48 protein-coding genes and 5 tRNA genes (1 of these 53 only partly in view) are annotated in these 57,671 nt (G+C 39.5%); 22 read left to right on the top strand and 31 right to left on the bottom strand.

Annotated features, from left to right (window positions below):
• From BN2628_RS12685 to BN2628_RS12640, 9 genes are all read left to right on the top strand, one after another.
• A protein-coding gene (locus tag BN2628_RS12685; RefSeq protein ID WP_044224700.1) for a helix-turn-helix domain-containing protein crosses the window boundary here: on the top strand, positions 1–543 show its 3' portion. Its footprint begins 33 nt before the window's first position; 543 of the gene's 576 nt are visible here — the last part of the coding sequence; its start codon lies beyond the left edge, outside the window; its stop codon occupies positions 541–543.
• A 21-nt stretch (positions 544–564) separates the two neighbouring features.
• A complete protein-coding gene (locus BN2628_RS12680; protein ID WP_044224703.1) occupies positions 565–2,217 on the top strand; it encodes an AMP-binding protein in 1,653 nt (550 codons plus the stop codon).
• Positions 2,218–2,482: 265 nt separating this feature from the next.
• Positions 2,483–3,655: a hypothetical protein gene (locus tag BN2628_RS12675; RefSeq protein ID WP_044224705.1), complete on the top strand. Its 1,173-nt coding sequence runs from the start codon at positions 2,483–2,485 to the stop codon at positions 3,653–3,655.
• Positions 3,656–3,708: 53 nt separating this feature from the next.
• Positions 3,709–4,623: a DUF6443 domain-containing protein gene (locus BN2628_RS12670; protein ID WP_044224707.1), complete on the top strand. Its 915-nt coding sequence runs from the start codon at positions 3,709–3,711 to the stop codon at positions 4,621–4,623.
• A complete protein-coding gene (locus tag BN2628_RS12665; RefSeq protein WP_082430172.1) occupies positions 4,515–7,193 on the top strand; it encodes an RHS repeat domain-containing protein in 2,679 nt (892 codons plus the stop codon). Before BN2628_RS12670 ends, BN2628_RS12665 begins: the two co-directional genes overlap by 109 nt.
• Entirely contained in the window at positions 7,190–7,783 is a 594-nt protein-coding gene (locus BN2628_RS12660; protein WP_055097575.1) for a hypothetical protein, read from the top strand. The genes BN2628_RS12665 and BN2628_RS12660 overlap by 4 nt, the downstream gene beginning before the upstream one ends.
• Positions 7,784–7,839: 56 nt before the next feature.
• The gene (locus BN2628_RS12655; RefSeq protein ID WP_154668472.1) at positions 7,840–8,433 is read left to right on the top strand and encodes a hypothetical protein; all 594 of its coding nucleotides are present in this window, start codon (positions 7,840–7,842) and stop codon (positions 8,431–8,433) included.
• Between the two features lie 304 nt (positions 8,434–8,737).
• A complete protein-coding gene (locus tag BN2628_RS12650; RefSeq protein ID WP_055097571.1) occupies positions 8,738–8,983 on the top strand; it encodes a hypothetical protein in 246 nt (81 codons plus the stop codon).
• Between the two features lie 948 nt (positions 8,984–9,931).
• On the top strand, positions 9,932–12,988 hold the full coding sequence (locus BN2628_RS12640) for a hypothetical protein (protein ID WP_044224727.1): 3,057 nt from the start codon (positions 9,932–9,934) through the stop codon (positions 12,986–12,988).
• A 163-nt stretch (positions 12,989–13,151) separates the two neighbouring features.
• On the opposite strand, the gene BN2628_RS12635 is transcribed toward BN2628_RS12640, so the two are convergent.
• Complete coding sequence (locus BN2628_RS12635) at positions 13,152–15,356, bottom strand: polysaccharide lyase family 8 super-sandwich domain-containing protein (RefSeq protein WP_055097567.1); 2,205 nt, start codon at positions 15,354–15,356, stop codon at positions 13,152–13,154.
• 109 nt (positions 15,357–15,465) lie between these two features.
• On the opposite strand from BN2628_RS12635, the gene BN2628_RS12630 reads away from it, so the two are divergent.
• From BN2628_RS12630 to dprA, 5 genes are all read left to right on the top strand, one after another.
• Positions 15,466–16,230: a YaaA family protein gene (locus tag BN2628_RS12630; RefSeq protein ID WP_044225160.1), complete on the top strand. Its 765-nt coding sequence runs from the start codon at positions 15,466–15,468 to the stop codon at positions 16,228–16,230.
• A 103-nt stretch (positions 16,231–16,333) separates the two neighbouring features.
• Positions 16,334–17,566 (top strand): GTPase HflX, encoded by a 1,233-nt coding sequence (gene hflX, locus BN2628_RS12625; RefSeq protein ID WP_044224732.1) that lies wholly within the window; start codon positions 16,334–16,336, stop codon positions 17,564–17,566.
• A 43-nt stretch (positions 17,567–17,609) separates the two neighbouring features.
• A complete protein-coding gene (locus BN2628_RS12620) occupies positions 17,610–19,610 on the top strand; it encodes a DUF4954 family protein (protein WP_055097565.1) in 2,001 nt (666 codons plus the stop codon).
• 11 nt (positions 19,611–19,621) lie between these two features.
• Complete coding sequence (locus BN2628_RS12615; protein ID WP_021929622.1) at positions 19,622–20,029, top strand: acyl-CoA thioesterase; 408 nt, start codon at positions 19,622–19,624, stop codon at positions 20,027–20,029.
• 4 nt (positions 20,030–20,033) lie between these two features.
• The gene (gene dprA / locus BN2628_RS12610) at positions 20,034–21,140 is read left to right on the top strand and encodes a DNA-processing protein DprA (RefSeq protein ID WP_044224739.1); all 1,107 of its coding nucleotides are present in this window, start codon (positions 20,034–20,036) and stop codon (positions 21,138–21,140) included.
• Between the two features lie 17 nt (positions 21,141–21,157).
• Here dprA and BN2628_RS12605 read toward each other — a convergent pair whose 3' ends face one another.
• Both BN2628_RS12605 and BN2628_RS12600 read right to left on the bottom strand, forming a co-directional pair.
• Positions 21,158–21,823 carry a metal ABC transporter ATP-binding protein gene (locus BN2628_RS12605; protein ID WP_044224741.1) on the bottom strand — a complete coding sequence of 222 codons (666 nt, stop codon included), beginning with the start codon at positions 21,821–21,823 and terminating at the stop codon, positions 21,158–21,160.
• Positions 21,804–22,676, bottom strand: coding sequence for a metal ABC transporter solute-binding protein, Zn/Mn family (locus tag BN2628_RS12600; RefSeq protein ID WP_055097562.1), 873 nt, complete (start codon positions 22,674–22,676; stop codon positions 21,804–21,806). The genes BN2628_RS12605 and BN2628_RS12600 overlap by 20 nt, the downstream gene beginning before the upstream one ends.
• A 98-nt stretch (positions 22,677–22,774) precedes the next feature.
• Here BN2628_RS12600 and BN2628_RS12595 point away from each other — a divergent pair, with 98 nt between their 5' ends.
• Entirely contained in the window at positions 22,775–24,085 is a 1,311-nt protein-coding gene (locus BN2628_RS12595) for a M20 metallopeptidase family protein (RefSeq protein ID WP_257606482.1), read from the top strand.
• Between the two features lie 41 nt (positions 24,086–24,126).
• Here BN2628_RS12595 and BN2628_RS12590 read toward each other — a convergent pair whose 3' ends face one another.
• Positions 24,127–24,678: a GNAT family N-acetyltransferase gene (locus BN2628_RS12590; RefSeq protein WP_044224746.1), complete on the bottom strand. Its 552-nt coding sequence runs from the start codon at positions 24,676–24,678 to the stop codon at positions 24,127–24,129.
• A gap of 249 nt (positions 24,679–24,927) precedes the next feature.
• Here BN2628_RS12590 and BN2628_RS12585 point away from each other — a divergent pair, with 249 nt between their 5' ends.
• The 4 genes from BN2628_RS12585 to BN2628_RS12570 all read left to right on the top strand — a co-directional run bounded on the left by BN2628_RS12585 (position 24,928) and on the right by BN2628_RS12570 (position 28,951).
• On the top strand, positions 24,928–25,407 hold the full coding sequence (locus tag BN2628_RS12585; protein ID WP_021929628.1) for an Lrp/AsnC family transcriptional regulator: 480 nt from the start codon (positions 24,928–24,930) through the stop codon (positions 25,405–25,407).
• Between the two features lie 86 nt (positions 25,408–25,493).
• Positions 25,494–26,285 carry an inositol monophosphatase family protein gene (locus BN2628_RS12580; RefSeq protein ID WP_044224751.1) on the top strand — a complete coding sequence of 264 codons (792 nt, stop codon included), beginning with the start codon at positions 25,494–25,496 and terminating at the stop codon, positions 26,283–26,285.
• A gap of 72 nt (positions 26,286–26,357) precedes the next feature.
• Positions 26,358–27,350: a tryptophan--tRNA ligase gene (gene trpS, locus BN2628_RS12575; protein ID WP_044224754.1), complete on the top strand. Its 993-nt coding sequence runs from the start codon at positions 26,358–26,360 to the stop codon at positions 27,348–27,350.
• Positions 27,351–27,640: 290 nt separating this feature from the next.
• Positions 27,641–28,951 carry an MATE family efflux transporter gene (locus tag BN2628_RS12570; protein ID WP_044224757.1) on the top strand — a complete coding sequence of 437 codons (1,311 nt, stop codon included), beginning with the start codon at positions 27,641–27,643 and terminating at the stop codon, positions 28,949–28,951.
• Here BN2628_RS12570 and BN2628_RS12565 read toward each other — a convergent pair.
• From BN2628_RS12565 to rpsU, 20 genes are all read right to left on the bottom strand, one after another.
• Positions 28,938–30,191, bottom strand: coding sequence for an Nramp family divalent metal transporter (locus BN2628_RS12565; RefSeq protein ID WP_021929632.1), 1,254 nt, complete (start codon positions 30,189–30,191; stop codon positions 28,938–28,940). The two genes, BN2628_RS12570 and BN2628_RS12565, sit on opposite strands and share 14 nt — an antisense overlap.
• Positions 30,192–30,227: 36 nt before the next feature.
• Complete coding sequence (locus tag BN2628_RS12560) at positions 30,228–31,133, bottom strand: cation diffusion facilitator family transporter (protein WP_044224759.1); 906 nt, start codon at positions 31,131–31,133, stop codon at positions 30,228–30,230.
• 85 nt (positions 31,134–31,218) lie between these two features.
• The gene (locus BN2628_RS12555; RefSeq protein ID WP_044224762.1) at positions 31,219–31,845 is read right to left on the bottom strand and encodes a thioredoxin domain-containing protein; all 627 of its coding nucleotides are present in this window, start codon (positions 31,843–31,845) and stop codon (positions 31,219–31,221) included.
• Between the two features lie 110 nt (positions 31,846–31,955).
• Positions 31,956–36,224 (bottom strand): DNA-directed RNA polymerase subunit beta', encoded by a 4,269-nt coding sequence (gene rpoC, locus BN2628_RS12550; RefSeq protein ID WP_044224765.1) that lies wholly within the window; start codon positions 36,222–36,224, stop codon positions 31,956–31,958.
• 86 nt (positions 36,225–36,310) lie between these two features.
• A complete protein-coding gene (gene rpoB, locus BN2628_RS12545; RefSeq protein ID WP_044224768.1) occupies positions 36,311–40,123 on the bottom strand; it encodes a DNA-directed RNA polymerase subunit beta in 3,813 nt (1,270 codons plus the stop codon).
• A 106-nt stretch (positions 40,124–40,229) separates the two neighbouring features.
• Entirely contained in the window at positions 40,230–40,601 is a 372-nt protein-coding gene (gene rplL, locus BN2628_RS12540) for a 50S ribosomal protein L7/L12 (RefSeq protein ID WP_021929636.1), read from the bottom strand.
• A 48-nt stretch (positions 40,602–40,649) separates the two neighbouring features.
• Entirely contained in the window at positions 40,650–41,168 is a 519-nt protein-coding gene (rplJ, locus tag BN2628_RS12535) for a 50S ribosomal protein L10 (RefSeq protein WP_021929637.1), read from the bottom strand.
• A gap of 11 nt (positions 41,169–41,179) precedes the next feature.
• Entirely contained in the window at positions 41,180–41,878 is a 699-nt protein-coding gene (gene rplA / locus BN2628_RS12530; RefSeq protein ID WP_021929638.1) for a 50S ribosomal protein L1, read from the bottom strand.
• A 15-nt stretch (positions 41,879–41,893) separates the two neighbouring features.
• Positions 41,894–42,337, bottom strand: a complete 444-nt coding sequence (gene rplK / locus BN2628_RS12525) for a 50S ribosomal protein L11 (RefSeq protein ID WP_021929639.1) — start codon at positions 42,335–42,337, stop codon at positions 41,894–41,896.
• Positions 42,338–42,403: 66 nt separating this feature from the next.
• Positions 42,404–42,946 carry a transcription termination/antitermination protein NusG gene (nusG, locus tag BN2628_RS12520; protein WP_021929640.1) on the bottom strand — a complete coding sequence of 181 codons (543 nt, stop codon included), beginning with the start codon at positions 42,944–42,946 and terminating at the stop codon, positions 42,404–42,406.
• Positions 42,947–42,960: 14 nt separating this feature from the next.
• On the bottom strand, positions 42,961–43,155 hold the full coding sequence (secE, locus tag BN2628_RS12515) for a preprotein translocase subunit SecE (RefSeq protein ID WP_055097558.1): 195 nt from the start codon (positions 43,153–43,155) through the stop codon (positions 42,961–42,963).
• A 16-nt stretch (positions 43,156–43,171) separates the two neighbouring features.
• Positions 43,172–43,244 (bottom strand) — tRNA-Trp (locus tag BN2628_RS12510).
• 51 nt (positions 43,245–43,295) lie between these two features.
• Positions 43,296–44,483, bottom strand: coding sequence for an elongation factor Tu (gene tuf / locus BN2628_RS12505; protein ID WP_044224770.1), 1,188 nt, complete (start codon positions 44,481–44,483; stop codon positions 43,296–43,298).
• 48 nt (positions 44,484–44,531) lie between these two features.
• Positions 44,532–44,603: transfer RNA gene (locus BN2628_RS12500), tRNA-Thr, on the bottom strand.
• An 8-nt stretch (positions 44,604–44,611) separates the two neighbouring features.
• A tRNA-Gly gene (locus tag BN2628_RS12495) sits at positions 44,612–44,684 on the bottom strand.
• Positions 44,685–44,691: 7 nt separating this feature from the next.
• Positions 44,692–44,774 (bottom strand) — tRNA-Tyr (locus BN2628_RS12490).
• A 13-nt stretch (positions 44,775–44,787) separates the two neighbouring features.
• Positions 44,788–44,861 (bottom strand) — tRNA-Thr (locus BN2628_RS12485).
• A gap of 99 nt (positions 44,862–44,960) precedes the next feature.
• Positions 44,961–45,263 carry a ribosome hibernation-promoting factor, HPF/YfiA family gene (gene hpf, locus BN2628_RS12480; RefSeq protein WP_021929539.1) on the bottom strand — a complete coding sequence of 101 codons (303 nt, stop codon included), beginning with the start codon at positions 45,261–45,263 and terminating at the stop codon, positions 44,961–44,963.
• Entirely contained in the window at positions 45,253–46,161 is a 909-nt protein-coding gene (locus tag BN2628_RS12475) for a tyrosine-type recombinase/integrase (protein ID WP_044224772.1), read from the bottom strand. The genes hpf and BN2628_RS12475 overlap by 11 nt, the downstream gene beginning before the upstream one ends.
• Before the next feature lie 73 nt (positions 46,162–46,234).
• A complete protein-coding gene (gene rpsU, locus BN2628_RS12470) occupies positions 46,235–46,426 on the bottom strand; it encodes a 30S ribosomal protein S21 (RefSeq protein ID WP_021929538.1) in 192 nt (63 codons plus the stop codon).
• A 283-nt stretch (positions 46,427–46,709) separates the two neighbouring features.
• Between rpsU and BN2628_RS12465 the strand changes: the two genes are divergently transcribed.
• The 3 genes from BN2628_RS12465 to BN2628_RS12455 all read left to right on the top strand — a co-directional run bounded on the left by BN2628_RS12465 (position 46,710) and on the right by BN2628_RS12455 (position 49,650).
• The gene (locus BN2628_RS12465; RefSeq protein ID WP_044224774.1) at positions 46,710–48,494 is read left to right on the top strand and encodes an aminopeptidase P family protein; all 1,785 of its coding nucleotides are present in this window, start codon (positions 46,710–46,712) and stop codon (positions 48,492–48,494) included.
• Positions 48,495–48,513: 19 nt separating this feature from the next.
• The gene (locus BN2628_RS12460) at positions 48,514–49,026 is read left to right on the top strand and encodes a gamma carbonic anhydrase family protein (RefSeq protein ID WP_044224775.1); all 513 of its coding nucleotides are present in this window, start codon (positions 48,514–48,516) and stop codon (positions 49,024–49,026) included.
• Positions 49,027–49,260: 234 nt separating this feature from the next.
• Positions 49,261–49,650 (top strand): hypothetical protein, encoded by a 390-nt coding sequence (locus tag BN2628_RS12455; protein WP_044224778.1) that lies wholly within the window; start codon positions 49,261–49,263, stop codon positions 49,648–49,650.
• A 207-nt stretch (positions 49,651–49,857) separates the two neighbouring features.
• Here the strand turns inward: BN2628_RS12455 and BN2628_RS12450 are convergent, their stop codons facing one another.
• The 7 genes from BN2628_RS12450 to uppS form a co-directional block, all read right to left on the bottom strand.
• Positions 49,858–51,888, bottom strand: coding sequence for a beta-glucuronidase LacZ4 (locus BN2628_RS12450; protein WP_055097554.1), 2,031 nt, complete (start codon positions 51,886–51,888; stop codon positions 49,858–49,860).
• 293 nt (positions 51,889–52,181) lie between these two features.
• Complete coding sequence (locus tag BN2628_RS12445; protein ID WP_055097551.1) at positions 52,182–52,475, bottom strand: S4 domain-containing protein; 294 nt, start codon at positions 52,473–52,475, stop codon at positions 52,182–52,184.
• 20 nt (positions 52,476–52,495) lie between these two features.
• Positions 52,496–53,335, bottom strand: a complete 840-nt coding sequence (murI, locus tag BN2628_RS12440) for a glutamate racemase (protein WP_044224786.1) — start codon at positions 53,333–53,335, stop codon at positions 52,496–52,498.
• Between the two features lie 92 nt (positions 53,336–53,427).
• The gene (locus tag BN2628_RS12435) at positions 53,428–53,934 is read right to left on the bottom strand and encodes an OmpH/Skp family outer membrane protein (protein WP_021930269.1); all 507 of its coding nucleotides are present in this window, start codon (positions 53,932–53,934) and stop codon (positions 53,428–53,430) included.
• A gap of 61 nt (positions 53,935–53,995) precedes the next feature.
• Positions 53,996–54,511 carry an OmpH/Skp family outer membrane protein gene (locus tag BN2628_RS12430; RefSeq protein ID WP_021930270.1) on the bottom strand — a complete coding sequence of 172 codons (516 nt, stop codon included), beginning with the start codon at positions 54,509–54,511 and terminating at the stop codon, positions 53,996–53,998.
• Between the two features lie 99 nt (positions 54,512–54,610).
• The gene (locus tag BN2628_RS12425; protein WP_370757456.1) at positions 54,611–57,232 is read right to left on the bottom strand and encodes a BamA/OMP85 family outer membrane protein; all 2,622 of its coding nucleotides are present in this window, start codon (positions 57,230–57,232) and stop codon (positions 54,611–54,613) included.
• Positions 57,233–57,261: 29 nt separating this feature from the next.
• On the bottom strand, positions 57,262–57,671 hold a 410-nt coding region (gene uppS / locus BN2628_RS12420), incomplete at its 5' end, for a polyprenyl diphosphate synthase (protein ID WP_074024177.1).

The following is a 57,671-nucleotide window of genomic DNA, read 5'->3' as shown; positions in this document are numbered from 1 at the left end:
AAAACACTTCGTGAAAATAAGAATATGAGTCGAGAAGAACTTTCTCAACAATCCGGTTTAAGTGTAGAACAAATCAACCATATTGAAGATAATACAGATCTCCCCGCTTTAGCTTTATTGGTAAAAATCGCTCGGGCTTTAGGTGTACGTTTAGGGACATTTTTAGATGACCAAGAGGAGTTAGGCCCGGTCATTACTCGATGTGGACAACAAAAAGACGAAGTCTCATTCACGACCCATACTGCCGGTGCCCGTAAACATATGGACTATTTGAGCCTGGCCAAATCGAAAACCAACCGGCATATGGAACCGTTTATCATCAATATCTCTCCGGCCCAACCCAATGACTACGAATTATCATCGCATGAAGGAGAGGAATTTATCTACGTCATGGACGGAGCTATTGAAGTCAATTATGGGAAGGATACCTATCAGCTCTCGGCGGGAGACAGTATCTACTACGACTCTATAGTACCTCACCATGTGCATTCCTATAACAACCAGAATGCCAAAATATTGGCCGTTGTTCATATTCCTGTATAATTTCTTAAAAAGACATTAACTATGCAGTTATTCGAAAAAACATTAGGAGATTTTCTGGAATATTGGGCCGAAAAAACTCCTGATAAAGAATTTATCGTATATTCTGACCGAAATTTGAGATTTACCTATTCCGAATTTAACCAACGAGTAAATAACCTGGCCAAAGGGCTCATGGCCATCGGTGTAAAAGAAGGCTCCCATGTAGGTATATGGGCTACAAATGTTCCCGACTGGAATACTTTTCTTTTTGCAACAGCCAAAATAGGAGCGGTCTTGGTCACAGTAAATACCAATTACAAACAGCACGAATTGGAATACCTGGTCGATAATGCCGACCTTCATACTCTCTGCATTTCCAACGGTACATTCGATACCGACTATCTGGAAATGACTTACACCATGTTACCCGAACTGAAAACTTCTCAGCGTGGAAATCTGAAAAGCAAAAAATTGCCTTATATGCGCAACGTTGTGTATATAGGTCAAGAGAAGCACAGAGGTATGTACAATACCGCTGAACTATTGCTATTGGGTAGTACAATGGAAGACCAATTACTCGAAGAGCAAAAGAAAAAGTTCAATTGCTATGATGTTGTAAATATGCAATACACTTCAGGAACTACAGGTTTTCCCAAGGGAGTGATGCTTACTCATCACAACATTACCAATAACGGGTATTGCATCGGGCAAAGTATGAAATTCACCGAAAATGAACGAGTTTGTCTGCCTGTTCCTCTTTTCCACTGTTTCGGAATAGTACTTGGGATGATGGCCATCATCACCAACGGAGGTTGCGCTGTATTGCTCGAACGTTTTGATCCTCTGGTAGTATTAGCTTCGGTACACAAGGAAAAGTGTACAGCACTATATGGAGTTCCCACTATGTTTATAGCCGAACTGAACCACCCGATGTTCAGTATGTTTGACCTCTCTTCTTTACGTACGGGAATCATGGCCGGCTCACTATGTCCCGAATGGTTGATGCGTGAAGTAATGGACAAAATGTATATGCGCGAAATTACAAGTGTATATGGTCTTACCGAAACCTCTCCGGGTATGACACAAAGTAAAGTGGACGATCCGTTAGAGGTAAGAGCATCCACTGTCGGTAGCAATTTGCCGGAAATAGACGTTCGCGTCATCGATCCCGAGACGTTAGAAGAGTGCCCCGTAGGTGTGCAGGGAGAGATGTGTTGCCGTGGATATAACATTATGAAAGGTTATTACAAAATGCCTGAAGCTACGGCCGCCATTATCGATAAAAACGGCTTTCTCCATTCCGGAGATTTAGGAGTAAAAACTCCGGAAGGAAATTATAAAATAACCGGACGTATAAAGGATATGATAATACGTGGAGGTGAAAATATATATCCTCGTGAAATAGAAGAATTTCTTTACCAGATGCCTCAAATAAAAGATGTACAAGTAGCCGCGGTACCTTCAAAAAAATATGGAGAGGAAGTAGGAGCTTTCATTATCTTAAAGCCTGGTGAAACTTTGCAGGAAAGTGACGTCAAAGACTTTTGCAAAGGAAAAATTTCACGGCACAAAATACCTAAATATGTATTCTTTATAGACCAATTCCCATTGACCGGAAGTGGGAAAATACAAAAATTCAAACTCAAAGACGTAGGTCTTGAGCTTCTAGCCAAGCAAGGTATAGAGCCGGTATAAAAATCAACACATCATAAAAAGCTCATCATAGATAAAGTGCCCCTTAAATGCCAAATAAATAGCTTTTAGGGGGCATTTTACATTATGTCATATTATTTTTATTCAAATTCTCATAAATCAATCATTTATTTTGCTTTTTTAAAATAAAATAAATAAATTAGCCATTGATAAAATAAGGATGAACCATAATACCAAGAAAAACATAGAATTATAATCTGAAGAACACTTTTATATGCCTTTCGATTGACATAAAAACCGAAATACCATGAATAGAGAAACTTCACAACATCCTATTTCAGTCTCACGAATATCTATATTCGGTAAAATATGTCTCTACATGTTAATAACAATTGCTGTAAGCCAATCTATATCGGCCCAACCTTCTCTCGAAGCGACATATAACATGATTCGTAGCGGAGATAAACTAATCAAGCAAACTGTCGAATCCACAAATCCGGGACAAGCCGGAGAAGATATAATCTGGGATTTCAGCCGACAAAAAATCACAAATAAAGAACATTATTTATCCTATATAGAATATCAAGATTCCATTATCATCGGATACGAAAACCGTACATATTATAAATATCGTTCGATAAATGATACCCTTTATATGACCGGATACAGTACTCCTACCCAATTTACTTCCTATATTGCTCCAATTTGCCATCTACCCTTTCCGTTCTCCTACAAAGATTCTGTGTCGTTTTCATTAAACGGCATAGGCCGTTATTGTGATCGAATAGATTTGCAAATACACGGAAACGAAACATTGCAGGCCGACGCATGGGGTACGATAATATTACCGTCTAATGATACTTTACATCACGCACTCCGCCTTCACAGTGAAAGAAGGATTGCCAATCGTGCAAGTCCGCACAATATCATATCGGCCGAACTCCCTCCTCCAATACCATCGGATAGCATTACAATATACACAGAGAAAGACAGTATGCAAACTCACATTACTACATACCGCTGGTACGCTGACGGTTATCGATACCCGGTATTCGAAACCAAAGAAAGTACCTCCTACCTATACGGGAAAAAGGTCTATCATCATTCTACTGCATATCTTTATTCCCCCGATAAGCAAGCTATTTTATCCGAAGACCTCGATAATCCGGCACGACTCGCAGCTACCGATACAAAATCACTTCAAAAGAATAGAGTTAGCCAAGATGCTCTGAGCGATTATCACATTTATCAACAAGATAATCATCTAATCATAGAATATCGTCTGAATCGGCCTGCCGATTGTTCGTTTTTACTGTTTGACTATACCGGTAGAACAATCTCCGGACGGAAAGCCATCAAAAAGCCAGCGGGGATCAATCGTGAAGAAATACCATTAGACAGCTCTATAACAGGAGAATGTCTCTTACGTTTTACTGTAAACAAAAAAGTTTACGGTGAAAAAATAATCCAAAAACCATAACCATCGATTCATCCCTAAAATACAATTAAAGCCTTATCCCATCTCTATCTTTCATGGAAAAACAAATTACCATATCGATTTTGCTTTATTTCCTTTTTCCGGGAATAAACATCATACTGGCCGAAACGACAGAGAACCTGCAATACAACACTCAGAACTATATTGTTACAGTCACTCCGTTAGATGCCACTCAAACAGCAGAAATAAACGGGACAATCATACAACTCGGACATAAAGCTCGAGCATTAACCGAAATACAATATTTTGATGGATTGGGACGACCGTCTCAAACTATACAAAAAGGGATTACCCCTGATGGAAACGACTTGGTAATTTTGCAAGAATACGACGGATTCGGGAGGAGTTCTAATACATGGTTACCGATCCCATCTGAAACCAATGGCAATTTTGTAAGCCCCTCGACCCTAAAATCTTCAGCTAATACATACTATAACGATACAAGGCCATATTTTTCTCCCATATATGAAAACTCTCCACTCAACCTCATTACAGGAGAATACGGTCCCGGAGACAACTGGTCCTCACATCCGATAAATAAAAAATACGAAATAAACAATACGACCGACAGCGAACGTATTTGTCGGTATTATTATCTGAGCGATGAAACCCATCTGCGAAAACAGGGGAATTATGCCAACAATCAACTATTCATCATCTATCATATCGACGAAGATGGCAAATCTACTTTGGAATTCAGGAATAAATTAGACCAAATACTACTTATACGGCAATTGGATAATGACAACTTCATCGATACATATTATATATACGACGATTTCGGTAATTTGTGTTTTGTACTGCCACCATCGGCAACCGACGCACTCTCAGCTGACAATATATGGAGCGTAAACTCCGATGCGATTTCGTCATACGGTTATTTTTACCGTTACGACGAAAGAAACCGATGCATCGAAAAAAAATGCCCGGAGCAGACCCGATATATATAGTATACGATAGAGCCGATCATCCCGTATTGATTCAAGATGGAAACCTACGGACAAAAAATGAATGGTTATTTACAAAATACGACGCATTAGACCGAGAAATAGTTACAGGTTTACTAACTTCGGACTACAGCCATAACGATTTCATAGAAATCTGTCGCGATACTCTGGTAGTCGAAGAATTTGCTTTCAACTACGAAATGCCCATAATCGGCTATACCAATCGAATCAAACTTGGTAACAATATTCGGGTACTTACAATAAATTATTATGATAATCATCAATTTCGAAACCTCAACGATTATCAAAATATTTTCCTTTCAACCGGGCCGGTCTCTAATAATAAAGAGATCTACCAGAACTGTCAAGGACTAATTACCGCTACTTACATCGGACAAACAGACAATATGAACAGATATGAAATCAGTTCCTTCTACTACGATACGCAAGGACGCATCGTAGAGAAGCTTGTGGAAGTCAACGGATTCGGTCCTCATAATCACATTTATATAGAATATGATTTTGCCGGTAACCCGATCAATATAAAAAAAGAGCATGTCGCCCTGAATTATGAAGGTAAACAAACTCAAATCTATACATATCAATACGACCATGCAGGACGCATTACCAGCGAATCACTAAAATTCAACACTTTAAAAGAAAAAAAAATACATGAATATCTATATAACGACTTAGGACAAGTATCTCAAAAGTTTTTACACGACCGAAGCGACACAATCACCTACACTTACAACTTAAGGGGGTGGCCTATTTCGATTACCAACCGAGCATTTTCTCAACAATTATATTACGAAGAAGCTTTGGTGCCCCAAAGTACCCGATACTTCAATGGAAATATTTCTGCCGTAAAATACTCTCAAGGCGGACGAGAATACAGCTTTCATATGACCTATGACGCACTTGACAGAATAATATCGTCCCAATCATTTCTCAACGGCAAAATGGCAAACGATTTGGAAGAATTCAATTTTGACAAAATGGGGAATATAAAAAATATAGTCAGGAAAAAAAATAATATATATACCCATCAACTGGCCTTTGAGCACAAAGGTAACCAGCTAACCGATGCCATCGATCTCACGGATACCGATATACCTCTGCTCGAAATTAATACGGAAAACCCGGACGAACCCTCAAACTATTCCGCTATTCCCGACGACTCACAAGAAATCATCTCCGGGAAGAAAATCCGAGATCCGGTATTCGGTGAAAATCTCCTCTCCTCCACCTCGAACAATGATATCCCATACGCTTATGATAAAAACGGAAACATGAGCCGTAATACCGGCAAGAACATAGAAAATATAATCTACAACCATTTGAATTTGCCTCAATCGGTCGAATTCGGTAATAATGACCAAATCGCCAATCACTATATGGCCGACGGCAGAAGGGTCATATCGACATACACATCAGAAGCCAAAATCGACGACAGCGGTATATTACAGCCTCAAACCATAACGACCGACTGCTTGTGGGGTGAATATATATATCGAAATTATAAAATATCCATGATCAAAATTCCGGGAGGGTACATACAGGTCGATAATACGAAATCAGACCCGGAACAAAAATACACTTTCGTTCGTTATATCTATGACCATTTGGGAAATGTGCGTATTACTGCCGATAACTCCGGTATTTTACAATCGACAGAGTATTATCCATCCGGTTATTTCTTCAACCGCACCGGAACCGGGTCGCAGCCATACCTATTAGGAGAAAAAGAATATATCAATATGTTTGGACTGAACCAATACGACTTCGGAGCAAGAATATTCGATCCTTATTTTTTAAGATGGTCTACCCCCGACCCTCTACAAGAAAAATATTATTCTATTTCCCCTTATGCATACTGCAATAATAATCCCATTTTATATACCGACCCAGATGGGAGAGATTGGTATAAAGACCAAGACAGTACAATACAATATAGCCCTGAAATCAACCGGAATTCACGTCTTGCCGACGGTCAACGATATTTGGGACAAACCTACACAGAATCGGTCAACGGGAAATCGATTGCCGATTATCGGAAAGACGGAAGTATCCTTTTTTATCGGGAAAGGGAAGCTTATCGACGGATGATAAATCAGACCGTAAAAACAGGGAATGAATCCATGGCAATATTAATGTCCGATAAAGTCTTAGTACTCCCCGATTATCAAAATACACCGAATGAAGTAAACTTAAAATCATATCATTATTCAGCTAAAGGAGGGAACATAATCGATGCCGGTAAAAATACCTGGCCTATAATCGCGACCGCCCATACGCATCCGAACGGTACTCCCCCCTCTAATGAAGATAAACACTTCTCCATAAACATCACCCCCTATAAACCGGTATATGTACTGCAAATGAAAGGGAATAACAGTATCAGCGCTGTAACAGGAAGACCCGGAATAGAAAATGGTACATTAACAGAAAATATAACTCAAACGTTTCCCGAATTCCATCTAAACAATTTGACGAAAGGGAAATGTTCTTTAATAGAATTTACTAAGCATAACAATTTCAAAAACAGAGTAATAAATGCAAAAAGATTATGATAAAACACTTTATTTCAATAACGCTTTTTACACTGCTGATATCTTGCATACAAGATAGGAAAGACAACGTGTACATCGAAAAAAAGCTGTATCCCAACGAGGAACTAAGGGCCGTATTGGACTCGTTCGTTTTCGAAAACAAAAAGTTAGACTCGATCTGCGAAATATACATCGACAATATCTTGCCGGAATTCACGTCCATCATCATTTTCTCCGGAGAGGGGGCTTGCATCGGAGATGAAAATATTTATTATAATCAAAGACCATTAGGTTATACCGAAATATCGGGGATAAGATTCAGAATATTTTCCGGAATGGAACACTATTTCAACCTGCTGGAAAATATGGAAAACGCTCCGAAAATAACCTCCTCATATCCATCTATTCCCGATATGGAAATAAACAGCAAAGATTTTCCTTATGCCGATAGCAACTCCATATGGTGGGTTCTGATTAAAAACGGAAACAAATCGACATTATACAGGAATTGGAATGACGTATATCCCTATGAGTTCTATCCATTCCGACATGTTCCGGGATTACTATTCAATCCTCCGGTAATAAAAGACGTTTGTGACGAAGATGAATGAACAAACAGATTCTACTTATATCTTCCTAAATAAATAATCACTAAAATAAAAGTCGCATGAAAAAAATACTTTTAATATCCATATCCTCATTGATTCTATGCTGTACTCAAAAAAAGGATAATCTGTATATATATCCGAACGAATCCATGACGCAGCTGCTCGACTCTTTTATACAGGAAACCCCAAACAAAAACCGGATAAACCAGATTTATATTGATAAAATAAATCCTTATAATTACCACATATTATTATATTCGGGAAACACAGACATCAATAACGGGCAATGCAAAATACCCGCTCTTTACAAAATCCGATATGCCGACAGGATATTCGATGTATTTTCCGGTGTAGAAGAGTTCTTCTCCGACTCGATAAACCAGCCTAAAACGGTGATGGAAAAAATGAAATCATTTAAAAAAGACTCTGCAAATATCTGTTGGTTCGTGGAAGATTATAACGGAAGAATATACATCAATGAAGAAAATAATGCCACACCTTTCGGGAAAAAACCTTTACATCCCGTTGACAGTAGTGGATTCTATTTAGATGGACAAGCAATGAAACGTCATCTTTTATTCTGTGATACAATGGAAGCTTACCATAGATGGCTCGTGAAAAACATAGATATATTGTTAAAAAATAAAGAATAGCCTTTATTCCGGCACGTACAACGTCAACAGAAAACTATCAGATGAAAGTTACAACTTAACAGGTGTAATAACCGCTAANTTTATACAGGAAACCCCAAACAAAAACCGGATAAACCAGATTTATATTGATAAAATCGGCATCCGAAATTACCACATATTATTATATTCGGGAAACACAGACATCAATAACGGGCAATGCAAAATACCCGCTCTTTACAAAATCCGATATGCCGACAGGATATTCGATGTATTTTCCGGTGTAGAAGAGTTCTTCTCCGACTCGATAAACCAGCCTAAAACGGTGATGGAAAAAATGAAATCATTTAAAAACGATTCTGTAAATACCTGTTGGTTCGTGGAAGACTATCAAGGAAAAACATACATCAATAAAAAAGAGGCTATACCTTTTGGCGAAGAAAACATACATGATGCTAAATCTCCAGGATTTTATATAGATGCACAAACAACAAAAAGGAGAATTTTATTCTGCGATAAAATGGAGGCATTCGATAAATGGTATGCAAAAAACAAAGATAAATTAAAAAAATAAAAATGGTTCTTACTCCTTTTTCCGAATCATAAGCAAAAAATATCCCAGAGAAAACAGAAAAACAATAATCTTAAATCTTATAATAAAAAGATTATGGCAAAACACTTTATTTCAATAACGCTTTTTACACTGCTGATATCTTGCATACAAGATAGGAAAGACAACGTGTACATCGAAAAAAAGCTGTATCCCAACGAGGAACTAAGGGCCGTATTGGACTCGTTCGTTTTCGAAAACAAAAAGTTAGACTCGATCTGCGAAATATACATCGACAACATCTTGCCGGAATTCACGTCCATCATCATTTACTCCGGACATGGATCTTGCACAGGTGGTGAAAATATATATTATAATCAAAGACCATTAGGTTATACCGAAATATCGGGGGTAAGATTCAGAATATTTTCCGGAATGGAGCACTATTTCAACCTGCTGGAAAATATGGAAAACGCTCCGAAAATAACCTCCTCGGATCTTTCAGAACCCGATCTAAAAATCTATTATGAAAATTTTCTTTATTTCAATTCCAATTCTATCTGGTGGGTTCTGATTAAAAACGGAAACAAATCGACATTATACAGGAATTGGAACGAAGTATATCCCTATAATTTCTATCCGAACCGCCCCGTTCCAGGAGTATTTACCGTCGANCCATCTATTCCCGATATGGAAATAAACAGCAAAGATTTTCCTTATGCCGATAGCAATTCCATATGGTGGGTTCTGATTAAAAACGGGGAAAAATCGACATTATACAGGAATTGGGACGGAGTATATCCTTACAATTTTTATCCATTCCGACATGTTCCGGGATTACTATTCAATCCTCCGGTAATAAAAGACGTTTGTGACGAAGATGAATGAACAAAACAGACCCTATTTACTTCATAAGACATCCCAATGGCTACATCTTCATATAAAAAAACGCAGAAATGACATAATACGACCATGAAAAATTACATTGTACTCATCCTTTTATTGCTATTTTCTTTTACAATACATTCAAAAACTCAGGTAAACTCAGAATTTACAAACGACTCTATATTGCAAACAGCCGGAATAACCAGAACCAGTCAGGGAATATTAGAAAATTACAAAGCCCAAATCCCGGTAACAATACCGGCTTCGCCTGAAATAGCCGGTTTAATGAAATTTATAGAATGTCCGGTAGATCACAGTACGGGTATTCCAGACATTACTATTCCTATTTATACAGTCAGAATCGGGGGTATCAGCCTCCCCATCAATCTATCTTATCACGCCTCAGGAATCAAAGTCAACGACATTGCCAGTACCGTAGGTTTAGGATGGGTACTCAACTCTGGGGGCTTCATTACACAACAGGTTATCGGAGAACCTGATGGCGAAAGCAAAAAAACTCCGGCTTACAAATCTCAAGCTGAATTTCAAACAGCTATAGATAATATAGATCCTATAAATTCTTCCCCATTAGCCATGCAAGGCCTGCTCGACGAAATATACAGAATTATTAAATGGGACACCGGATTCGGACCTCAAATAGATATGCACTCAGACAGATACGTATATCATTTCGGTGAACATTCCGGTGTATTTAGGTACAAATTCAATACAAATGAAATATATACTCTCCCTTATGACCCGATTCAAATAAAATTTGATAGCCCTCGAATTCGCACTATCGACTCGAAAGGAAACACTTATTATTTCAATAAATTTCAAAAAACCAATACCATATCCCAAACAAAAATACTAAACCAAATAAAACAGGACCCTCTTCCCGATGCTTTATTCAAAGGAAACGGAAATACATGGAGGTTGACCAAAATCGTATCAGCGAATAAACGAGATTCCATCGAATTAAATTATATACCCTCCGGATGGACATCTTACAGCATAAGCCAAATGGTCGAAACCGGAAATGAACCTATTTATTATAATTCCCATAGCGGTAGTTACATTAGGGATAAATCTCTATTGAACCCGAATGAATGCTATACCGTTAATTCCATTAAAATGAACGAATTAAATTACAGAACAATCAACCAACACAATTTTAATGAGCTCAGCATATCAGAAATAAAAGCAAATGGAAAAAAAATAGTAGATTTCATCTATGCCACAGACAGGAAAGATATACGCGATACAAAATTAGACACCATTAAAATTTATCTTGATGATTTGACTCAAATGTATATTTTCCACTACTCTTATTCCGGGACAAGCAAGAGTATAAATGGTAAAGAATTCGGCCTACGACTGATGTTAGATAAATTAGAAATAAGGGGAAATTCTTCTCCAGAAAAAGAGATATATTCTTTCAAATATAATCCGCTATCCTTACCTCCCTATTGTGAAGGATTTCTCGCGACCAAAGATATTTATCATTTTCATGATGATTATTGGGGATACTATAAAGGTTCGACAAGTACGAATAACATTCCAAGCGGAACTATGGGAGCAGGAGCTCCCACTCAATATCAAACGGACAGAGAGCCGAACCTAACATCGGCTCAAGCTTGCATATTAGAGGAAATACACTATCCGACAGGCGGCACACGAAAATTCGAATACGAATTTCATCAAAATAAATTCGGAAACTTAATCCATGTCGGAGGACTACGAGTCCGCAGAATTACCGATTTCGACGGTCCAGAGACAATAGCCAAAATCGTAGAATATAATTATACTTTACGAGACGGTTTTGTAAATCCAAGAAACTGCTTCAATTATTATGTTCTCACTCACCATAATTACACAAACGGACCAGCATGCTACTCAGAAGCCGAAATAGGCAAAACATATTACGTATCAGAACCGCTCAACGACATTATGACATTCAACACGATACCTGCATTATACAATAATATCTCTGAAATCATAAAAGACAAAGACGGAAACACTTTAGGCAAGACTGAATACATTTATGACGAGACAGAGCATAAAATAACTACTGCATACATTACTAAGTACGGAAATGTTCCCTATCATTTTGATTACGGTGCTTACAAACCTCGATTATTGTCTAAAACAGATTATAGCTTTGCTGATAATAAGTACACGGAAACTCGTATGGAATCTTACGAATACACATGTTTCAAAAAAGAAAAATTCATAACCGGATTCAAAATTATGGAAAGCGAACCATATGCTTTCAATTTATTTACAGGAATGAGTATCAATTATTCTGATTTCCAATATTATATAAACAGATTAATATACGAAGACTGTATAGCTACAAGCGAGGTGTACACATTGTACAATAAAAGAATCATAGAAAAAAGATCAGAAAATAATATTATAACAGCGCAATGGCCCGATTACGATGAAAGCACTCTCCTCCTGAAAAGAAAAGAACTTCCTTATGTTAAGGATAATATTTCAATAATAGAAACATTCTCATACCCCTCAGACTATCCGGGTAACCCTGTGTATGAAAAGATGAAAAAATTGAACATCTTAAATCCGATAATTAGTAAAGAAGTTTATAAAGGCGATACTTTTCTCCAAAAAATAACCACCCATTACAAAGAATGGCATAATGATATATTCGCACCGGAAACAATACAAATACAAACTAAAAATCAAAATACGCCTGTAACCCGTATCATATATTACAATTACGATACACATGGAAATCCCCTATTCCTTTGCAAAGACAATGCTATGAAAATAGTTTATCTTTGGTCGTACGACGGACAGTATCCAATAGCCGAAATCCAAAACGCCAATTATGAAGAGGTAAAAAACGCATTGAACATGAATGATGATGAAATCAACCTTTTATCTGAAAAAACATATCCTTCTGACCAAGACTGGACAACAATCGATAGTCTCAGAAAAAGCTTACCAAACGCACTCATTACGACCTACAAATACAAACCTTTGATAGGAATGGTTGAATCTGTAAATCCCAGAGGCATAAAAACATCCTATGAATATGACGCTCGGGGGAGACTGAAGCTTATCAAAGACAATTATGGAAATATCATCCAAGGATACAATTATCATTACAGAAATCCGTAAAATATAAATAAACCTTAATTTGTAATTTTATAAAAAAACATATAGGAATTGTTTCAAGAGAAGTCATACGATTCATTTTGAAACAATTCCTATCATCACTCTACTATCAGGAATATCAATATAAGCTAATTTCTTTTATAGCATATATCCGATATCTCTTTTTTCATCGATACCTTACAACCACGGGTACAGACTTTCCAGACTCATCTCCTTGAGGAAAAGCAATATTAAAAAAGGTCATATTCCTCTTTCTATCATACCGGCCAGATTCATATTTGCCATAAAGCCCTAACGAAATAGACTTTTGTCTGCGGGTAGGATCGGACAAAGAAATTTTCAAACCTCCGTCTTTCTCTTTTTGCAATATGAACAGAGCTTGCCCTGACAGTGAAATGTACCGGACTTTCAATAAAGACTTTTTTAAAGGAAATAATCCCGGTCGATAACAAACACCACAGACAGTCCCTTCCTCCATATCCTCAACCAACTGAACCAAAGGTGTATTTGTTATCTTCACTTGTGAATAATCAACCTCCTGATTATTATCATTTGCAGGCATGACCATATATTCATACTTTCCACTATCGTTATTCAAAGTTACAGTAAATAACGTGTCTTGCTTTTCCTTATCAGCATAGAACCTTGCAATCTCATGCCAACTTCCTTGAGACGGGGCAATGGCTACATTCAATGTCTGATTTTCCGTAATATAATATCTCCATCCATTATGTTCCAAAATCACAGGTTTTCGAATATGGGCAGAAAAATTATCATCTACTCTATCCATTTTATTATTGCCAGTCCTCCATCGTATCCCACCTTCTAAATAAGTACTGTTTATTGTCGTAATCAATGGTTGCCCAGCTTGGGTCTGCAAGCTGTTTCCTAAACAGAACATCCGATTGCCTAAAATAAAATATCCTTTATTTCCCGAAATCCCATCACGCCCCAGAATCATCGCTGCCACTCCAGCCGTTCCAGAAGACAAAACCCCAGCAAAAGTCGAATCATTCCGGTATCCATCCCAGGTAAGTAACGGTAACGGTATTGTATCATCCGGAACAGTTATACCGGGTAACCGACGCCAATTCCAAAACGGGAAAATATTCTCATATTCATTACCATTACGCATATATGATGTTACTCCCTCTCCCATATAATACCCTTTTAAGTTTTCTCCGTTACCGGCTTCTGTCGCTATAGTCCATGGAGAGGCCAATCGCACAGAAAAATATGCATCACCGATTTTGCTTATCAGCATATCCGAACGATAAAAAGCTGTCGTTCCTTCCGCCCGAGCGACCGACGAGGGTGGAATCAAAATATTACGATAGGCTATCTTGTATACCTGGGCACTTGCAGCGTCTGTTACCACCGACATATCTGCCAAAGATTGGGCTAAAGCCAAAGCCTTTCCCCTTTGGGCATTTTTAAAGAATTGGCGTCCACAAGCACTATAATCCATATATCCACCCCAAACAACCTTATTCAATCCGTTTAAGATATAATTACCGACAACCTGTATCTTCTCATCCGGGAAAGAGTATTGTGTATTTCGGAAAGCTCTTGTCCAGTAAGTCATGCTCAAAGCATAAGCCAATCCGTAATTTCCAAATTGCAACTGAGGCCCATGCTGATGGTATGAGTAATCCGGTTGCAAGCCCTCTTCCGTTGTAATATATATTTCAGACAAAATAACATCTCGCGCCTCCTTCAACAGAATTTCATCATTTTGTAACAATGCCCTATACACAACATTGCCTGCCAGCCAAACACGATTTTGTCCTGACAGACCTATTTTTGACCGCTTTAACTGCTCTACACCTTGCATTTTCAAATCTTCAGGAAGTAAATTTTCCATCAAAAGCAATGCCGGACCTAACATTTTATTGACTCCTATTTCCGTATACCACCAATTCGGACAAGTCAACGTGAACGACACCCAGAAACGCAGACCTTGCATGTAAGCTGCCAAGACTTTATCTGAATGATAAGTAGGCATCTGCTGGGATTGATAAGCCTTTGCCAAATGGAACAGCCGCATTACATGAAAAGACGGAGCCCAACCGCTTGGGTCCTTATCTCGATAATCAATATCCCTCCAACCTCCATTTTCTGTTTGAGTTTCTACCCAATGATATATTATTTGTTCAGGCAACCGAATATTTAAAAATAATTCTTTCACTGACAAATCGATATACGAACCACTATCCGTGAGAGCAATTATTTCATCAGTCAAGCCCTCATCCGAAAATATAGAAGAAAGGTGCCAATCAATAATTTGTTGTTTACACTTCTGAATGTCTGATGCATACAAAAAAATTTGTCCTATAAAAATAAACGCCAATGAGAGGATAATACGTTTCATAAGTATTAGTAATATTAATATTTTTTGTTTACCTCTCCAAACATACAAAAATTTAGCGGATTTTATTAAGTTTGTATATTATAAAGCCAACATTATAAAAGATAAAAATATGATGATACTGCTTTCCTGTGCAAAAACAATGAGCAAGCATTCTAAAATACAGGTTCCGGCATCTACCAATCCTGTTTTCCAAAAAGAGGCTTCTAAAATTATACTCCATCTATCTCAATATTCTGTAAACGAATTAAAAGAAATACTCCATGTCCCCGAGCGACTCGCAGCTGAAAATTCTCTGCGTTTTCATGAATTTCACTCCAACGAAACTCCATCATTACAGGCATTACTGGCATATACCGGCATCGTATTTAAAAACATCGCCCCCCAAAATTTTACACCTGAGGACTTTACCTATGCACAAGAGCATTTACGGATAACCTCATTCTGTTACGGCCTGTTACGCCCCATGGATACTATCAAGCCTTACCGTCTCGAAGGGAACGTGACCATTCCCGAATTAGGAGCTGAAAACATGTTCGATTTCTGGCAGAAACGTTTGACACGTCCCTTCATACAGGAAATTATAAAAAACGGTGGGATATTATTCAATTTGGCCAGCCATGAAATGAAATCTCTCTTCGATTGGAAACTGGTAGAAAACAAAACCCGAATTATTACTCCTGAATTTAAAATTATGAAGAGAGGAAAACCGACTACGGTTGTCATTTACACCAAAATGGCCCGCGGAGCTATGACTCGTTACATTATTAAAAATCGGATAGAGAACCCCGAAGAAATAAAATCTTTTGAATGGGAGGGATTCCATTTTTACAAAGAAGATACAAAATCGGGAATATATACTTTTATTCAGGAATAATTTATTATTACTCATATTTTTTCATACAGTTTATTGACACTATAAGAACAATTTAACAGGCAAATCCATTATATTTGCAACATTAAGACGATATTATCTATAGATGAAAGAATTTATTCTCACCAAACAAGAGACCGAACGTACTATTCTGGTAGGTATCATTACTCAAACCCAGAACGAAGCAAAAGCAAACGAATACTTGGACGAACTGGCCTTCCTGGCAGAAACAGCAGGGGCTGAACCCGTAAAAAAATTTTTACAACGACTCGAATATCCTAACCCTACAACATTTGTCGGTGCGGGAAAGTTACAAGAAATAAAAACATATATTGAAGAAAACGAAATAGGATTGGCCATTTTCGATGATGACTTGACTCCCAAGCAATTAAAAAATATCGAACACGAACTGCAAGTCAAAATATTAGACCGCACCAGCCTGATTCTTGACATTTTTGCAAAACGCGCTCAAACTGCGCATGCAAAAAGCCAAGTGGAACTGGCTCAATATCAATATCTATTGCCTCGCTTAACCCGATTGTGGACGCATCTCGAACGCCAACGAGGGGGTATCGGTATGCGTGGCCCCGGTGAGACTCAGATAGAGACTGACCGGCGTATTATCCTTGATAAAATAGCTCGACTAAAGGTTGAGTTAAAACAAATAGACAAGCAGAAAGCCATTCAAAGAAAAAACAGGGGCAAAATGGTTCGTGTTGCTTTGGTAGGATATACAAACGTAGGTAAATCTACTTTGATGAACTTACTTAGCAAGTCTGAAGTATTTGCCGAGAACAAACTTTTTGCAACCTTGGATACTACCGTACGTAAAGTAATCATCGATAACCTGCCATTTTTATTATCTGACACTGTCGGATTTATCCGAAAATTACCGACACATCTGGTAGAATCGTTCAAATCAACGCTTGATGAAGTACGTGAAGCCGACTTACTCGTTCATGTCGTAGACATATCTCATCCAGCTTTTGAGGAACAGATAGATATTGTAAATCGTACATTACATGAAGTTTGTGACTCAGCCGATAAACCCATGATTATAGTATTCAATAAAACAGATGCTTTTTCTTACATAGAGAAGGACGCTGATGACTTGACACCCCGTACCAAAGAAAATATTTCTTTAGAAGAGTTGAAAACTACCTGGATGGCAAAAATGAATGATAACTGTATCTTTATCTCCGCTAAAGAAAAACAAAATATCGACGAGTTGAAAGAAATGCTTTATAACAAAGTAAAAGAAATACATGTCACCCGTTTCCCATACAATGATTTCTTATATCAGAAATATGATGATAATGATACCAGCATAGAAGAATAAATACTTATTATTAAAAATATCATATAACAAATACTATCACAAAATGTGCGAATCGTTCAGAAAACTAACAATCAAAGAAATAGATATACTCAAAAACCAACAGTGCATGTCTGACGACTGGTCTTCTATCGATGTTGCTAAAGACTTCAATCCAGAGCATATTTTCCACACCCGGTTTTCCGGTAAGATAAGGATGGGTGTATTCGAAAAATCCTTCACTCTACCCGGAGGATTCAAAAAGCACAGCGGATTGAGGCATGTAAGTCTGCATAATTGCACATTAGGAAATAATGTCTTGATAGAAAATGTAAGTAACTATATTGCCAATTACTCTATCGGTAATGACACCTTTATCCAGAACGTCAATGTAATACTCGTCGACGGAAAAAGTACATTTGGAAATGGTACTGAAGTATCGGTCCTAAACGAGACCGGCGGCCGCGAAGTACCCATTTACAATAAAATGTCGGCCCATCTGGCTTACATTATTGCAATGTACAGACACCGTCCCATACTCATCGAAAAATTGAAAAAAATGATAGACGATTATGCATCAGAGGTGTCTTCTGAAACCGGATATATCGGGGAAAATGTATCCATTATCAATACCGGAACCATCAAAAATGTATGTATCGGAGACTGTTGTATAATAAACGGGACATCTAAATTAGAAAATGGAACGATAAACAGTAATTCTACCGACCCGGTTACCATCGGATGTAATGTAATGGCCGACGACTTTATCATCAGTTCCGGATCGCATATAAGCGATGGTGTCGTCATGTTACGATGTTTTATTGGACAAGGCTGCTCTCTCAGCCATCTTTTTTCAGCACACGATTCTCTCTTTTTCAGCAATTGTCAAGGTGAAAACGGTGAGGCATGCGCTATATTCGCAGGCCCCTATACTGTCTCGATGCACAAATCGAGCTTGCTCATCGCCGGTATGTTTTCATTCTTGAACGCAGGCAGTGGTTCCAATCAAAGCAACCATATGTATAAATTAGGGCCCATACACCAAGGTGTCGTAGAGCGAGGTTCCAAAACCACCAGCGATTCCTATATCTTGTGGCCCGCTAAAATCGGAGCATTCTCTCTTGTCATGGGACGACATGTGCGTCATCCGGATACCTCGGCCTTACCTTTCTCTTACCTGATAGAAAAAGGTTCCGAAACGTACATCGTGCCAGGCGTAAACCTTCGTAGTGTCGGTACCATACGCGATGCCCTCAAATGGCCGAAACGTGACAACCGTAAAGACCCGGAAAAACTCGATTGCATCAACTTCAATCTGCTCAGCCCTTACACTATACAGAAAATGCTTACAGCGATTGATGTATTACGGTCTTTACAACGGAGTTCTGGCGAGACATCTGAAGTATACTCTTACCAAAGTGCTTGTATCAAAAACAGTTCATTGGTCAAAGGCATTACTCTCTATTCTAAAGCTATAAACAAATTTTTAGGAAACTCCATTATAAAGCGACTCGAAAAAACTCACTTCAACAGCAATCAAGAAATCAGAGAGCGGCTACAACCGACCATAGAAGGAGGTTCCGGCGAGTGGCTCGATCTTTCGGGTCTTATTGCACCTAAAGCCGAAATAGACAAGTTGATATCAGGTATCGAAACCGGGATTATCACATCTCTCGAAACCATCCACACCACATTTGCCGAACTGCATAAAAATTATTATGACCTGGAATGGACTTGGGCTTATGAAGTAATGCAAAAATGGTATGGAAAAAGTATATCGAAAATCACGGCAGAAGATATTACCGAAATTGTCAATATATGGAAAGATGCTGTTGTAAGCCTCGATGAAATGTTGTACGCCGACGCCAAAAAAGAATTCTCCATGACAGCTAAAACCGGTTTCGGAGTAGACGGAAATTCTCAACAAAAAAACACCGATTTCGAACAGGTACGAGGAGCATTTGACAGTAATCCGTTTGTGCAGACAGTCAACAAGCACATCGAAGATAAAACAAATTTAGGTAACGAACTGATAGGTCGTATTGCACCTTTGGTATATACAGAATAGAATGTAAGATTATGGCTGAAAACAAATATTGTTTCGAATATGAAATGAAGGTCCGGGATTATGAGTGTGATATGCAAGGTATTGTAAACAACGCTAACTATCAACATTATTTCGAACATGCGCGCCATGAATTCTTACAATGGGCAGGAACCAGCTTTACCGATTTAAGAAACAATGGTATCGAACCGGTAGTAAACAGAATAGAAATAGATTATAAAAATTCACTTCACAGCCAAGACTGGTTTATATGTAAACTATATGTCCGTAAAGAAGGTATCAAATTTGTATTTTATCAAGACATTTATCGAAAAAGCGATGATAAAATCTGTGCTAAAGCCCGTGTGGAAACCGTTTGCATAAACAATGGGAAACTGAGCCGCGGAGAAGAACTGATTCCATTTTTTAAAGATTATCTATAAAAAGATGAATTATTCTGCTATCTTACGATACAATATAGCTTTAACCTGTATTCGAGGGATGAATTTAATGCTGGCCAAAACGTTATTGGGATATACCGGCAATACAGAGAACTTATTTCTCGAAAGCGAAAAGACACTTCAATCCGTCAGCGGGATAAAAAGTGATATCTTTTCTTCTCAGGCACGTAAGAATGCATTAGAAATTGCAGATAAGGAAATAGAATTTATCGAAAAAAAACAAATCAAGGTTATCTTTTTTACCGATACATCTTATCCTGCTAGACTCACAGAATGCGTAGATGCTCCCATCTTACTTTTTTACAAAGGAAAAGCAGAGCTCAATGCTCAAAGGGTTATCAGTATTGTCGGTACACGACATGCAACAAACTACGGCAGAGGATTTTGTGAAGACTTTATCAAGGCTATTGCTTCTGTATATCCGGATACGCTTATCGTAAGTGGTTTAGCTTACGGCATAGACATTGCTGCACACCGGGCCGCTTTGAATTGCCAACTTCCTACCGTCGGGGTACTTGCCCACGGATTACAGACTATATATCCCCCAGTACATAGACAATATGCTGCCGAGATGGTTACTAATGGAGGTGTATTGACCGAATATTTATCTCAACAACCTATACACAAAGCAAACTTTGTAGCCCGCAACAGAATCGTTGCAGGCATGGCCGATGCTACTATCGTCGTAGAATCAGCGGAAAAAGGTGGAGCACTTATTACTGCCGGACTGGCAATGGAGTATAACAGAGATGTATTCGCTGTGCCGGGACGTACTTGCGATGACTATTCAAAAGGTTGTAACCAGCTTATTGCCCACAATAAAGCTGCACTAATTACTTCTATTGACGATTTTATCAACGCCATGTGTTGGGAACGTCCGACCAATAAGCCGGCGCAACAAAGTCTCTTTCCGGAACTTGACGAAAACGAATCGAAAATCTTAACTATACTTCAAGAAAAGGGAGAATGCCATATAAACCAATTGGCAATTTACGGAAACATACCCTCATCTCAAGTATTATCTATACTTTTAGAACTGGAATTTAAGAATCTGGTCCGCTCATTTCCCGGAGGACTATATCGAAAAGCTTAAAGGAATAGAGTATCTCCTTATCGAACCTCCTCTAAAGTCTTATTTATTCTCACCACTCGGTTAGCCATCTCCGTCACCCGGCTCAACTCATGAGAAACCAATAAAACTGTAGCTTTCTCTGCCACTTCCCCTAACAAATCATACATCCGAGTCTCAAATGCCTTGTCTACATAAGAAGAAGGCTCGTCGAGTATCAATATTTCAGGGTCAGAAACCAAAGCGCGCCCTAAAAGTGTACGCTGCAATTGTCCGCCTGACAATTGCCCGATAGGACGATCCCTCAACTCGGCAAGTCCCATCAGCAAAAGCATTTTCTCTACTTGTTCTTGTTCTTTTTTCGTAAATCGTGAAAAAATCTTTTTACTCCCGGATAAGCCTGAAAAAACAACCTCAGAAACAGTAATAGGAAAACGCGAATCAATCACATTTTTCTGAGGTAAATATCCTATATTCAAATTATGCGCGAGCTGGCCCTCTCTATAAAAGTGCACTGCACCCCGAGAAGGCAACTGCAAGCCTAAAATAATACGTAACAAAGATGTCTTACCTCCCCCATTCGGGCCTGTAATCACTAAAAAATCATCTTTAAAAACAGTAAGGTCTATATCGGTAAGAACTGGCAGACGATCATATCGTAACGATACATCCGCCACTTCTATAATTTTATTCCTGAGTAAGGGCATAGGCTATATTTTCTAATTCTTCACTCCAATTATAATTCAACGGATTTATCTGCGCTACACGGCACCGGAGTTCTTCCGCCAAAGTTTCGGCCTGTTTCACATCGAATTCTTTCTGTATAAAAATCACTTTCACATCATTTTCTCGAGCCGTATCGACGACTTGTTTTATATAATATGCAGAAGGAGCTTTACCGTTATACTCCACACTTAACTGTCGTAATCCATAATCATGGGCTAAATAACTCAAAGAAGGATGATATATAACAAAGGTTTCACCCTTGACTTTTTCCAATTTCTTTGTCAGTACAGAATCAACCCGATTTATTTCCAACAATAATAAATCATAATTTTTTTTATAATATTTCCTATTATCCGGATCAAGCTCTACAAAAGCATCATACATATTACGAGCAATGATCCGAGCCTGCTTTGGAGAACTCCAAATATGAGGATCAAATGTCTCGCTATGCACATGCTCCGGGTCATCATGCCCATGTGTACCACTCAATAGTTTTACGCCCACAGACGTATCGTACAATTTCATATCAGGATTATTGTTCAACAACTTATCGAGCCATGCAACTTCGAACCCGATATGCCCTATCTTAAAATAAGCTTCGCTCTTACCTACATATACCAAATGCGACGGCGAAGGGTCATAAGCTTCCGGATTACTTCCGTTAGGTACAACGCAATTAATTTCAAATTTATCGCCTGCAATTTTTTCTGCAAAATATTTTTGAGGTAATACAGTAACGGTTACAATTCTTTTTTGGGGAACATTCCCTACACAGGAAGTCAACAATACCCCTACCATAAAAACAATGATCGACAAATAATGAAATAGTTTCATTTTAATTTTTTTAACCGTTCAATATGAGGAATGCCCTCAATTGTAAAACAAATATAAAACATTTTTTAATATAAAAATATTCTAAATAGAATTTTAACATGTTAACGAAAAAGGAAATAGCCTTTATTATATTAACGAAAAAACAAAGAATATATTGGCTGAGTAACCAAGAATATATAAGTTTGCAAAAACTATTCTTGAACAAAGAGATGAAAGAAACTATCGAAATGCTGGCAAACCGAATAGAAAGTATTGTCATAAATATTTACAAACATTTGCATCAACACCCCGAACCATCTTTCGCTGAAAAAGAAACAGCAGATTTCATAGAGGAAATACTCCAAGGTGAAAATATTCCTTATCGAAAAAATATAGGAGGGTACGGCATACTTGCCCGTGTCGAAGGAAAGAATCCCACTTCCAGAATAATAGGCTTAAGAGCGGATATGGATGCTTTACTTATCGAAGAAGCCAACAATGTTCCTTTCCGGTCGGTCAATCCCCACGTCATGCATGCATGTGGTCATGATGCACATACAGCCTGTCTACTTGGGGCTGCAATGATACTGAATCGGATGCGAGAAATTATAGAAGGTACGGTATTGCTCATATTTCAACCCGGAGAAGAGAAAGCTCCCGGAGGAGCTAATCTCATGTTACAAGACGGTATTTTTGACGATATAAAACCGGATATTATGATTGCCCAACATACAAACACGGACATTGCTTGCGGTGATGTAGCATTCGGCAGTGGATGTGTTATGGCTTCGGCCGACGAGATACACCTCACAGTACGGGGAAAAGGTGGACACGGTGCCATGCCTCATCGTATAAACGACACCGTCCTGGCAGCTTCTCAAATAGTGGTATCTTTACAACAAATAATCAGTCGCAGAAGAAATCCATTTGTCCCTGCAGTCCTCACCTTCGGAAGATTCATTGCTGATGGGGCCACAAATATTATTCCCGACCAAGTATCACTATCCGGAACCTTCCGCTGTATGGACGAAAAAGAAAGAATCCGGTTAAAGGAACTTATCCGAAATACAATTAAGGCAACAGCCGAAGCATATGGCTGCTCCTGCGATATACATCTCCCGAACGGTTATCCTGCAGTAATCAATGACCCGATTGTTACTGAAAGTGCCAGAAAATTTGCAGAAGAGTTATTGGGCGATAACCACGTAGGCAAAATGGAAAAAAGAATGACATCAGAAGATTTCGGATTTTTCGCAGAAAGGATTCCTTCGACATTTTACCGCCTCGGAGTAAAGGGGCCATCCAATCCCGAATGCGGAGAACAACATACTGCCCATTTCCTAATTGATGAATCAGCATTAAAAACCGGAGTAAAAATGCTCGCATGGTTATCCCTTCGTTTCTTAGATAAAAATATACGTATAAGATGAATAAACGGGTGTTGGAAACTCAACGCCCGTTTATTCATCTATTATATATACTCTCCTGCCCTTACACCATATACCTGAGTATGCAATATATCTCTGACTTCACCAAATAATTTATTCATATCCAGAGAACCATATGACATCAGCAATAATTCCATAGGCTTCTTCTTATCATCATAAGGAGGTTGGATGTAATGACAATCAGGCCACAATTTAAGTCCCAAACGTTCATAAAAACCGATACGTCTACGACTAAAATCATCTTCAGGCTTCTCTACCTCTAAAACTACAGGTTTAGAGGTCTGCCCCAAAAAGTTTCTAAGTACTTCAGCTCCATACCCAGCTCCTCTTGTCTTGGAATCGATAGCAAAATGCTCAGCATAAATAAAAGAATCCCACTCCCAGAATGATAAAAAACCTACAGGGCTTTTTCCTGCAAAAACAGCAATCATCTTGAACTCCGGTTTTTCTCGAAGCAATTTTTCTATATCTTCAAACTCTCGCCGTTCGTCATACGGAAAAGACTCTTCATACACTTGCCTTATGAAAGAAAGGATTTCTTTATCTTCTGCGTTTACAAGAACACTACTTATCATACTCTTTTTTATTATGTATCTTCACGAAGATAGCACTTATAACAGAAACTCCCAAACGATTAGTAATTTATATACCTTGATATACCTTGCATAAATATTACCAACCCCTAAAAAAAATAACAATTTCAGCTCCTCTTCTTAAAAAAAGAAGAAATTTTGCCCTGATTTTTTGAATATGTAATCATTTCTATTTAACTTTGTATATTATTGTAAATAAAAAACATAGACTAAAAATAAGAAATTAAGTATATGGGACACCACCAACTTGACAGTTTGGATTATAAAATTCTCAAACTGATTGCATCTAATGCCCGTATTCCGTTCCTTGAAGTTGCACGTGAATGCAACGTTTCCGGAGCCGCGATTCACCAACGAGTACAGAAACTGACAAATCTCGGAATTATAAAAGGTTCTGAATACACCATCGACTCTAATAAAATAGGATTTGAGACTTGTGCTTATATCGGTCTTTATCTACAAAATCCCAGCCAATTCAAAGACGTACTCGAACAGCTCCAAAAAATACCGGAAGTCGTAGAGTGCCATTACACTACAGGCCAATACGATATGTTTATCAAATTGTACGCCCGTAATAACAGCCATTTATTGAGTATCATACATTCCAAGTTACAACCGTTAGGTTTAGCACGTTCGGAATCTTTAATCTCATTTAAGGAAGCATTTAAACGCCAGCTCCCTATTGAAGATCTGGAAGAAGAGGATGATTAATTTTCTTTAATTATAAATATTGAGCAAAAGAGTATCTACCATAAAAACGATACTCTTTTTTTGTTCAGACCAAAACAAAATTTATTATGGATTCAGAAATTTCATATTGGCACCAATTAGCCGACCTGGCTACCGTATGGGCTAAAGAAATGGGGAAAATACATCTATCCTATTTCAGGGGCAGCCATTTAGATATTGAATTAAAAGGTTCTATAAATGACGTAGTCACCGCCGCCGATAAAACCAGTGAAAAATACTTTATCGAACAAGTTTCTCAACATTGTCCGGACCATAGTATTTTAGGAGAAGAAAGTGGGTTACATTCAGGTAAAAGTGATTACTGCTGGGTTGTAGATCCTCTGGACGGTACTACAAATTTCAGCCAAGGACTGCCCATCTTTTCGGTTTCCATAGGATTACAATACAAAGGCGAAACTATATTGGGTATTGTATATGCACCTTATTTGGACGAATTATATACAGCTATTAAAGGAGAAGGAAGCCTATTGAATGGAAAATCTATCCATGTTTCAACCAAAAAGAAATTAGGGCCAAGTGTCCTGACTACCGGATTTCCATGTGACAAAGATACAAATCCGGACAACAACCTCACCGAAGTATCTCGTATTCTTCCTCAAGTACGAGGTATACGCCGATATGGATCAGCAGCCTATGATTTGTGCAGTGTAGCTGCCGGATTTTTTGACGGCTATTGGGAACCCAATCTCCATTTATGGGATGTCTGTGCCGGTATCCTGATTGTACAAGAAGCAGGAGGTAAAGCACAGCAATACAGGCATGACCGCGGAATATCATTATTGGCTGCTAATCCTGATTTGTTCAAGCAAATAGAGCAGAATCTCATTCCATCAAAATAAACGTTTATTTGTCAGTACTGGCTGTTTTTTCTACATTTGTAACTTAATTATAAGATAATAGCATAAATATATATGAAAGAAACTGTTGTTAGCGGCATACGCTCTACCGGAAATTTACACTTAGGTAACTATTATGGTGCCCTTCGCAATTTTGTAAAAATGCAATACGAAAATAATTGCTTTTTCTTTATTGCTGATTTACATTCTCTTACGACACATCCTGACCCTGCACTTCTCCATGTAAATGTCAAAAACATTTTAGCAGAATATCTGGCTGCCGGGCTTGACCCCGAAGCTTCTACTATCTTTATCCAAAGTGATGTTCCTGAAATTCCGGAACTATATCTTTTATTGAACATGCATGTATATGTCGGAGAGCTCGAACGTACAGTATCATTTAAAGAAAAAGTACGTAAACAACCCGAAAATGTAAATGCAGGATTACTTACTTACCCTACCCTGATGGCTGCGGATATCATGATACATAAAGCGACCAAAGTACCAGTAGGTAAAGATCAGGAACAACATTTAGAAATGACTCGAAGATTTTCCCGAAGATTCAACAGTATCTACGGAGTCGAGTATTTCCCCGAACCTACCAGTTATAACTTCGGTGCCGAATCCATAAAAATACCCGGTCTAAACGGAACAGGGAAAATGGGTAAATCAGAAGGAAACTGTGTATATCTGATAGATGACGAAAAGACATTACGGAAAAAAGTGATGCGTGCCGTCACGGATGAAGGTCCGCAAGCCCCCAATTCCCCCAAATCCGAACCGGTTGAAAATCTATTCACTATTCTCAAAATAGTTTCGACACCCGATACCGTCGAGTATTTTGAAGAAAAATATAATAGCTGCGAAATCCGTTATGGAGATTTGAAGAAACAATTGGCAGAGGATATCCTTAAAGTCACCCTTCCCATACGTGAACGTATTCTCGATATTCAAAACAATGACGAATACATGAGAAAGGTAGTTAAAGCCGGTGCTGAAAAAGCTCGTGAAAGTGCGGCTAAAACACTCCGTGAAGTAAAAGAAATTATGGGTTTCAAAGCATTCTGATATCAAGAAATCAAAATAGAAACCTGCCTAAAAGAACAAATTCACCCTAATCTCAAAGGGAAATCCTAAATAAATCCGGAATTTTTCCAATAACATAAGGAAGATTCCGGATTACAGCAAATATAAATCCATAACAATGACATGGTTGATAAAAGATAAATCAAAAGTGATGAGAAAAACATATTTTCCAAGAAATAGATTCTCATAACTCCTATCTTTTTATTGTTGCTTCAATATTTCAGTTCATAGAGGAAAACATTAAATACCACATTGATTCCATACAATGATTTATGAATAGAAAAATTCTACAGATAGCAATTCCTTCCATAATTTCAAATATTACTGTACCATTATTAGGCTTAATAGACATTGCTATCGTAGGACATCTGGGTTCTGCGGCTTATATCGGAGCCATTGCTGTAGGAGGATTGATGTTCAACATCATTTATTGGTTATTCGGATTTCTTAGAATGGGAACGAGTGGCATGACTTCCCAAGCATACGGAAAAAGAGATTTGAATGAAGTTACTCGAATACTGATTCGAGCCATCGGAACAGGCTTTTGCATTTCTTTCCTGATGATTATACTTCAATACCCCATACAAAAACTTGCATTTACATTCATCGATGCTCCCCACGACGTTCAAGAATTGGCGATTGCCTATTTCAGCATTTGCATATGGGGAGCACCAGCAGTATTAGGTTTATATGGGTTCTCCGGCTGGTTTATCGGAATGCAAAACTCTCGTTTTCCCATGTTTATCGCAATAGCCCAAAATATTATCAACATCATAGCCAGCCTTAGCTTCGTATTCTCCCTGAAAATGAAAGTAGAAGGGGTCGCCTTAGGTACACTAATCGCTCAGTATGCAGGTCTAATCATGGCATTCTCTCTATGGAACCGTTTCTACGGAAAATTGAAAATCAGAATTTTATGGTCTGAGATAATCCAGAAAGGTGCTATAAAAAAATTCTTTCAAACAAATAACGACATATTCTTTCGTACACTCTGTCTGGTAACAGTCACCACATTCTTCACCTCAACCGGAGCAAAACAGGGGGATATCATACTTGCTGTCAATACTTTATTAATGCAATTATTTACACTGTTTTCATATATCATGGACGGATTTGCATATGCCGGCGAAGCTCTCGCCGGCAAATATATCGGAGCCAACAACAAAACCGCATTCAAAAAAATGATTCGGCTGTTGTTCATTTGGGGAATTGCCTTATCTCTCGCATTCACTCTATTATATGGCATCGGTGGCAAAGATTTCCTCAGACTACTGACAAATGACACATCTGTAATCATAGCATCTGAAAATTATTTTTACTGGGCTCTGGTCATACCTGCCGCCGGATTTTCAGCATTTTTATGGGATGGTATATTTATCGGAGCTACTGCTACACGGCAGATGTTATATGCGATGTTAGTATCGTCAACAGCTTTCTTTCTACTTTATTATTCCTTATACCATACATTGGGAAATCATGCTTTATGGTTAGCATTTATCTTGTATCTTTCCCTCCGAGGTATTATGCAAAGCATCATTTTCTATAAAACAAAATTTTTTCCTCAAGTTTCTAAAAAAGGCTGATAAGCAAAGCTATGTTAAGTACTGTGACCATAGTCCCCAACAACAACAAAATAATTGTCGTTGACAACTTATTGACATGCTTACCCATCACTTTCCGTGAAGAAGTCAGATAAATTTGAGTAAAAACGGTTATAGGCAATTGCACGCTCAATAACATCTGAGAGATAATAAGCCCCTTAAAAGGATCTCCGATAAAAAATATAATTAATAAAGCCGGAATAAAAGAAAGCAATGTTCCCAACTTTGTATGTAAATCTTTAGGGCTATATGCCTCACCAAAGAAACCGGCAAAGACAGAAGCTCCTGCTATTCCTGATGTAATCGTAGATGATATACCGGCAAACAATAATGCTACAGCAAAAATGACTCCGGCACTATTTCCTACCAATGGAGTCAATAAATCTTGTGCCTGGCTCAATTCTTCGACCTGAATATTTTTACTAAAAAAGGCCGAGGCCGCCAATATAATCATCGCCGAATTTATCGCCCACCCGATTACCATAGAAAACAGTGTGTCAAAGAACTCATATTTCAACTGTTTATTTATAACTTTTTCATCTTCCAGATTCCATTCCCGACTTTGGATAACTTCTGAATGTAAAAACAAATTATGAGGCATCACGACCGCTCCAAGCACACTCATAATAATAAGCAAAGAATTATCAGGAAAAGTCGGAGTAACCCACGACTTCACCGCCTCTCCCCAGCTGACATCCACCAAAAACAGCTCATACAAAAAAGACAGGCCGATAATAGAAACAAAGGTTATAATCCAACGTTCGATCTTACTATACGTATTGGTCAATAACATAACGATTGAAACTATGGTTATAATAACAGACCCTGCCTTTATAGGAATACTGAACAACATCTGCAATGCAATAGCTCCTCCCAAAATCTCTGCCAAAGAAGTAGATATACTTGCCAACATTGCAGAGCCCAATATCGGCACAGATAAAGGCCGACGAATATACTTTGTCGTCGCTTCGGCCAGACAAAGCCCGGTAACAATTCCCAAATGTGCTACATTGTGCTGAATAATAATCAACATAACAGACGAAAAAGTAACCACCCACAACAAAGCATACCCAAAAGTAGAACCTGCAGCCAAGTTGGTAGCCCAATTTCCCGGATCTATAAATCCGACTGTCACCAACAAACCCGGTCCAATATATTTCAGTAAATCAAGAGCTCCCGATTTCGGGTTATGATTTATTTTCAGTTTATCCCAGAATTTCATTTTATTCCAATATTACATATTCATTATCAATAACTCCTAACAACATTTATGGTCACAATGCTCACTGTCCAACTCCAATTCTAATGTCGCATGCTGTATATTATGCTCATACAATTCCTCTTTTAACTTATGCTTCAACTCTTCCATATTCTCTGTAGAACGTACGACAATATGTGCCGTAAGAGCATTCTGCGTAGTGCTGATACCCCAAATATGCAAATGATGTACATCTTCAACTTCTTCATTACGAAGCAATACACCCTTTATCTCATCCAAATTTATATCTACTGGAACACCGTCTAAAGATAGCCGCAAGCTATCATGCAACAAGCCCCATGTCGAATAAAGGATAACAATTGCCACAACAATCCCTATAATCGGGTCTACAAAATACCAATGAGTATATTCTATAACAACACCTGAAATAAGTACACCTACCGATACTAAAGTATCGGCCGCCATATGCAGATAAGCCCCCTTAATATTCAGGTCACTTCCCTTTTGTCGGAAAAGTAAAAAAGCTGTAAAGGCATTGATTATAATCCCTGCACCGGCTACCCAGGCAATCGCATTCCCAGCTATCGGTTCCGGATGTCTTATCTTGACAATACTTTCCGACAAAATCATTCCCACTGCCACCAGCAGAATAACAGCATTCAATAGAGATACAAGTATCGAGCTTTTCTTATACCCATAAGTATATTCAGATGTCGGTTTCATTTGTACTAACCGAAATGCAAGCAGAGCCAATATCAAGCTGATAACATCGCTTAAATTATGTCCTGCATCCGATAATAAAGCCAAAGAATCATAATAAAACCCTGCTATGGCCTCAATGACAACAAACAAAGTATTCAATATAATCCCTATCACCAAGGCAGAATTTATACTCTCGATATTGTGCGTATGCTGGTGTGCATGATGTTTATGATTATGTGCCATACCGATTATTCTCTTTTTATAAATTCATGTTAAAGGTCGTGCTTTTTATTGAAACCAGCAATACCTTACCATAGGGATTATCTTATCAAAGTAAACAATTAATGCGCCTCTGAATCTCCGAATAACGAGTATAGCCATTCGATATCGGATGTACTCCTCCTATAAAGTCGACAAAAAGCAAACTGGGATACTCGTAAGTCAGAGATCTCGCTTCCGAGAAACGTTCTTTTGTCAATAATTTTATCTCATCAGAATACTGATAATATAAAAATTCTTCGGGAGATAATTCAAGACGCCGGGACAATTGTTCATAAACCGACTTATCAGATAAATCTTTCCCTTCATAGTAGAATGCTCGCAACAGCAAATTACAAAACGCCAGCGACAAATGACGCCAATATTTATCTATCGTTGTAATTGCCATGGCCGGGATTTCACTGTCGAATATTCTGGATGTATCGTTTATCAAATTAAAAAAATTATTACCGAAAACCACTTCTGTTATATCCGACACCTTGCGTGCCTGATACTTCAACATGCGAGCCAACTCCGGTGTGGCATTCCGCCTGTTATTTTCACTCCACATACCGACCGGCAAAATTTTAAAATCCAAACGATGGTGGTATGTTTCATATACATGATTTATTATAAGTTCATTGCCGTAACACCAGATACAATACGGATCAATTATATATACCAGTTTGCTTTTCATTGTTCTTTTTTGATATAACAAGAAAAAAGCCAGAAGGTTTCATTAAACAACAAAGGTGCGCTCAGATAAAGCGCACCTTCATTAATATATTTCAGAACAACAGATTCTTATTAAAAATCCGTTACATTCTTACGATTGGCAAAAACTCGGTCAAACTCTTCCTTAGAACCAACTATAATCTTGTCGAATTCACGCTGGCCTGTACCGGCAGGTATTAAATGTCCACAAATCACATTTTCTTTCATACCTTCGAGCCTGTCAACTTTACCATTAATAGCAGCCTCATTAAGAACTTTTGTGGTTTCCTGGAACGAAGCGGCCGACATAAAGCTGGATGTCTGCAATGCAGCCCGAGTTATACCTTGCAAAATCTGGTTAGAAGTTGCCGGAATGGCATCCCGCACTTCCACCAATTTCATATCACGGCGCTTTAACATCGAGTTTTCATCACGCAACTTACGAGGAGTTACAATCTGGCCCGGCTTCAACGTCTGAGAATCACCGGCATCTACAACAACCTTTTTGCCCCATATGCGGTCATTTTCTTCCATGAAATCATGTTTGTCAACCACCTGTTGCTCCAAGAAGCGAGTATCACCCGGATCGATAATCTCAACTTTACGCATCATTTGACGTACAATTACCTCAAAATGCTTATCGTTGATTTTCACACCTTGTAAGCGATATACATCCTGCACTTCGTTCACAATATATTCCTGTACAGCCGTCGGTCCCTTGATTGCCAAAATATCAGAAGGAGTCACCGCACCGTCAGATAACGGAGTTCCGGCACGAACATAGTCGTTTTCCTGTACCAATATTTGTTTTGACAGAGGAACCAGATATTTCTGTACTTGACCGGTCTTGGATGTTACTGCAATCTCACGATTACCCCGTTTTACCTTTCCGAAAGTCACTTCTCCGTCAATTTCTGACACAACTGCCGGATTAGACGGGTTACGGGCTTCGAACAATTCTGTAACACGAGGAAGACCACCGGTGATATCACCCGCTTTACCCACTGCACGCGGTATTTTCACGAATACTTCTCCAGAACGGAGTGCACTGTTCTCATCTACCATTAAGTGAGCACCTACGGGCAAAGAATAGGTCTTCAGTACCTGACCATTCTCATCAACGATATTTGCAGATGGAACACGGGCACGGTCTTTAGACTCGATAATGATTTTCTCACGCAACCCGGTCTGCTCATCCGATTCTACTTTATAGGTTACCCCCTCAACTACATTCTCGAATTTCACTTTACCCGAAACTTCCGATACGATAACGGCATTGAAAGGGTCCCACTCGCAGACAACATCACCTTTCTTCAATTCTGCGCCACTGTTAAAGAACAGTTTAGAACCATAAGGGATATTTGTCGTCGTCAGTACAATCTTAGTATTAGGATCAATAATACGCATTTCAGCCAAACGGCCTACGACAATCATTACCTTCTTTCCTGTCTCATCTATGCTGTCAACGGTACGTAACTCATCGATTTCGAGAATACCGTCATAACGTGACGTCACATTCGATACAGCTGCAATATTAGAAGCGATACCACCGACATGGAAAGTACGCAAAGTCAACTGAGTACCCGGCTCACCGATAGACTGTGCAGCAATGACACCGACAGCTTCACCTTTCTGTACCAATCTACTGGTAGATAAATTACGTCCATAACACTTAGCACAAACACCTTTCTTCGATTCACAAGTCAATACCGAACGGATTTCCACTCTTTCGATGGGAGATTCTTGTATTTTTTGTGCAATATCTTCTGTAATTTCATCACCGGCATGAACCAATATTTCTCCTGTTAACGGATGTTGTACATCATGTACAGATACACGTCCCAGAATTCTCTCATATAAAGAAGCTACAACCTCTTCATTATTCTTGATTTCCGTACAAACAAGTCCTCGCAATGTTCCACAGTCTTCTTCGTGAATAATCACATCATGTGCAACATCGACCAGACGACGAGTCAAATAACCAGCGTCAGCAGTTTTCAAAGCAGTATCGGCCAAACCTTTACGAGCACCGTGAGTAGAGATAAAATACTCCAACACCGACAAGCCCTCTTTGAAGTTTGCCAAAATCGGGTTTTCAATAATCTGTCCGCCTTCAGCACCAGATTTTTGAGGCTTCGCCATCAAACCACGCATACCGGACAACTGACGAATCTGTTCCTTAGAACCACGAGCACCGGAATCCAACATCATATATACAGAATTGAATCCCTGATTATCGCTCGACAACTGCTTCATCAGAATATTAGACAGTTTCGAGTTTACGTGAGTCCAAGTATCGATAATCTGGTTATAACGTTCATTATAAGTAATGAAACCCATGTTATAATTGGCCATGATTTGCTCCACTTCGGCATAACCTTCGTTTACCAAAGCTTCTTTTTCGGGTGGAATAATCACGTCGGCAAGATTAAACGACAAGCCGCCTTTAAATGCCATCTTATAACCTAAATCCTTGATATCATCCAAGAACTGGGCAGCACGAGTTACACCACATACTTTGATAACGTTACCGATAATATCACGAAGAGATTTCTTGGAAAGTATCTCATTAATATATCCTACTTCTGCTGGTACAATCTCATTTACAAGAACACGCCCCACTGATGTTTCGCGAAGAACTTCTACGATATTGCCGTTTTCATCCAAGTCTTTTACCATCACCTTCACTTTCGAGTGAAGTGTAACCTTGCCCTCGTTATAAGCTATCTCAGCCTCTTCCGGGCCATAGAATACAAGGCCTTCGCCTTTAGCTCCCGGACGAAGTTTCGTAATATAGTACAATCCTAATACCATATCCTGAGAAGGTACGGTGATAGGTGCACCATTAGCCGGATTAAGAATATTATGAGCCCCCAACATCAACATCTGAGCCTCAAGAATAGCTTCATTACCCAATGGCAAGTGTACAGCCATCTGGTCACCATCGAAGTCAGCGTTAAATGCCGTACATGCCAATGGATGTAACTGTATAGCTTTACCCTCAATCATTTTGGGCTGGAACGCCTGAATACCCAAACGGTGCAACGTCGGTGCACGGTTCAACAACACAGGGTGACCTTTCATTACATGTTCAAGAATATCCCAAACGACCGGCTCCTTGCGATCGACAATCTTCTTGGCCGACTTCACGGTCTTTACAATACCGCGTTCGATTAGTTTCCGTATAACAAAAGGCTTATATAATTCGGCAGCCATATTCTTAGGCAAACCGCACTCATGCATTTTAAGTTCGGGACCTACGACGATAACCGAACGAGCCGAGTAGTCGACACGTTTACCCAATAAGTTCTGACGGAAACGTCCTTGTTTTCCTTTCAAACTATCAGACAAAGATTTCAAGGGACGATTTGCATCCGTCTTGACCGCACTCGATTTACGAGAATTATCCAATAACGAATCGACAGCCTCCTGAAGCATACGTTTTTCATTACGCAAAATAACTTCCGGAGCTTTGATTTCCATCAATCGTTTCAGACGGTTGTTACGTATGATAACACGACGATAAAGGTCATTCAAATCAGATGTAGCGAAACGGCCTCCGTCCAGAGGAACAAGAGGGCGCAATTCGGGAGGAATCACCGGAACGACTTTCAGAATCATCCATTCAGGACGATTACGCATTTTCGATGCACGGAACGACTCTACCACTTGCAGACGCTTCAAAGCCTCACTTTTACGTTGTTGCGAACCATCTGTATTGGCACGATGACGCAGCTCATAAGAAAGTTCATCCAAATCAAGACGGGCTAATAAATCATAAATAGCCTCAGCACCCATTTTTGCAATAAACTTCTCGGGATCAGTATCATCAAGCAATTGATTGTCTTTAGGTAGATTATCAAGTACTTCCAGATATTCTTCTTCAGACAATAAGTCATAAACGGCCAAACTGTCTCTTTTTACCCCCGGCTGTATTACGACATAACGCTCATAATAAATAATTGCATCAAGTTTCTTCGTAGGTAATCCGAGTAAATAACCGATTTTGTTGGGAAGAGAACGGAAATACCAGATATGAGCAACTGGAACGACGAGCTGAATATGTCCCATCCGTTCGCGACGTACTTTCTTTTCCGTAACCTCAACACCACAACGGTCGCAGACAATGCCTTTATAACGAATACGTTTGTATTTACCGCAATGGCATTCATAGTCTTTTACCGGACCGAATATACGTTCACAAAACAAACCGTCACGCTCAGGCTTGTATGTACGATAGTTGATGGTTTCGGGTTTCAAGACTTCACCGCTCGAATTTTCCAAAATCTCTTCTGGAGATGCTAATCCGATTGAAATCTTTGAAAAGTTACTCTTTATCTTGTTATCTTTTCTAAAAGCCATAAATTAAATTTATAAAGAGTTATAAGAATTTCAGTGTGTCAGTTTCTCTTTCAGAGAAATACTGACAACACTTTTTCTAAGTTTATTTATTCTAAATTGATGCTAAGACCAAGACCTCTCAACTCATGCAAAAGCACATTAAGAGACTCAGGAATACCAGGTGTAGGCATAGGTTCACCTTTTACAATGGCTTCATATGCTTTAGAACGTCCGACAACATCATCCGACTTAATTGTCAAAATCTCCTGTAAAACATGAGAAGCACCGAATGCCTCAAGAGCCCAAACCTCCATCTCTCCAAAACGCTGACCTCCAAACTGAGCTTTACCACCCAACGGCTGTTGCGTAATCAAAGAATAAGGACCTATCGAACGAGCATGCATCTTGTCTTCAACCATGTGACCCAGTTTCAACATATAGATAACCCCTACCGTTGCCGGCTGGTCAAAACGTTCTCCGGTATGTCCATCATACAAATATGATTTACCATAACGAGGCAGGCCTGCTTTGTCTGTCCATTCATTCAAATCATCAAGGCTTGCTCCGTCAAAAATAGGTGTTGCAAACTTTTCACCTAATTTTACACCGGCCCATCCCAAAACAGTTTCAAAAATCTGTCCTAAGTTCATACGAGACGGCACACCCAGAGGGTTCAAAACGATATCAACCGGAGTTCCATCTTCCAAGAACGGCATATCTTCTTGACGAACAACGCGCGACACAATACCTTTGTTACCATGACGACCGGCCATCTTGTCACCTACGCTAATCTTACGTTTCTTGGCGATATACACCTTGGCCATTTGTACAATTCCTGAGGGCAATTCATCTCCAATCGAAATATCGAATTTCTTCCGACGAAGTTCTGCATCGATTTCCTTATACTTTTTCAAGTAATTCATAATTGTAGCCCGTATCAATTCGTTCTTAGCCGTATCGGTAGTCCACTTACTTACTTGAATAGAGGTATAATCTATCTCGCTCAAAGCCTTTTGTGTAAATTTAGCTCCCTTGGCAATTATTTCTGCTCCCAGATAATCTTTTACTCCCTGAGACGTCTTGCCGTTGGTCAGTATCATCAACTTTTCAATCAACAGGTCTTTGAGCTTGGCTTCTTTTTCTTCGTACTCTTCATCCAACTTAGGAAGAATAGCTTTATCACTTAGCTTAGACTTCTTTTTCTTAATAGCTCTTGAGAACAGATTGGTACCGATAACCACACCCTTTAATGAAGGAGTAGCTTTCAACGACGCATCTTTCACATCACCTGCTTTATCACCAAAGATTGCACGTAACAACTTTTCTTCCGGTGACGGGTCAGACTCTCCTTTAGGCGTAATCTTACCAATCATTATATCACCCGGATTTACGTGAGCCCCCACACGGATGATACCACGTTCGTCAAGGTCTTTTGTTGCTTCTTCACTCACATTAGGTATATCAGAAGTCAACTCTTCCATACCTCTCTTCGTCTCACGTACTTCCAAAGAATATTCATCTACGTGTACCGAAGTCAATATATCTTCACGAACTACACGTTCGTTAAGTACAATAGCATCCTCATAGTTATAACCTTTCCACGGCATAAACGCCACTTTCAGGTTTTTACCTAATGCTAATTCTCCGTTTTCGGTAGAATAACCTTCCGTCAAAATCTGTCCGGCAACTACCCGGTCTCCCTTATGGCAGATAGGTCTCAAATCCACCGTAGTACTTTGGTTGGTCTTGCGGAACTTGGGAATAGTATATTCTTTAACCGAATCTTCAAAACTTACAAACTCTTCTTCCTCGGTACGGTCATAACGAATACGTATTGTCGTTGCATCAACAAATTCCACAACTCCTGCACCTTCGGCAGTAATCTGCGTACGAGAATCCCGAATCAACTGACCTTCCAAACCGGTACCTACAACCGGAGCTTCGGTACGAAGCAACGGTACGGCCTGGCGCATCATGTTCGAGCCCATCAATGCACGGTTTGCATCATCATGTTCAAGGAAAGGTATCAACGAAGCCGCAATGGATGCAATCTGCGTAGGAGAAACATCCATTAAGTTTACTTCCTCAGGAGCTACAATAGGGAAATCCGCATCCAAACGAGATTTTACTCTTGTACGAATAAATGTACCATCATCATTTAGCGGAGCATTACCCTGAGCAATAACCTTACCCTCCTCTACTTCAGCCGTCAAATATACAATACCATTTTCGGACAAATCAACTTTTCCATTTTCGACTTTACGATATGGAGTTTCGATAAATCCAAGGTCATTGATTTTTGCATATACACAGAGTGAAGATATAAGACCGATATTCGGTCCCTCAGGAGTTTCAATAGGACACAAACGACCGTAATGTGTGTAATGTACGTCACGAACCTCAAATCCGGCACGCTCTCTCGACAAACCTCCAGGTCCCAAAGCCGACATACGACGTTTATGTGTCATTTCGGCCAAAGGATTTGTCTGGTCCATAAACTGAGACAAAGCATTCGTTCCGAAGAATGTATTGATTACCGAAGAAATAGTCTTGGCATTAATCAAATCGATAGGAGTAAATACCTCATTGTCCCTAACGTTCATACGTTCACGTATTGTACGTGACATACGAGCCAGTCCGACACCGAACTGATTGTACAATTGTTCACCTACAGTTCTTACACGACGGTTACTCAAATGGTCGATATCATCAACATCGGTCTTCGAATTAATCAACTCAATAAGATATTTGATAATCTCGATAATATCCTCTTTCGTCAAGACCTTTATATCGGCCGGAGTGGACAGATTCAATTTTTTATTGATTCTATAACGTCCTACCTCACCCAAGTCATATCTCTTTTCAGAGAAGAATAAATTTGTAATTACTTCGCGAGCACTGGCATCATCAGCCGGTTCAGCATTACGAAGTTGGCGATATATGTATAGCACTGCTTCTTTCTCCGAGTTACTGGAGTCTTTCTGCAATGTATTGTAAATAATCGAATAATCAGAAAGATTTCTTTCTTCCTTATGCAACAAGATATTGGATACTCCAGATTCAAGAATTTCTTCAATATGCTCTTCTTCCAGAACTGTTTCCCGATCGATGATAACCTCATTACGTTCGATAGAAACAACTTCTCCAGTATCTTCGTCCACAAAGTCTTCTACCCAGGTCTTCAACACACGGGCAGCCAAGCGCCGACCAACAGCTTTCTTAAGATTTGTCTTGTTTACCTTTACCTCCTCGGCAAGTCCGAAAATTTCGAGGATATCTTTATCACTCTCGAAACCGATAGCTCTCAACAAAGTTGTAACCGGCAATTTTTTCTTTCTGTCAATATAGGCATACATGACATTATTAATGTCGGTAGCAAACTCAATCCAAGAACCTTTAAAAGGAATAATACGAGCAGAATAGAGTTTCGTACCATTTGCATGCGTACTTTGTCCGAAGAAAACACCCGGAGAACGGTGCAGCTGAGACACTACGACACGTTCAGCACCATTTATAACGAATGTACCCTTCTCGGTCATGTAAGGAATCGGGCCAAGATACACATCCTGTATCACGGTATCGAAATCTTCGTGATCGGGATCTGTACAATACAACTTCAGTTTAGCCTTCAAGGGCACACTGTAAGTCAACCCTCTTTCGATACATTCATCGATAGTATATCTGGGCGGATCAATGTAATAATCCAAAAATTCGAGGACAAAATTATTTCGGGTATCTGCAATCGGAAAATTTTCTGCAAACACCTTATACAAGCCCTCATTTTTTCTTTTTTCCGGGGGCGTATCCAGTTGTAAGAAGTCTCGGAAAGACTTCAACTGCACTTCAAGAAAGTCCGGATATTGAAGCGGATTCTTGATTGAAGCAAAATTTACCCGTGGTTTACCTATATTTGAAGACATTTAACAAATGGGATTAATTGAACTTAATTTAAATTATATACACAAAAAGGTTAAGAGACCTCTTCCAGAAATCTCTTAACCAAAGTTCCTGATAATCAGGAAATACTTATTTAAGTTCAACTTCAGCGCCAGCTTCTTCTAATTGTTTTTTCAACGCTTCAGCTTCAGCTTTAGCAAGACCTTCTTTGATGTTGCTAGGAGCACCATCTACCATATCTTTAGCTTCTTTCAAGCCAAGACCGGTAAGTTCTTTTACTAATTTAACAACTGCTAATTTGTTAGCACCAGCAGCTTTCAAAACAACATCGAAAGATGTTTTTTCTTCAGCAGCTGCACCAGCAGCAGCAGGAGCGGCAACAGCAACAGCTGCAGCAGCAGGTTCAATACCATACTCATCTTTCAAAATCTGAGCAAGTTCGTTTACTTCTTTTACGGTCAGGTTTACTAATTGTTCTGCAAAAGCTTTTAAATCTGCCATTTTTGTATGATTTAATTTGTTATTTTACTAATTCGTTTTTCTAAAAAATTATCTTTCTGATAGAGTCTGCAATACTCCGTGAAGTTTAGAACCTCCCGATTGCAATGCCGAAACAACGTTCTTAGCAGGCGATTGTAACAATGCGATAACATCGGCGATAAGTTCATTTTTGCTCTTAATAGCAACTAACGCATCTAATTGTTCAGCTCCGATATAGAAGCTTTCTTCAACATATGCAGCTTTGAAGTTCAACAAGTCAGAAGTAGATTTTCTAAACTCTTTGATCAACTTGGCCGGAGCGTTACCTGTATTCGTAAACATTACTGCAGTCGAGCCTTTCAGACAATCATAAAGCGGAGTATAATCAGTATCGAGAGACTCCATAGCTTTGTGAAGCAAGGCATTCTTAACAACCAGTAATTTTATATCTTGCTTGAAGCATTCACGACGAAGAGCGCTTGTTTTCTCAGCGTTCAACGCAGCTGTTTCTGCCAAATAAAAATGACTGTATTCTTTAAGAGTCGATGCAATCTGTTCTATAACTGTGCTTTTATCTTCCTTTCTCATAATTCAATTTTTTAAATCTCATCAACTGATTTAGGCTCGATTTTAATACCCGGGCTCATTGTACTTGAAAGATAAACACTCTTAATATATGTACCTTTAGCAGCAGTCGGTTTCAGTTTAATCAAAGCAGAAACAAATTCTTTTGCATTATCACGAATCTGATCAGCAGAGAAAGATACTTTACCTATAGAAGCATGTACAATACCATTCTTATCGACTTTAAAGTCAATCTTTCCTTGTTTTACTTCTTTTACAGCCTTAGCAACCTCGTTGGTAACAGTACCACTCTTAGGATTAGGCATCAAGCCACGAGGACCCAATACACGTCCTAAAGCACCGATTTTACCCATGATAGCAGGCATTGTTATAATAACGTCAATATCGGTCCAACCACCTTTGATTTTTTCGATATATTCGTCCAGCCCAACGTAGTCAGCTCCAGCTTCCTTAGCAGCGGTTTCCTGATCGGGAGTACAAAGTACCAATACCCGAGTCACTTTACCGGTACCATGAGGCAGAGAGACAACCCCTCTTACCATCTGGTTAGCTTTACGTGGGTCTACGCCTAAACGTACATCAACATCAACAGAGGCATCAAATTTCGTATAAGTTATATCTTTTACCAACTGAGATGCTTCTTTGAGTGAATAGGCCTTCCCTGCTTCAATTTTGTCTAAAGCTAACTTTTGATTTTTTGTCAGTTTACCCATTTCAATTGAAGTTTATTAGTTAATATCCGGGAATTCCCCACTTACGGTTATACCCATACTTCTAGCTGTACCAGCAACCATAGTCATCGCTGATTTCAAAGTAAAACAGTTCAAATCGACCATTTTGTCCTCAGCAATTGCTTTTACCTGATCCCAAGTGATTGATGCCACTTTTTTACGGTTAGGCTCTGCCGATCCACTCTTTTGTTTAGATGCTTCTAACAATTGAATGGCTACAGGAGGAGTCTTAACAATAAAATCGAAAGATTTATCGCTATAATAAGTGATAACGACAGGTAATACCTTTCCGGCTTTGTCTTGAGTGCGGGCATTGAATTGCTTGCAAAACTCCATAATATTAATCCCTTTAGAACCTAAAGCCGGTCCTACAGGGGGAGATGGGTTTGCTGCACCTCCTTTAATCTGTAATTTGATCTGTCCAGCAATTTCTTTAGCCATTTTGATTTAATTTGATTTGTTATAAAACAACGTGGGGATAATGACAAGTGCGTAACACCACCTCCATTATTCCTTTTCTACTTGCATAAAGCCCAATTCGAGCGGAGTCTTACGCCCGAAAATTTTAACCATTACTTTCAACTTTTTCTTTTCGTTGTTTACTTCCTCAATAATACCACTGAAACCATTGAACGGCCCGAATGTTACTTTTACGGTTTCTCCAACAAAATACGGAATGCTAATCTCTTCTCCTTGTTCCTGTAACTCGTCTACAGCACCCAACATACGTTTTACTTCAGCAGGTCTCAAAGGGTCGGGATTAGTCGTCCCTCCCAGAAAACCAATTACGTTTGTCGTATTACGCAAACGATGAGACACCTCTCCGACGAGCGCTGCCTCTACAAAAACATAACCAGGATAAAGATTTCTTTCCTTAGTGACTTTCTTACCATTACGTACAGAATATACCTTCTCAGTAGGTATCAAAACCTGGGATACATATTCTCCAAGGTCAGTATTCTTGATTTCAGCATCAAGATATTCCTTTACCTTGCCCTCTTTTCCGCTAATGGCACGCAATACATACCATCCTCTTTTTACCTCAGACATTTTTTACCTCCCAATTAGAATATTTTGCCGTAAATGAAATGCATAATATGGTCAAAACATTGGTCCATCACAAATACTACCAAGGCTATGATTAGGGAAGCGAACATAACAACCACGGCACTATTGCTTAATTCGGACTTTGTCGGCCAAGAAACCTTATAAACCAATTCGTTATAAGATTCTTTAATATTTGCAAGTATCTTTTTCATTCTCTTTTTGAGTTTGCACGGGTCGAGAGACTCGAACTCCCGACACCTGGTTTTGGAGACCAGTGCTCTACCAACTGAGCTAGACCCGTATATCAGCCAGCTCCATAAAATGAGCCGGCTGTAAACTATATCTATTTAGATTAGTCAAGGATTTCGGTAATCTGACCAGAACCTACTGTACGACCACCTTCACGAATAGCGAAACGCAAACCTACGTTGATAGCTACCGGATAGATAAGTTCTACAGTGATTGTTACATGGTCACCTGGCATTACCATTTCAGTTCCTTCCGGAAGAGTGATTTCACCAGTTACGTCTAATGTACGGATATAGAACTGAGGACGATATTTGTTGTGGAATGGAGTGTGACGACCACCTTCTTCTTTCTTCAGGATATATACCTGAGCTTTGAATTTTGAGTGAGGAGTAATCTGTCCCGGATGGCAGATAACCATACCACGTTTGATTTCGTTTTTGTCGATACCACGGAGCAACAAACCAACGTTATCACCAGCTTCACCTTGATCAAGAAGTTTGCGGAACATTTCCACACCGGTAACAACAGATTTCTTACCATCAGCACCTAAACCGATAATCTGAACTTCGTCGCCCACTTTGATAACACCAGTTTCGATACGACCTGTTGCAACAGTACCACGACCTGTGATAGAGAACACGTCTTCTACCGGCATCAAGAATGGTTTATCGATATCACGCGGAGGCAGAGGAATCCATGTATCAACAGCATCCATCAACTCCATAACTTTTTCTTCCCATTGAGGTTCGCCATTCAATGCACCCAGTGCAGAACCACGAATAATAGGAGTATTATCACCATCGTATTCATAAGAAGAGAGCAATTCTCTCATTTCCATTTCTACGAGTTCAAGCATTTCTTCATCGTCAACCATATCGCATTTGTTCATGAAAACTACGATACGAGGAACGTTTACCTGACGAGCCAACAAGATGTGCTCACGAGTCTGAGGCATAGGACCGTCAGTAGCAGCAACAACGATGATAGCACCGTCCATCTGAGCAGCACCAGTTACCATGTTTTTCACATAGTCAGCGTGACCCGGACAGTCAACGTGTGCATAGTGACGATTTGCAGTTTCATACTCTACATGTGAAGTATTAATAGTAATACCTCTTTCTTTTTCTTCAGGAGCATTATCGATTGAATCGAAAGAACGCAATTCTGAAAGACCTTTTTTAGCCAACACAGTAGTGATAGCGGCAGTTAATGTGGTTTTACCATGGTCTACGTGACCGATAGTACCAATATTAACATGAGGCTTGGTGCGTTGAAATTGTTCTTTAGCCATAACTTAACTTGTTATTTATTTTAATTAATGATTAGCGTCCAAATCTTGAGCCAATGACGGGACTTGAACCCGTGACCTCGTCCTTACCAAGGAAGCGCTCTACCACTGAGCTACATCGGCAACATTTGAGCGGGAAACGGGACTCAAACCCGCGACCCTCAGCTTGGAAGGCTAATGCTCTATCAACTGAGCTATTCCCGCAAAAATGTGGGCGAAGATGGATTCGAACCACCGAAGTCGTAAGACAGCAGATTTACAGTCTGCCCCATTTGGCCACTCTGGTATTCGCCCTTATTTAACACTGAGCCGATAGAGGGATTCGAACCCACGACCCCGAGATTACAAATCACGTGCTCTGGCCAACTGAGCTATATCGGCTTATATATTCGCACCCGTTATGCATACGCATATTTCCAATGCGAAACGGGTGCAAATTTAGTCATTAATTTCAAACTACAAAAATATTACCGTATTTTTTTATTTAATCCGGCTTTTTTCCTTCATCTTTTGCAGCTGTTTTACTAAGGCATCGACAGCCAGGTCTACTGCCTCTTCAAAAGTATCGGCAATCTTGCACGAAAATATATCATCTGTTTTCGGTACCAGCAATTTAATGCCAGCTTCTTTATTTTGAGCCGTCTCGGGTTTGACAACTTTCAACGTAACCTCTGCGGCAATGATATCATCATAATACTGGCTAAGCTTTACTACTTTTTTCTGAATAAAACTTTCCAACTGCGTAGAAGCATCGAAATGAATGGCTTGAATTCTAATTTCCATAATTTTCTCCTTTTCTTTCTGCTCGGGGATGAGCTTGTTTATAACTTTTTTTCAGCTCCTCAAACGTAATGTGCGTATACACTTCGGTCGATGCGAGAGAGCTATGACCCAGCAACGCTTTCACGCTGTTCAGTTCCGCACCATTATTCAACATTGCCGAAGCAAACGTATGTCGTAATACATGCGGGCTCTTCTTGGTCAATGAACAAACGGTCTCAAGATAATGTGTCACCACACGATATACTAATTGAGGATAAAGGGCCTCACCATCTTCTTTTATAAAGAAATACGGATATCCCCCTCCTATTTCTTTAGCTCGGATGGCTCGATACTCTTCTATCATCGTTCGTAACTCTTTTCCAAAAGGAATAATTCGTTGCTTATTACGCTTTCCTGTCACTTTTATGGTCGAAGCCATCAAGTCGACATCGACATCTCTCAACCCTATCAACTCTGCCCGGCGAATTCCGGTAGAGTAAAACATGGTTATGATAAGTTTATCGCGTACGGCCCTAAATCCCGAACCGAAATCCACCTCGTCAAGCAACAGGTCCATTTCCCCCTGCTTTACGAAAGACGGAAGCCTTTTCCGTATTTTAGGAAGCTGAATATTCCGTATCGGAGTATCTGTTATCTCCTTTTGTATGACCAAATATTTAAAGAACGAACGTAAAGCTGAAATCTTCCTGCTTACCGTACGAGGGGCTTCCCCGCTCTCAACCAAAACAACCACCCAGTTTCTTACGATATCCCGGTCGATTTTTTCGGGAGCAAACTCTCCGATTTCTTTTGTTACAAAGTCTCTAAACTGAAATAAATCATTTTTATAAGACAGAACGGTATGAGAAGAATATTTCTTCTCATACCGAATATATCCTAAAAATGATTCAATCAACATAAAGAGCGTTGCTTTACTAACGCTACGAATTTAGAAAAAAGAATTCAATCCACCAACTTCAAAGCGGTGTTTTTTACTCTTCTGTCTGTTGCAATTTCTGTATGTAAATAGCTCGCATTACTTTTTTGCGATTTACTACAGAAGGCTTTTCAAAAGCCTGACGATTTCTAAGTTCTTTAATAACACCTGTTTTCTCAAATTTTCTTTTGAATTTCTTCAAAGCTTTTTCAATGTTTTCGCCTTCTTTTACTGGAACTACTATCATATTTTTAATAATTAAAAAGATTTCTCGTACAAAATGCGGTGCAAAATTACACATTGTTTCTTGATAAACAAACCTTTCGGCTTTATTTTCTCTGTTTTCCTCGTTTTTTTCACTTTTTTACAGTTTCAATCAAATTTATCCATTATACATAAGCTTCATTTCCAGTTATTTCACAGTACTTATCAATACTTTTTTTAATCGATTTATATCTCCGATTATTTCTTTTCACCGGATTAAGTTTTACCTTTGTGTGTACACACAATAATTCTAAAAAAGCAAAATTATGGATAAAGATAGTTTAGCCCAGGTAAAAGCTCTCCGCCAAATCATGAAAGAAAACAGAATAGATGCTTTTATCATTCCCGGAACCGATCCTCATCAAAGTGAGTATAGTGCTGCCTACTGGAAAGCCAGGGGCTGGATATCCGGATTTACAGGCTCAGCAGGGACTGCCGTTGTCACGGTCGATAAAGCTGGACTATGGACCGATTCCCGGTATTTCCTACAAGCAGAGTTACAACTCAAAGGAAGTGACTTCGTTTTATTCAAACAAGGGCTTGCCGAGACACCCTCTATTCAGGAATGGCTTGCCGAAGTCCTGTCTCCCGGCTCGACAGTCGCTATAGACGGAGCGATGTTTTCTTATTCGGATGCTTTGGAAATGAAAAAATTCTTCAAGACCAAGACAATTTCCTTCGTGACAAATTTTGACCCGTTCGATTCTATTTGGCACAACCGCCCTCAAATACCTTCTGATCCGATATTTGCATATCCGGAAAAATACAGTGGTGAATCTACTGAGAGCAAAATAGACTCTATATTAGAAAATATATCGAAATATGGGGCAAACTCTTTATTGTTATCGGCTTTGGATGAAATTGCATGGATACTGAATATTCGAGGAACTGATGTAGAATGTAACCCAGTAGCCATATGCTATGCATTTTTATCGGAACAAGAGCGCGTATTATTTATCAACGCAAAAAAAATAAATACTGAAACTGCCGAATATCTAAAAAGTAACAAAATCAAAATCGCCGGTTACGATAAGATTCATGATTATTTACAAGCTTTGCCTGAAGGTGTAAAGTTATACATTGACCCGGCAAAAATAAATTATAGCTTGGTAAACGCTATTTCTCAACAAAATGCCATAGTGTTCGGAAAGACTCCGGTAGCCATGCCTAAAAGTATAAAGAATGAAACAGAAATTGCCGGATTCAGAGCAGCCATGATACGGGACGGAGTGGCTTTGGTAAAATTCTTTTACTGGCTTGAGCAAAATGTTCCGACAGGCCATGTTTCGGAAATCACCATTGCAGAAAAGCTTCGCGAATTCCGTTCACAGCAAGACTTATATGTAGGTGAAAGTTTTTCCACGATAGCCGGATATGGAGCTCACGGTGCCATAGTCCATTATAGTGCTACGCCCGAAAGCAATGTAACTATCAAAAATGAAGGATTTTTACTAATCGACTCCGGAGCTCAATATCTTGACGGGACGACAGATATAACTCGCACCGTCGCTTTAGGGCCACTGAGTGACCGTCAAAAACGAGACTTTACCCTTGTCCTAAAAGGGCATATTGCTATTGCAACCTCTATTTTCCCCCAAGGGACAAGAGGTGCACAAATCGATGCCTTCGCCCGCCATTTCTTATGGAATTACGGATTAAATTATTTACACGGGACAGGCCACGGCATCGGTCATTTCCTGAATGTACATGAAGGGCCTCAAAATATCCGTCTCGAAGAAAATCCAACTCCTCTGACTCCCGGTATGGTCACGTCCAACGAACCGGGCGTCTACATTGCCGGAGAATACGGTATCCGCACCGAAAACTTGATATTGACAGTACACCACAGTACAACGGATTTCGGAGACTTCAACGCATTCGAAACTTTGACATTTTTCCCTATCGACAAAAAAGCAATTGATATAACATTGCTCACTGCCGATGAGAAAGAGTGGCTCAATAATTATCATAAAACCGTGTACGAAAAATTAAGTCCCCAATTAGTGGGTGCAGAAAAAGAGTGGTTAAGAAAAGCGACAGAGGCTTTATAAATTTAATATTCGAAAAAATATGGCACTAATAAAATCAGTTCGAGGATTCACACCTATTATCGGCAAAAACTGTTTCCTTGCCGATAATGCTACATTGATAGGCGATATTGTCATGGGGGATGATTGCAGTATCTGGTTCAACACAGTATTGAGGGGTGATGTAAATTCTATCCGTATCGGCAACCGAGTAAATATACAGGACGGCTCTGTTTTACATACCTTATATCAAAAATCGACCATCGAAATCGGTGATGATGTTTCTATCGGGCACAATGTCACAGTACATGGGGCTACCATCAAAGACGGGGCACTTGTCGGCATGGGAGCTGTCATTCTCGACGATGCCATTGTCGGCGAGGGAGCTATCGTGGCTGCCGGCTCAGTAGTATTAAGCAAAACAGTTATCGAGCCCGGTAGTTTATGGGCCGGAGCTCCTGCCAAATTCATAAAAATGGTAGACCCGGTACAATCAAAGGAAATCAATCAGAAAATTGCTAAAAATTATCTGATGTATTCCGAATGGTATAAATAGTTTTTTCATATCAATTAAGAACCTGTTTAAATTTTGCTTGGGTCAGCTTTGAGAATTTCTTTTGTGGATATTTTTTTTCGTTTTCATGAAGATAATAGCAAGCTATTTGATAAACGAAAATAGGAAAACAGTCCGAAAAGAAGTACAAAGGAGACCTGAGCAGATTTCTTTATCGGACAATTTAACCGATTCTAAAGCAGTGCAGAGCTTCAGATACAAAACAATAGGATAAAAATGATAAAACAAGACTTTTTATTAGCTCAAATCGAAGAGCTTACTAAAAAAATAGCCCGTCTATTAAGAAAAAAAGAGACGAATGAACCTGACATCGATACTGCTGCAGACGATTGCTACAAGGCTTTTCGGCTAAATTTAAATTCCATTATAAATTTGCCTGAAGACGAATTGACAGAACTCGTACCTGACTGGCAATTACTTGAACTATTGGTAAAAATCATGCTAAATGACACACGTATCAACCATGATTTGCATCAAATGGAAAAAGCTCAGGCTTTGCTTTATTATGTACAGGAAAACGATAGGACCTATTCATTCGACCGGATTGCGATGGCCAAAGAGTTGGACACTCTTATTCAAAATTTAAAATCGGGCAACCATAACTAACCGATGCTTTCCCTACTTTCGGGATATTTCGGCAGTTCCTCCTCGCGGCATAATCAATTCGAAACCATTTTCATCGGATGATTTTATTTTTGCCTGTCCCGAAAGCCTTATTTTACAGATATCAAATAGATACAGGCCACTCATCCATTTCAAACCGATAACTCCAATAATAAGCTTCTCACTATCTTCATATTTCTATCTATAATTTTATTGTAATATCCATCCTACAGTATCAGAATACTCTTTCTTTTTATCTACAGATTTTACCTCTATACGATTCGCCCCGGGTATCAGGCTCATATTCTCCCAACGCACAGTAGCCCATTTATCTGCCTTGGCCTTTCCCATATATTGCCCGTTTACCCATAAGGAAGCTTCCGGCAAATTGGTAAACACCATAATATCAACCTGAGGGTTCACTCTGTTTTTACAACGCCGTTCGGCAATATATACAAATTTATTGTCTTTATCCCAGTTTGCCTTATAATAATAAAAAGCATCTTTCTTCACTTTCCGGTCAAAAGTAACCAGTCCCTTATCATTTATACCAGGGCGGTCTCCTTCTGTCCTGTGCGCGGCTCCGAAATCGAAAAATGCCCAGATAAAAGAGCCCCAGATAAATGGCCGTTCACTGATTTGTCCCCAGCTCTTCATATGATAATACGTCTGCCAATTCTCCGGATGCCACCAGCCGGTAGGGACTACTTTCTTCAAAGAATCCTGCTGGTGATAAATGCTTGCTCCGGCCCCGTACTCGCTAATGCCGATTTTCAGTTGAGGATATGCAGCATGAACCTTGTCAGCCCATGCTCCAAGGTCATCCGGATTACCTCCGTACCAGCCGAAGTACTTATTCCAACAAATGGCATCGGTAACTCTGTTCAATTCATTATCATCGTTCAAATTGGATGCAGAAGTTATGATTCGTGTAGGGTCTTCCTTATGTGCCAGTTCATTCAGCTCCCGCACATATTCCAACGGGTTATCTGCCGGAGTTTTCAACTCATTGAACAATCCCCAAAAACAGATAGAGGGGTGGTTGTAATGCTGGCGGATAAGCTCGATAAGCTGTTCCTTCCCATTCTGACGAAAAAACGAAGTATTTACAAATCCTTGGTCTTGATAGCCTCCCGGTCCGACAAACGGTATTTCGGCCCACACGACCAGCCCATACTTATCCATCAAATCATATATCATAGTCGCCTGAGGATAATGCGCCAGACGTATGGCATTGGCCCCGACTTCGGCAATCAGCGCAGCATCTTCGATATGATGTTCGGGACGCAAGGCATTTCCCACTTCGATTCTATCCTGATGACGGCATACACCATGCAACCGCAATGGCTGGCCGTTCAACGAGAACCCCCTGTCTGCATCTAATTCAAAAAAGCGTACCCCCAAAGGCTGCTCCACTTTATCTAATATTCTATCGCCCTTCGACAAGGTAACTTCAACCCGATACATAAACGGATCTTGTCTACCATTCCATAAATGCGGAGTACCTATTGTTATCGGAACATCGACATACATCACTTTTGAAGGTTTGACTTCGACCGGTTGTACCGCTTCCTTTACCACCTTTTCCCCATCGTAAACCCGTACATTCAAGTTTACATTATCCACAGCCAATCCCGAGACCGCTATCCGGGCCTTGACATCGGCCCTTTGGGGAGATACACTCTCTTGTATCAGATATACTCCCGGAGAAGCATAATCCAAAGGCGATATGCAAGTCTCCTCCGTCACCAACAAATGTACATCCCGATATATTCCTCCATAAAAATTAAAATCACCGACCAAAGGCATGACATCAAGATGCAAAGCATTACTTACACTCACCTGCAACTGATTGTCCTTACCATATTCTATCCAATCGGTTATTTCAAATACAAAAGCTCCATATCCTCCCCGATGTTCCCCGATATGCCGCTGATTGATAAATACGTCAGTCACCGTATTAGCCCCTTCGAATCGCAAAAAAAGCCGTTTGCCTTTCCATCCTTCAGGGATTTTCAGCACACGTGTATAATTTGCTGTCCCCCGATAATAATCGGGAATCCCCGCCAAAGCATCTTTTGCATTCCATGTATGAGGCAAATCCACTCGACGCTCCGATTTATGAGATACCTGATGTGCAAAACGAAACATCCAATTATCATTTATCAGAACATCCCTCCGTACAGCTTGAGACGTAAACGTGATTAAAATAAAAAAAATAAATAATTTAATGGTCTTCATGTCTACCGATTTAAAGAAATATCTTGCCAAAAATACAGATTATATGGTTACAAAAGAACCCCAAATCGTCCAAATACAACCTTCAATAATCCAAAATCAAAAAAGCGGTGCAAAACCACATTTTCCGCGCCGCTTTTTCTTCACTTGCTATCCTCAAAAATTCCGTTATATAAAGGATTACTTACGGTCCTTACCTCCTTTTTTTGAGGAACCCTTATATCCTGTTTGTCTTTTTTTACCAGATAAACAGGTTTTCGATGCTTCATCGTTATCATCCTTAACCCTATGCCTCCTCATATTTCTGATGCCTCCCCGAGTTCCACGTAGAGAACTCCTCGACAAGTAATCGACAGGTNGGCTTTTTTCTTATGTAACAGAACCTCTTCATCTTCTACGTTGACCTTTTCCGGCAAGCGGATAATCTGCCCGTCTATTTTGACCTTATCGGTACGAGCGACTTTCGTGCCCATTTCCGCCCTTATTCCATTTACCGTCACCCGCTCGTCTGCAATCAACTTATCTGCCTCCCGGCGAGAGCAAAAACCGGTCTCACTGATATATTTGTTTATGCGTATCAATTCTTCCATATTCTTCTATTCAAATTAATTTACCCCAATGTTATATGTCTTACATCGAGCTTTTCATGTAAAAACAATGAAGCTGCATCTATAAATTTTGCTTCCGATTCCGTCGTATAGAAACGGCATGTTCCTTGTTTCGTACAGCGCTCGTCCATCTCAGGATGCCTCTTAAAATAATCTGACAAACTGCGGGCAACCCATTCTCCCTGTGCCACAGCCTGTACTCCCAACGGCAGATATTTCTTTATTTTCTCCAATAATATCGGATAGTGGGTACATCCCAGAATAACAGTATCAATTTGAGAACACCGGTTCATCAACCGGTCGATATAAAGCTTCACAAAATAATCTGCTCCGGGCGAATTATGTTCGTTATTCTCTATCAAAGGGACCCACATAGGGCAAGGCTCGCTATATACTTCTATATCGGGATACAGTTTTTTTATTTCCAATGGGTATGACTCAGATTGTATTGTCCCCAACGTCCCCAAAACGCCTATTTTACGGGTCTTTGTCATATCCCCGATTACTTCCACGGTAGGGCGGATAACTCCCAAGACTCTCCTGTCAAAGGCCAATACCGGTAAGTCATTCTGCTGTATAGACCGCAAAGCTTTTGCCGAAGCCGTATTACAAGCAAGAATTACCAATGGACACCCTTCTTCAAATAAGCGAACAACTGCTTCTAACGTAAATTTATATACAATCTCGAACGAGCGTGTACCATAGGGAGCACGGGCATTATCTCCCAAATAGATATAATCGTACTGAGGCATTGCCCGACGAATTTCGTCAAGAATCGTGAGCCCACCATAGCCGGAGTCAAACACCCCTATCGGCCCATGTATCCCAGGTAACAAATCCATTGATAATATATAATTTTATATCCGTAAACAGAAAAGGATGATAAATATCGATTATCATCCTTCATCCGTCATATAGAGTTCTTATTCTATTTTTACTTCAACCCCAATTTTGTCTTGACGGCTGCCGTCACATCTTCACTGGGTGCTCCGTGATACAATATAACAGGCATCGGAGAAGCCAAATCGAAAATATAAGTAAATTTCTGTTCTGTACCTACCGACTTGATAGCATCAGTCAGCTTCTTTTCGATTGGAGCAAAAAGCTGTTGCTGCTGTTTTTCAATATCACCTTGAGCTACTTCCTGAAAATTCTGAATCCGTTGCTGCAATTCTTGTACTTCTTGCATACGACGAGCCTTTATATTTTCAGGAAGAGAATCCTGCGCCATAAATTCTTTGTATTTTTTATTAAATTCTTCGCGCATTTTCACAAATTCATCTTCATATTTCTTTGCCAAATCCTGCAATGTCTTTTCTGCTGTGGCTTTTTCAGGCATTAAAGCAAATACTTCTTGAGTATTTATGGTTCCGAATTTGTACTGTGCAAATACACTCAATGGCATTGCACACAATAAAACAATAACTAATTTTTTAAACATAATATCAATTTTAATTTTCTTATTTTTCCAGTTTATCAATTAATGTCACAAAAATAAGCATTTATTTTGAATATCCTAATTTTGTAAGCACTTCATTACTAATATCGATTCTCGGAGAGGCAAATATTATACTGGCATCCGAAGCCCTGTCAATAACCATCTGGTATCCTTTCTCTTCAGAAATCTTTTTTACAGCATTGTATATATCATCTTGTATCGGTTGCATCAGGCTTTCTCTTTTCTTATACAACTCGCCCTCCGGCCCGAAATATTTCCGACGTAGCTCGGCCACTTCTTTTTCTTTGGCCACGACCTCTTCTTCCTTCTTCGACTGCTGTTCTTTGGAGAGATAAACCTGCTCAGACTTATAGTTATTGAACAATGTTTCAGCCTCTTTCGCTTTTGTCTCTATTTCCCGTTGCCAACGGGTCGACACCTGCTTCAATTGCTCATTTGCCATTTCATAAGCCGGTATACTCTTCAATATATATTCCATATCGATCAATGCAAACTTTTGAGCGCTACCTGTCACCGCCAATGAGCAGAACACAGCCAAGATCATAATCGCTTTCTTCATAACTATTCTGTTTTTAATTCGTGAATAATAATAACAATGTACAGTATTAGACTGTTTTCATCGCCATTGGTTTATTTTCAGGAATAAATCGATTTCGGTTTAGAACTCTTGTCCAAGGATAAAGTGTATCTGACTGCCACCTCGTTTGTTAAATACTTTATCGAAACCATACGCCCAGTCGATACCCATCATACCTATCATCGGTAAGAATATACGTACACCGACTCCTGCCGAACGCTTCAACTGGAACGGGTTAAAGTCTTTCACATCCACCCACGCATTACCGGCCTCTGCAAATGTCAGAGCATATATCGTAGACGATGGCTGCAACAATATAGGGAAGTGCAGCTCGATACCCATACGAGTATAAGCATACGCATCATACCCCCACGGAGTCAACGAACCGTTCTCATATCCTCTCAATCCGATAGTTTCGGTAGCATAGTTGCTACTGTATCCCGACATACCGTCACCTCCCATATAATAGGTCTCGAAAGGAGATTTTTTATATTTATTATAAGAACCCAGAATACCAAATTCGGCACGCGTCATCAACACCAGTGTATGCTGGTTTTCTACCGGAGTAAGCGGAGTATATGTCTTGGCTTTAAACTTCCACTTATGATATTCTATCCACTTGTACATTTTCTCACGTCCCTGCTCGGTACTGGTATCGAGGTTCTTATAGTCTACCTTATTGAACAAAGAATAGGGGGGGGTAAGCTGTACCGACAGAGAGAACTGGGAACCTCGCCGAGTATAGATAGGGTTATCGATTGAGTTACGGCTAAGGGTCAATCCCAATGATATACTGTGAGAATGTCCGTTTTGCAAGAAATACAGATACTGCCAGTCTTTCAACATATATAGCTGATAATTCAGGTCTACCGTAAAGTTAAAGTAGTCGTCGGGCCAACTCAATCGTTTACCGAATCCGACAGAGACTCCCAACATCTGCAATGATTTGCTCGGGTCTACAGCATAGCTGTAATCATAGTTGCCATAGCTACTGCCATATATACTGGGATTATAATACCCCAAACCGTATGGGTCAAGATAGTTATTATTCCAATAATTAGAACTTATATCGGTCTGGCGGCTGTAATAAGCCGACACGGAGAAGGAATTCGGACGCTTACCGCCAAACCACGGGTCAAAGAACGAGAGACTGTATGACTGGAAATATTTGGCATTGGTCTGTGCACTGATGGTCAATGTCTGCCCGTCTCCCTGAGGAATAATGCCCTTGTATGATTTCGGATTCAGGAAGTTCTTAACCGAAAAGTTTGTAAACTTCAAACTCAACTTACCGATAATACCGGTCTGACCCCAACCGGCAGAAAACTCTATCTGGTCATTAGCTTTCGATTGCAAGCCATACACCAGGTCTACCGTTCCATTCTCGGGATTCGGTTCAGGGCGTATATCCATTGTTTCCGGGTCAAAATGTCCGGTTTGTGCAATTTCACGGGCCGAACGCATAAGGTCCGATTTACTGAACAATTCACCCGGCTTAGTACGCAACTCACGACGAACCACATGCTCATACAAACGGTCATTACCTTTAATAATGACTTTATTGATTCTGGCTTGTTCTCCTTCATAAATGCGCAGTTCCAAATCGATAGAATCATTTTCTACATTTACTTCTATCGGGTCGAGCTGGAAGAACAGATACCCGTTATCCATATACAGGTTGGCAACAGCGTCTTCATCGTCCTGTGTACGTTCTCTCAACAACTTTTGGTTATATACATCACCCGGTTTCATGCGCAGGATGGCGCTCAGATATTCTGATGGATACAACGTATTTCCCAACCAACGAATATCCCGGATATAATATTTCTTCCCTTCATCCACAGTAATAAATACATCGACTTTCTTGTCGTCATATTTTGCTACACTGTCTTTTACGATAACAGCATCACGATATCCCAGTTCATTATATTTATCGATAATAAGGTCCAAATCGGCTTTGAAGTTTTCATTCACAAATTTCTTGGTTCTAAAGAGATTTACCAAACGACCTTTTTCGTTCGTTTTCTTCATTACCCGCTGCAATTTCTTATCAGTCAAGACCTGATTTCCATCAATATATATTTTATGAACTTTAATTTTTTCTTTCTTATCGATATTGATATCGACAATCACTTGATTTTCATGAGACAAGTCATCTTTCTGCAAAATCTGCACATCGACATTATTGAAACCTTTCTCTTCGAAGTGTTTCTTTATCAACAATTTTGCACGGTCTATCAGGTTGGGCGTAATCTGATTTCCCTTTACCAATCCCAACTTAAGCTCAAGATCTTCCCGCTCCGATTTCTTTATTCCGTTATAATTGATTTGCGAAATACGGGGACGCTCTTTCAGGCTGATATTCAACCACGCTTTATCGCCATATATCTTGGTAACCTCAATAGCTACATCCGAAAACAACCCCTGTTTCCAGAAACGCTTTACAGCCCGGGTAATATCATCTCCCGGAATTTCCATCGTTTCCCCCACAGTAAGCCCCGAAAAGCCTATCAAGACATAATCTTCATAATTTTTTACCCCCGATACCGTTATACCGGCAATCTCATATTTCTTGGGTGTAGCGGTATAATGTATGGTAGGATTATATATCGTATCGGTTTTAGATTCTGTCGATGTCTGCGAAAATGCGGTCTGAACGACCGGGAAGAACATAGCCAACAATAATAAAAGGTATTTACGCATATTGTGTTGCATTGATTTTTCTCTAATTCTCATAGTTGTTCACTGATTTTACCGAAACGTCTTTCCCGGTTTTGATAGTCACAAATGGCTTTATAAAAATTTTCTTTCCCGAAATCCGGCCAATATTCAGGCGTAAAATAAAGCTCGGCATAAGCAAGCTGCCACATCAAGAAATTACTGATACGCATCTCTCCTCCCGTCCGTATCAACAAATCGGGGTCAGGCATCATCGCTGTTGCCAAATGACTATCTATTGTATTATCATTTATATCCTTTATATTCAATTTACCGTCCATAACCTCCTGTGCCATATTTTTTACCGCCTCGACCATTTCCCATTTGGTAGAATAGCTTAACGCAAGTACCAGCGTGAGGCCTGTATTTCCGGAGGTAACTTGTATGCACTGATCCAATTTGGCCTTAACGTCCGACGGCATAC

This window comes from Gabonia massiliensis, assembly GCF_001403595.1.
Lineage (GTDB): Bacteria > Bacteroidota > Bacteroidia > Bacteroidales > Coprobacteraceae > Coprobacter > Coprobacter secundus.
Note: the sequence above shows the minus strand (reverse complement) of the source record. Positions and strands in the feature narration are given on the sequence as shown.

Bases quoted from the DNA above. Each gene is read 5' to 3' on its own strand.
- BN2628_RS12680 (WP_044224703.1), top strand. From the start codon at position 565: ATGCAGTTATTCGAAAAAACATTAGGAGATTTTCTGGAATATTGGGCC.
- BN2628_RS12675 (WP_044224705.1), top strand. From the start codon at position 2,483: ATGAATAGAGAAACTTCACAACATCCTATTTCAGTCTCACGAATATCT.
- BN2628_RS12670 (WP_044224707.1), top strand. From the start codon at position 3,709: ATGGAAAAACAAATTACCATATCGATTTTGCTTTATTTCCTTTTTCCG.
- BN2628_RS12665 (WP_082430172.1), top strand. From the start codon at position 4,515: ATGGAGCGTAAACTCCGATGCGATTTCGTCATACGGTTATTTTTACCG.
- BN2628_RS12660 (WP_055097575.1), top strand. From the start codon at position 7,190: ATGATAAAACACTTTATTTCAATAACGCTTTTTACACTGCTGATATCT.
- BN2628_RS12655 (WP_154668472.1), top strand. From the start codon at position 7,840: ATGAAAAAAATACTTTTAATATCCATATCCTCATTGATTCTATGCTGT.
- BN2628_RS12650 (WP_055097571.1), top strand. From the start codon at position 8,738: ATGGAAAAAATGAAATCATTTAAAAACGATTCTGTAAATACCTGTTGG.
- BN2628_RS12640 (WP_044224727.1), top strand. From the start codon at position 9,932: ATGAAAAATTACATTGTACTCATCCTTTTATTGCTATTTTCTTTTACA.
- BN2628_RS12635 (WP_055097567.1), bottom strand. From the start codon at position 15,356: ATGAAACGTATTATCCTCTCATTGGCGTTTATTTTTATAGGACAAATT.
- BN2628_RS12630 (WP_044225160.1), top strand. From the start codon at position 15,466: ATGATGATACTGCTTTCCTGTGCAAAAACAATGAGCAAGCATTCTAAA.
- hflX (WP_044224732.1), top strand. From the start codon at position 16,334: ATGAAAGAATTTATTCTCACCAAACAAGAGACCGAACGTACTATTCTG.
- BN2628_RS12620 (WP_055097565.1), top strand. From the start codon at position 17,610: ATGTGCGAATCGTTCAGAAAACTAACAATCAAAGAAATAGATATACTC.
- BN2628_RS12615 (WP_021929622.1), top strand. From the start codon at position 19,622: ATGGCTGAAAACAAATATTGTTTCGAATATGAAATGAAGGTCCGGGAT.
- dprA (WP_044224739.1), top strand. From the start codon at position 20,034: ATGAATTATTCTGCTATCTTACGATACAATATAGCTTTAACCTGTATT.
- BN2628_RS12605 (WP_044224741.1), bottom strand. From the start codon at position 21,823: ATGCCCTTACTCAGGAATAAAATTATAGAAGTGGCGGATGTATCGTTA.
- BN2628_RS12600 (WP_055097562.1), bottom strand. From the start codon at position 22,676: ATGAAACTATTTCATTATTTGTCGATCATTGTTTTTATGGTAGGGGTA.
- BN2628_RS12595 (WP_257606482.1), top strand. From the start codon at position 22,775: ATGTTAACGAAAAAGGAAATAGCCTTTATTATATTAACGAAAAAACAA.
- BN2628_RS12590 (WP_044224746.1), bottom strand. From the start codon at position 24,678: ATGATAAGTAGTGTTCTTGTAAACGCAGAAGATAAAGAAATCCTTTCT.
- BN2628_RS12585 (WP_021929628.1), top strand. From the start codon at position 24,928: ATGGGACACCACCAACTTGACAGTTTGGATTATAAAATTCTCAAACTG.
- BN2628_RS12580 (WP_044224751.1), top strand. From the start codon at position 25,494: ATGGATTCAGAAATTTCATATTGGCACCAATTAGCCGACCTGGCTACC.
- trpS (WP_044224754.1), top strand. From the start codon at position 26,358: ATGAAAGAAACTGTTGTTAGCGGCATACGCTCTACCGGAAATTTACAC.
- BN2628_RS12570 (WP_044224757.1), top strand. From the start codon at position 27,641: ATGAATAGAAAAATTCTACAGATAGCAATTCCTTCCATAATTTCAAAT.
- BN2628_RS12565 (WP_021929632.1), bottom strand. From the start codon at position 30,191: ATGAAATTCTGGGATAAACTGAAAATAAATCATAACCCGAAATCGGGA.
- BN2628_RS12560 (WP_044224759.1), bottom strand. From the start codon at position 31,133: ATGGCACATAATCATAAACATCATGCACACCAGCATACGCACAATATC.
- BN2628_RS12555 (WP_044224762.1), bottom strand. From the start codon at position 31,845: ATGAAAAGCAAACTGGTATATATAATTGATCCGTATTGTATCTGGTGT.
- rpoC (WP_044224765.1), bottom strand. From the start codon at position 36,224: ATGGCTTTTAGAAAAGATAACAAGATAAAGAGTAACTTTTCAAAGATT.
- rpoB (WP_044224768.1), bottom strand. From the start codon at position 40,123: ATGTCTTCAAATATAGGTAAACCACGGGTAAATTTTGCTTCAATCAAG.
- rplL (WP_021929636.1), bottom strand. From the start codon at position 40,601: ATGGCAGATTTAAAAGCTTTTGCAGAACAATTAGTAAACCTGACCGTA.
- rplJ (WP_021929637.1), bottom strand. From the start codon at position 41,168: ATGAGAAAGGAAGATAAAAGCACAGTTATAGAACAGATTGCATCGACT.
- rplA (WP_021929638.1), bottom strand. From the start codon at position 41,878: ATGGGTAAACTGACAAAAAATCAAAAGTTAGCTTTAGACAAAATTGAA.
- rplK (WP_021929639.1), bottom strand. From the start codon at position 42,337: ATGGCTAAAGAAATTGCTGGACAGATCAAATTACAGATTAAAGGAGGT.
- nusG (WP_021929640.1), bottom strand. From the start codon at position 42,946: ATGTCTGAGGTAAAAAGAGGATGGTATGTATTGCGTGCCATTAGCGGA.
- secE (WP_055097558.1), bottom strand. From the start codon at position 43,155: ATGAAAAAGATACTTGCAAATATTAAAGAATCTTATAACGAATTGGTT.
- tuf (WP_044224770.1), bottom strand. From the start codon at position 44,483: ATGGCTAAAGAACAATTTCAACGCACCAAGCCTCATGTTAATATTGGT.
- hpf (WP_021929539.1), bottom strand. From the start codon at position 45,263: ATGGAAATTAGAATTCAAGCCATTCATTTCGATGCTTCTACGCAGTTG.
- BN2628_RS12475 (WP_044224772.1), bottom strand. From the start codon at position 46,161: ATGTTGATTGAATCATTTTTAGGATATATTCGGTATGAGAAGAAATAT.
- rpsU (WP_021929538.1), bottom strand. From the start codon at position 46,426: ATGATAGTAGTTCCAGTAAAAGAAGGCGAAAACATTGAAAAAGCTTTG.
- BN2628_RS12465 (WP_044224774.1), top strand. From the start codon at position 46,710: ATGGATAAAGATAGTTTAGCCCAGGTAAAAGCTCTCCGCCAAATCATG.
- BN2628_RS12460 (WP_044224775.1), top strand. From the start codon at position 48,514: ATGGCACTAATAAAATCAGTTCGAGGATTCACACCTATTATCGGCAAA.
- BN2628_RS12455 (WP_044224778.1), top strand. From the start codon at position 49,261: ATGATAAAACAAGACTTTTTATTAGCTCAAATCGAAGAGCTTACTAAA.
- BN2628_RS12450 (WP_055097554.1), bottom strand. From the start codon at position 51,888: ATGAAGACCATTAAATTATTTATTTTTTTTATTTTAATCACGTTTACG.
- murI (WP_044224786.1), bottom strand. From the start codon at position 53,335: ATGGATTTGTTACCTGGGATACATGGGCCGATAGGGGTGTTTGACTCC.
- BN2628_RS12435 (WP_021930269.1), bottom strand. From the start codon at position 53,934: ATGTTTAAAAAATTAGTTATTGTTTTATTGTGTGCAATGCCATTGAGT.
- BN2628_RS12430 (WP_021930270.1), bottom strand. From the start codon at position 54,511: ATGAAGAAAGCGATTATGATCTTGGCTGTGTTCTGCTCATTGGCGGTG.
- BN2628_RS12425 (WP_370757456.1), bottom strand. From the start codon at position 57,232: ATGCGTAAATACCTTTTATTATTGTTGGCTATGTTCTTCCCGGTCGTT.